The following is a 57,671-nucleotide window of genomic DNA, read 5'->3' as shown; positions in this document are numbered from 1 at the left end:
ACTATTGATATAAGGAAATTCAGCTTTCTTACTAATAGAGTCACAAATGAACCTACTAATAATATTTTTAGCTAACAAACTTAATTCTGCAAGATTTAGTTTATTCAAAATTTGATAAGTTTTTATCAAATTATCAAACGTGTAGAAGTTTTCTATCTGCTCTGTTTTAAAACCTTTAAAGCATTTATCTATAAACACTACCCTCGCAAGGTTCCTGTTAAATATATAATGCACCCACTCTGGATCTGTACCTTTACCTCTATTTATCCCATCATAACTTTTTGCGATCGTTCTCGAAAAAGATTTCATTTTTTGATGTAACTTCTTTAGAAACTCCACCTCGAAAGAATTCCCTCTATAGAAATAATCCTTTACAAAGATAGAACGAAGGGCACAGTCTCGTAGCTTATTTTTATGTTCGAACTCTAATCTTATTAGCGATGAAAAAAAATATCCTTTACGTTTTTTTGTATAATGAACACGGCCTACGATCACATCCTTTTTTTTTGATTTTAACTTTTTGATTGTTGAATGAACTCTTGCTTCTGAAATTTTTAAGGTCTGCGAGATAACTTTAGTTTCAAGAAATTTACTATGACTATTTTCATACTCGAAGAACCTAAAAAGAAGTAACACGGCACGTTCAATATTTGTCCAAGGCTTCGAGTATCGCCTTGCATATGCAATATCTTCAATAAACTCCTTATAACAATCCGGCAAGTAACCCTTCAAAAAAAGTTCAGATGCAAAATCATTTTTCTTAAACTCTCTTGTTTCCCCTCCCCTAGATTGAGTGTAGATAACATTAATTGATAAAAGTGATTTTTGATTAATTCTCTCCAAAGCCTTTTTACAAGAAAAGCTATCTATACCAAAGGATTTTGACACAGAATTAACAGACGAATGTGCTGAGAAGTCCTCAGTGAAGAAGTATAAACAGGCAAGTAGTTCCTTGTAATTACCATCGAACAGCATCCATTTAAACCATAATAAATAAATCTCAATACTTGTAACGTATACTAGTAACTATAAAAATCAACTGTTAATATATAAATAATTAGAATAAAAAATGTAGGACTAAAGAAAATGTCAGAAGATAAACCATTTGAAAAGTGCTTGGGTGGGAAGGGTTGCAAATGGTGTAATGACACAACAAAAGGTAAAGAAAGGTGGTTTGCAAACTACCTTGAAAATAAAAAAATTATCATAGGTTATGGTACAAAAACCTTAACACCATGCATATGTATTGTCTTTAAGAGTAATATAGCACCCGTGAAACTTGAAAAAAATAAAGCTATGCAAGCATGGCGACAATATAAAAATAGAAAAAAAGACACAACAAAAGTGCAAACTAATTACACACTTACTAAAGAAACTATTAAAATACTAAAGCAGTCAGCTATTCAAGAAAATAGGCCCCTAAACCTCGAACTTGAGATAATCATAAATACTTACGTTAAAATGAAAGCTGAAGGTAAACTTGATCACGAAATATCGAAGATAGTTCTAAGTAATCTTATTACTGCTCAAAATATTGATTAGAGATCGAAATATTTACAAACTCACTCCACCATTCCATTATTGGCCTACGTTGCTCAAGATAATCAGAGCGGTTATATGCCGCTCTTGTTTCATTTTCATCTGCATGTGCTAAGCATGCTTCAACTAACAGACTGTCGTAACCTTTTTCATGAAGGGCTGTAGAAGCAACAGAGCGCAAGCCATGGGCCACCAGCTTATCTTTGTAGCCTAAGCTGCGTTTAATCGCGGCATTAACTGTGTAGGTGCTTGCATGACCCTTTTCATTTCGTTCACTAGGGAATACATATTCATGATGGCCGCTGAGTGGTTTCATTTGTTCAAGTATTGCCAAAGTTGCAGGCGTTAAAGGCACTCTGTGGGCCTTTCTACGCTTCATTTCTTCAGCAGGGATCACCCAAACAGCCTCTTTAATATTAATATCTTCCCACTTAGTGCCTGCGGCTTCCTTTGAGCGAGTCATAGTGTGCAATTGCCACAAAATTAAAAGCTTTGTTTTGTTCTGAATGGTTTGTGAACCATTCAAAGCCGTTAAAAAGTCAGGTAACTCTTCGGGCCTAATAGTAGCCATGTGCTCTACTGTATTTTTAGTAAATACTTTTATAATTTTTGCTAGTGGATTGGCATTAATAAACCCATGGTTCACCGAGTAATCCATGATCTGATTTAAGCTTTGGCAAATACGCTTGATTGTGGAGTGCTTTCCGTCAGCCTCAAGTGGCCTGAGAATTTCAATGGTATCAATCGCTGTAATGCTTTCTAAAGGCGTGTCTTTCAACTTGGGGAAAATATACATCTCAAGCGTTCGCCACTCCCTAGCTGCGTGATGAGCCGTCACTGTAGGCTGTTTGCGCTCAAACCAAAGCTCTGCGGCTACTAAGAAAGTATTCGCAGCTTTTCGACTTTCTGATTGCTTCTTAGCTAATTCATGTACCTTTGGGTTGATCCCTTGAGCTAACAACTCGTTATATTCAATTGCCTTAGTACGGGCATTCGAAAGCGATAAAGCTGGATAAAGCCCCAAAGGTACTCTATTAAACTTTTTACTTATTGGATCCCTAAACTTAAATTGCCAAGACTTAGTACCACTAGGTAAAACACGTAATTGAAGACCACCGCCATCAGAAAGCGTTTGCTCTTTACCAACACTGGCAATCGATTTTATTTTCTTGTCTGTTAGACGAACTACAGGCCTAGCCATATTAAGCTCCACAATGCTATTTAGAGCTAGTATATATATAATACAATCTCATGGGTACTATTGTGGGTATTAAAAATCGCAGAAGTAGGAAGGTAATACTGGAAGGTTACGGAAAGAAATAACCTTAAACGATTGTTCTATAAGTAAATAGAATAAAACACCGGATTGCTACGGAAGTTAATTCAAGCGACCAGGGAACCACTGGATAGCCATTTTTAACTCCTACAGATAATTTCGGGCTATTTTAACTGGCTCAGCCCTTAATTGCGCTATACTGGCGCAAATTTTTTTAAATAAACTGTTATGGCTCTTAAATCGACGATTATTAAAGCGCAGTTATCGCTAAGCGATATGGACCGCAACGTATACCAAGACTTTAATTTAACCTTGGCACAACACCCTTCAGAAACCGAGCAACGCTTGATGATCCGCTTGCTTGCCTATGCACTTAATGCCTGTGATGGTTTAGAATTTACTAAGGGTTTATCGGCTGATGATGAACCAGAGCTGTGGCATAAAAGCTATAGCGATGAGATCGAGCTGTGGGTTGAGCTTGGTTTACCTGATGAAAAGCGTGTTAAAAAAGCCTGTAATAAAGCTAAAAAAGTGGTGCTATACACTTATGGTGAAAACAACCAAGCAATTTGGTGGCAAAAGCATCAACCTAAATTGTATGAGTTTAAAAATTTAAGTATTTTTAGTTTAGATTTTGCTACAACTCAAGCGCTGGCAGCGCTGGTTGATCGCAATATATCGCTGACTATTACCATTCAAGATGGTGATGTATGGGTGAGCTCTGATTCAGTTAACATTGAAATAAAACCAGTACAATTAATGTAATTGTAGGTTCAATAGATTAAGAGGGTGTATGACTGTTAAACGCGTTGTGGTATTACACGGATTGTATATGTCTGGCTTTGTAATGCGCCCTTTATGCTCGCAGCTCGAAAAGTCTGGGTTGGATATTCTCAACCTCTCTTACAATACATTGTCTCCCGATCGCGCCGCTATTTTTAAACAGATTGATAATTTTATTAATGATAAAAATACGGCCCTTGTTTGTCATTCAATGGGCGGACTGGTGGCGCGCGCATACCTTGCTGCAAATTCTCAACAAAGCCAAAACGTAACAAAAGTTATTACTTTAGGCACACCGCATAAAGGCAGCCATATAGCCCGCAGAATGCAGCAAAAAGGCTTTGATGTATTTTTAAAAAACAGTGTGGAATTTTTACTGACCGAAAATGGTGATTGGCCATTTAATGCCAAGCTTTATAGTATTGCTGGCGATTTACCGATCGGCCTCATGCCGCTAATTGCCAAAGGTAGTCAATCAGATGGCACGGTATTAATTGATGAAACCAAACTCAAAGGCATGGCAGAACATAAAGTGTTTCATTTAAGTCACACCAGTATGATCTACTCACGCCAAGTGATGAATTATATTGTTGAGTTGCTGGTTTAATCTTCTGCACTAGCAGCCACTTTATAGGCAACAAATGCGATGATTGCTAAGATCAGTGGTGTTGGCGCTGCGATATAACCAAAGGTATCAAAGTTAGCAAAGCTTGCTCCTGCTAAATGGCCGACTAAGCCAACTACAAATGCAATCAACGCTATACCAATAACAACTAATTCCATTTTACTTTCTTTTTGTGTTTTAGCCTGCATGTTATCTCTCCATCAAATTTATCTGTGTTGATTATGCGCCGACTAAAAACGTTAATTTTGACCTAAATCAAATAACCACTCGCCATGTAATAGCTTGCTATAAAAGCTTGTTTTAGATCATCTTATTGTGCTTTTATTAAGCGATTTGCGGTTATTTTGATTTTTGGGGTGGTTTTTTAAAGATTGGAGCCCATCTCTATTGTACGAACAAATTAATTACTACAGCAGGTTGGCTAATAGGTAAAATCTATTAAGGTTATCGATTTTAACCATTTTACAGATTACTAAAAATGGCTGATACTTGCTTCAGTGTTTAGAAAACATCTTATCAGTTTATTAAGGAGAAGTTATGTCACAGGTAAACGCAATTGGTCTTAACAGCGCGAAAAGTGAAGATATCGTCAAGTCACTCAATACCCTGCTAAGTAGTTATCAAATTCAATATATGAATGCCCGCGGTTTTCATTGGAATATTAAAGGTCGCAACTTTTTTGAACTACACATCAAGTTTGAAGAAATTTATAACCTATTACTTTTAAAAGTAGATGAAGTCGCTGAGCGTATTTTAACGCTTGATGGCGCACCACTGCATGCATTTTCTGATTACTTAGAGATCAGCAAAATTAAAGAAGCAAAAAATATCAGTGATGGTGTCGCAGCAGTCGAAAACTTACTCGCTGGTTATAGCACGCTAATTAAAATGCAGCGCGATATTTTAGAGCAAGCAAGTGATGCACAAGATGAAGGTACGGCTTCATTGATGAGTGATTATATAACTGAGCAAGAGAAGCTAGTGTGGATGCTTAAAGCATACTTAAATTAATCATAACCAGGTTTTAATATATAGATGTTCCGGGTGCTTAGCTAAGTAACCTGGAATATCATCGTAAAATTGTATATCCATATCGCTACCCCGCCAGATATGTTCCAGCAAACTTTTGGCTACAGCACTTGCTTGAATATAAACAACACGTTTATAACCGCGCGCTTTAACACCATGAAAGTATTCAGTTGCAACCGCCAAGCTATCTGCGGTCGCTAATTCAAACTCAACTAAATTAATCACCGCATATTCAATAGATTGAGGCGGCAACTTTGCTAAATCAGCAAATACATCCTTGGTAAAAGCCTGTATACCTTCTCGATTAAAACAACCAATCACTTTGATATATATCGTTGGTGATTCAATTGAGTATTCCCAGCGCCCATGCACATTAAACATATAAGTACCTCCAAACATAGTGAAACTCAATTGAATAGAAAATCACACTTAATCAGCCAAACTGATAAAGAAAGCTATCTCTAATGCTTTTTCTTCCAAGCTTTTAAAGCGCCCTGATGCTCCGCCGTGACCGGCATCCATATCGGTTTTAAACACCAAAATATTATCGTCAGTTTTATATTCACGCATTTTAGCCACCCACTTCATCGGCTCCCAATATTGCACTTGTGAATCATGCAAACCGGTAGTCACTAAAATATGTGGGTATGCCTGTGCGGTAATATTGTCATACGGTGAATACTGAGCAATCACATCATAATAGGCAGGGTCATTTGGATTACCCCATTCATCGTATTCATTGGTAGTTAGAGGTATTGACTCATCCAGCATGGTGGTTAGCACATCTAAAAATGGCACATGGCAGCCAATTCCTAAATAAAGCGCTGGCGCTTGGTTAACAACCGCTCCCATTAGTAAGCCACCGGCACTACCGCCTGAAGCAAACACTTTATCTTGCGCACCATAACCTTGCTCAACCAATGCTTTGGTTACATCAATAAAGTCGTTAAAGCTATTTTGCTTATGTTGTTTTTTGCCTTGCTCGTACCAATCACGACCCAACATCTCACTACCACGAACATGTGCTATGGCATACACAAAACCACGATCGAGTAAGCTTAATGAGGTACTCGAAAAGCTCGGATCGATGGTTATGCCATACGCCCCATAACCATATTGAAACAGTGGATTAGTGCCATTTTTAGCAAAACTATCTTTACGATAAACCAGCGACACGGGCACTTTAATACCATCACGCGCTGTTACCATTAACCTTTCAGAGGCATAGTTTTGCGGATCAAAACTGCCTAATACTTGCTGTTGTTTTAATAAAGTTTTATCACCATTATTTAAGTCTACTTCAAATAATGAACCTGGCGTGGTGAGGCTTGAGTAATAAATACGAGCTACGTGCGTATCATGCTCAGGATTCATTGCAATGGCAGCATAATAACAAGGATCATCAAATTCTAAGGTCATACGCTGCTGTTGCTTATTAATGACCACAAAGCGTGTTTGTCCTTGCTCGCGCTCAGTAAGCACCAAGAAATCGTCAAACAGCTCTACGCCTTCTAATAAAACGCTATCACGATGAGGGGTATGCTCAAGCCACTGTGTTTTATCTGCAATGGTACTTGTATTAGCCGTCATTAAACGAAAGTTTTTAGCTTGCCAATTGGTCACGATATAAAACGTATCGCCGAGTTTATCAACATCAAACTCATGCCCTTCTTCGCGTGGCAGTAACTGAGTAAACACTCCTTGCGGCTGTTCAGCATCTAGCACCCAAGTATCGTTCGTTTCTGTAGTGGCTAAATCAATAATGATCAGCCCCTCATCACGGCTTTTACCAAGCCCCATAAAAAAGCTTCGATCTTGCTCTTCATATACCAATACATCGTGCGCTTGCTTAGTACCTAATACATGGCGATAAACTTGATAACCTAATAACGTTTTAAGGTCTTTCTTTACGTAAAAAACCGTTTTATTGTCGTTTGCCCAAACGATTTGCCCTTCGGTGTTTTCTAATACATCTTCAAGTAAATCATCGTTATCAATAACTTTAAACTTTACGGTATAGATACGACGGCCATCGGTATCTTCAGAGTAAGCCAACAATTGTTCATTAGGACTAATTGCCACCTCGCCTAATTCATAAAATTCAAAACCTTCTGCAAGTATATTTACATCTAACAGTAGCTGCTTATCTGCGGCATCCATCTGACTACTACGGTAATGGCGAGAATATTCATCATCGCCACGTACTTCAGAGTGATACCAATACTGGCCATCTTTAACGGGAAAAGTATTATCGTCTTTAACAATACGCCCTTTTAGTTCTTCGAACAGTTGCTTCTGAAAAGACTGAATAGGCGCTAGTTGCTGTTCACAATAGTCATTTTCAGCAGCTAAATGTGCCAGCATCGCTGGATCTGTACGTTCGTCATCACGCATCCAATAATAATCATCAATGCGTATTTTTTTGTGTGTTGTTAACGTGTGCGGCTGTTTACGCGCAACAGGAGCATTAGGAAGTGAAGAAAACGATAAGTTTGATAGAGCCACAGAAAAACCAATAAAAAATTTCGATGGCTGGAGTTTAACATAATTTTCAAAAGTGCATAAAAAAGCCCACTCAATGAGTGGGCCGAAAAATGCTAAATAGCATTAAGGGGAAACTTGCTGCCAAGCAAGGTGCCAACTTTGTCCAACACCGGGCTCGTAAAGTGGATTATTTTCTTCTTTCACATTGCAAAACTGGCTGAAAGGCCAAGGTTTACATTTATAAATTAAGCCTGTTTTTGGCTGTAATACTTTTACACCCGCATTATATACACCACACTTTTCAGGATAGATATAATCATATGCGGGCTTAACAACCTGGTAATCATCACATTTAGCAATACATTGAAAAGTTAATTCCGCACGAGTAATCCCGCAACCTTCGAGTGCATAAATCTGGTTTGAACGATAAGCTACCACTAAACCTTGCTCAGTCATTCTTCCTGCTTCGACTAAGGGTATATGAGTATTAATATATTCCGCGACAAAGCGTGGCCAATTATGTGGCTCACCTTGTTCTTCGGTGATAATTTCATATTGAAATGATAAATCGACTAGCTCTCCTTGCGTGTCATAAAAAGTCACCGTCACCATATCACCTACAAACAATTGGGTATGATGATTTAGACAACCTATTGGCATCCAATTTCCACAGGCCAATGACGTATGCATAAACAAAGCAACACCTTAAGAATATCTAATAGGTACTATCCAGCATTTATTGGATAAAAGAAATACTTTTAACTACATTGTAGGGCTGATGACACACAGTGAGGTTGGTATTACCCTGTGCGACGGCCCCGCTATCTTAGTTTTAATGCTAAAACCTTAGACCGGAAACTTTGCGTCCTAACCTTTCGGTTAGTTTGCCAAAACAGCGTGAGTATAGTGTGACATAGCTCGAAGATCAAACTAAAGAATGTAATCAAAAGTTAAAGCTGGCACTTAAGTTTAATTAACCTGCACTCTGGTTAAGAGATTTTCTGTAAAAACAAGGTTAATTTACGTCTCAATAGCTGGCCTCTTGTAATTAAACTCAAAGCTACCAGTATTATAAACAGCTGCTCAAACATGATTTATTACATATAATTCAGAAGCTTATACTTATTTTTGTCGACATAAAATAAAAAAGCCAACCTTAAGCTGGTTGGCTTTTTATTATGGTGTAAGCAAAACCTTAACACTCAAAGTTAGCTTACTTTAACCTTTTGGCTAGTAAATGGACGTTTAAACAAACTCCCAATATCCGTTAAAATAATATACAGACATGGCACTAAAATAAGTGTAATTAAGGTTGCAAACATCACAGCAAAACCAAGTGCAACTGCCATAGGTATTACAAATTTAGCCTGTAAGCTGGTTTCAAACATAATCGGCAATACGCCTGCAAATGTAGTAATAGATGTCAGCAATATAGGTCTAAAACGAGCACAACCGGCCTCTATAACCGCATCTTTAATATCTATTCCTGCACGGCGTGCTTGATTAATAAAATCAGTCATTACCAAGGAGTCATTAATAACCACCCCTGCTGCGGCAATTAATCCAAAACCCGACATTAGACTAATGTCTAAGCCAAACCAAAAGTGGCCCCAAATTGCTCCTGTCAGACTAAATGGAATAACCGACATTACAATTAAAGGTTGTGAATAACTTTTAAGCGGTACGGCCAATAATATGTAAACTAAAATCATCCCGCCTGCAAAAAACAGTTGCTGCTCATTTGCTTGCGCTTGCTGCTCTTCTATTGCACCGCCTAATTCAGACTTAACACTTGGGTATTCTTCTTGAAGCTGTGGTAGTAAGTTTTCTTTAACTTGTTTGACTACCTCACTTGGTTCAATTGCTTCCTCGTCAATGTTGCCATAAACGTAAACAGTACGATAACCACCTTCACGGCGAATATAACTAATGCCCGGTGTTTCTGTTAGCTCAACCACATCACCTAATAAAACTTCTCGGCCTTGTGGCGTTGTAACAACCGCATGCTTAAGTGATGAAAATGCCTCACGAGTGAGCTTAGGATAACGCACCATCACCCGAACCTCTTCACCACGGCGAATAACGCGCTGCGCTTCACCACCATAAAAGCTTGCACCTACTTGGTTCGCAATTGCCGCCAGATCTAAGCCTAAGTCATAGGCAACTGGTTTTAAGCTCATTTGCACTTCTTTACTGGCAGGATCGATAGTTGAGCTAATATCAAACAAACCTTCTTGCTGTTGTAATAGCTGTATAAAACGACGACCCGCATCATTAAGCGTATCGATATCAGAGCCATATAGTAAATAGCCAAACTCGCCACCACTACCGCCGCCTCCGCCGCCAACATCATCTTGAATAGTTAATGATTTGACACCAGCGATAACCGGCATCGCTTCACGCCAACGTCGAGATAGCTCAAATGCATTATATGGACGCAGTTCTTCGTCAACTAATGGTGCGAGTAATTGCGCTTCAGTGCGACCTTGATTGAACACTAGCACATCACGCACTATCTTCTGGCCTTCTTCACGCTCTGTTTGTCTATCAACCTCTAGCACCATAGCTTCAATTTCACGTATCGCATTAATGGTTTGAATGTCGGATACATTGTCGTTCATTTCTACATTAATTTGCGGGAAGTCATGAGGTACCTTAGGTGAAGGGATCATACGCACTTGATTAGATGAAATTAAACCAAAGGTTAAAATTAACAGCGCAATAAAACCAAACATCACCGTCCAGCGCCATTTTATGCAGTTCACTATAAATTGTTTATAAGGGCCATTAACAAAGCCAAAAAAACGGTTATTAAAACGTGCTCGCCAACCATCAGGATTAATAGGTGAGAAATGCGTATGCGCAATATGTGCTGGTAAAATTAATTTAGATTCAATGAGGCTGAAAACTAAACATAAAATAACCACCACTGAAATACCATAAAAGAAGGCACTTTCAGGACCACTCGAAAGCGTAAACGGAGCAAACACGGCAATAGTTGTTAGTACACCAAAGGTTGCAGGGGTTGCCACTCGCTTAGCGCCATTGACCACATTAACAACACCGCCGCCTTTTTTCTCTATTTCGGTGTAGGCACTTTCGCCTATGACTATGGCGTCATCCACCACAATCCCCAGCACCATAATAAAGGCAAACAGGGACACAATATTAATAGTGACACCAAACAGCGGCATCAACATCATCGCCCCTAAAAAACACACAGGTAAGCCAATCATTACCCATAGCGCTAATTTAAAGCGTAAAAATAACGAAAGCATGATTGCTACCAAAATAGCGCCTTGAAATAAGTTAGCTTTCATCATATCTAAGCGCGCATTTAGGTAGTAGGTAAAGTCCATTAATGGCTCTAAACGCACACCGAGCGGTAACTCTTTATTTTTTTGATCAATATACGCTTTTACCGAGTCAGCCACCGGAATAATATTTTGATCTTCGGTTGCTTTTACCGATAAGTAAACCGCATTTTCACCGTTAAACTTAAAGTAACGCTCCCCTTCAGTGAACTGGTCTTTAATAACAGCAATATCTTGTAGTAATACTTTTGCGCCATTAGCGCCAATTTTAACCGGAATTTGTCTAAACTCTTCACCCGAGTAAAACTGATTCTCTACACGAACCGAAATAACTCCTGCATCTGTTTTTAATTGCCCAGCTGAAAAGTTAGCCGAATAACGACGTACAGCATTTACCACGTCCGACAAAGTTAAATTATATTGGCGTAATGTATCTGGTTCAATTTCTATTGCGATCTCATCCAGAGGAACGTCATTAACCACCAATGACACATTAGATAGCTGTAACAGCTCATTCTCAATTTGGTTAGCTATAGGTTTTAATTCAATTAAGGGTAAGTCGGCCACCAGCGTCATACCTATTACGTCTTGGCGAAACTCCACTTGACTTATGGTGACCGGTTCCATTCCAGCAGGGAAAGTGGCAATACCATCAACGCGTAGTTTTACCTTATCAAGCACGTCGGTAAGTTCGGCATCAGTGTTTATTTCAAGGCTGGCCGTGCCGCCATTTCGAAATGCGCGATACACCCCTTTTTTTATCTCTGTTATATCTTTTAATGATTCTTCAATTTTTATTAGAATACTTTCTTCAATTTCTTGTGGCGAGGCCCCAGGATAGTTCGCCGACACATTAATATAGTTAATTTCTATATTAGGGAACATTTGTCGCTGAATCGTAAAGTAACTTATCAACCCCATTACAATGATAAAAAACATCATTAAATTAGCAGCAACAGAGTTATTAGCAAAGTAAGCAATTACCCCTGTTTGTTTAGCCTTGTTGGGTAGTTCGGTGTTATTCATAACTCAATCTACCTTTTATAGTTGTTCAGTAGATGCACTTTTCGGTGCCTCTATTTCTTTAGCATCTTGAAGGCCTGCAATTTTTACTGCCATGCCTTTTTGTGGATACTCCGGTAAGGTAACAACTAATTGATCATCAGCCTCTAAACCATCACTAATATAAAAGAACTCTCCTTCTTCGCGGATCACTTTCACTTTACGTGGTTCAAGTTGCTGTTCATCATTAACTATCCATACCATTTGGTTATTCACCAGTTCTTGCGGTAAACGATAGATATTATTAAGCATGGTGCCGGCAAAATTAACTTGTACATAAGTGCCAAACTTAATCGCTGGTTGTTTATTCACTAAACCATACGGATCGTCAATTCGAACAACCAAACTACTCATACGCGTAGCATTATCAACAATACCTAAATCACGATCTATTACCGCTTGGCGAGTAAAACCATTTAAGCCCGTTTTAATCACTGTTGCAGTGACGCCTTTGACGCGCTCAGGTAAAAAAACACTATCAAACCCAGCTATAGGTATGATGACTTCAGCGGTTTCAATATTATTTAATTCAGCAACTTGTGCGCCCATAGAAACAAATTGACCCACACCAACATTACGATTAATAACTAATGCATCGTATGGAGCGGTTACTTCACAGTTGTCTAAATCACGCTGTGCACGTTTTAATCCTGCTTGCGCTGACTTAACTGACGCTTGTGCACTTAGCACTTGTGGCTTACGTAAAAATAAATCGGTGCGTGCTTTGCTAGGGAATCGCTTAGCTTCGTCTTCTGCTACTTTGGCTTGCGCTTGCTCTTCAATTAACATCGCCTGCGCGCGAGCTAGTTCAGCTTCAGCTTGCAGTACAGCCGCTTCGTAATTATCTTTTTCAATAGTAAATAGAACTTCTCCACGTCCAACAATACCACCGGCGACAAAATTAGGATGCCAACTAACAACTTCACCTGACACTTGTGCTGAAAGCTGTGTGTTTTCCAACGGTTTTACTTCACCATAACTGTTAATCATTACTTGGTGATCGTTGGCAGCCACAGCCTCAACTTTTACAACCGGCCGAGTGTCGACTATTTCTTTTTTTTCTGGTTCTTGGGCAATCGCATTAATTCCCACAAAGCCAACAATCCCTATGCCAAGCGCGACAAAAGGAAGTCCCCATTTTAATATCGTTGTTCGCATAATCAGTCCCCTTAATATTTTACTAAAGCCATAATAACAGAGCTGAATGAAACATTAACGTGACATTTGTAAGCAACTGTTACAAAAAAATTGATATCTTTAAAAAGCTTTAAAAAACCATTGTTAATCTATTATTTAATATTTTTTGTTATATTTTGATATAAAAAATAAACCATATAAATCAAAATGATAAAAACAAGCTTAGGAATTTCATCCTAGATTTGTTTCTTCCCGAGTCAGTTTGGGTACACTGAATAAGATTTTAACAAGTAAAATAAAGAGTATAAAATGAAGTTAACAACCATTACGCTAGCATTAAGTTTAGCTTTAGCGACCAACGGCCACGCTTTGGCCGCAGATAAAAAAGACGAAAAAAAAGACAAAACCATTGCCGAGCTGATCAAAGATAAAACCGAGTTTGCGGGGATATTTAGCCTCTATCAAGATGAAAAAACCGGTGATCACTTAATGGTAATTGATGAATCACAGCTTGATACCCCATTTGTGTACTTTGCCCATACTGTCGATGGCGTTACTGATGCTGGTCACTTCCGTGGGGCTTATCGTGAAACAAAGCTTATTGAATTTAGAAAGTATTTTGATCGCATAGACATTATCAGTAAAACACCTCGTTACCAGTTTGATGAAAGTAGTGCTATTGCAAAAGCTGCTAATGCAAACATCAGTGAAGCGGTACTAGCTAGTATTAAGATTGAAAAACAAGAGCAAGGCAAAATTGCTTTTAATGTAAACAAACTATTTTTAAGTGAAGCACTACATAAAGTTTCTCCTTGGCCAAACCCAGATGATAAAAATGCCAAAAAACGCTTTAATCTTGGTAAATTGAGCGACAAAAAGTCACGTATTATCAAACAGCGCCCTTACCCTAATAACCTCGATGTTGTTGTTGACTACGTATTTGAAAATGCTAACCCAAGCGTGCGCGGCTCAAGTGCAGTAAGTGATCCTCGCAACGTATCCTTAAAGGTACAGCATTCATTCGTAGCACTGCCAAAGAATGATTACCAATCTCGTATTGACGATGCTCGCATTGGTTATTTCACAAATCAGTTTGATCAAATGACCTCCCCAGACTGGGCACCATATAATGATGTGATCAAGCGTTGGGACTTACAAAAGAAAGATCCAAGCGCTGCGTTATCCGAACCTGTAAAACCAATTACTTGGTGGATTGAAAACACCACCCCAATTGAGTGGCGCGACACCATTGCAAAAGCAACCCTGGCATGGAATAGCTCATTTGAAAAGGCTGGTTTTAAAAATGCTATAGAAGTAAAAATCCAGCCGGATGATGCAAAGTGGGACGCAGGCGACATCAACTACAACGTGCTACGTTGGACTTCATCACCAAAGCCACCATTTGGCGGCTACGGTCCAGCCCTAGCAAACCCATTAACCGGTGAAATTTTAGGCTCAGACATCATGCTTGAGTTTGTATTTATGAAAAATCGCTGGATTTACGATACGCTATTTACACAAGGCACTATGAGCCACAGCAATGGTGCTGCTAATACCGGTGAACTAAACTGCTCGCTAGGACATGAAATACAACAAAATATGATGCTAGCAAACAGCCTTTCAACCGGTGCAAGCATTGAAGACAAAGAAATTTTACGTCAAGGTTTAACCCAACTAGTGCTACATGAAGTTGGCCACACACTAGGTTTAAACCACAATATGAAATCATCCATTTTGTGGAATGAAAAAGACGTTCACGACAAAAATAAAACACAAGGGATCGTAACAGGTTCAGTGATGGATTATGCCCCAGCTAATATTGCTCCTATTGGTATGGCTCAGGGTGATATTTTCCAAACCAAGCCTGGTCCTTATGATGATTGGGCAATTGAGTTTGGTTACAGCCAAGCATTAGCGGATGAAGCAGCTGAACAGCAACGCCTTGAAAAGATTTTAGCCCGTTCAATCGAACACAAACTTGCGTTTGGTAACGATGCCGATGATATGCGCGCACCCGGTAGGCATATTGATCCTCGCGTGATGATTGGCGATATGTCATCAAACCCAGCAGCGTATGGTGCTGATCGCATGGCGCTAATCAACAAACTGTTTACTGAGCTCAAAGATAAAGCGCGTGTTGCTGGTGAGTCACACCAACAATTACTGATCTCAGCAAACAGCTTATTTGGTCAATATCGCACCCAAGCGAATATAATTTCTCGCCAAATTGGCGGAGTCTACGTAGAGCGCGCTGTTGTGGGTGGTAATGATGCTGTTGCACCATTTACCCCTGTGCCACTAGAGCGCCAACAACAAGCCATGCAAATTTTAGCGAAAAATGTATTTGCCCCAGATGTACTTACCAGCATGCAGCCTCTATATAACTACATGCAACAACAACGTCGCGGCTTTAATCATTACGGCAAAAATGAAGATCCAAAACCACATAAAATGATTTTGGGGATGCAAAAATCAGTATTAGCCCAATTACTCCACCCCGCTGTTATGCAACGCATCTCAGACACGGCACTATACGGTAATGAATATAGCTTAAGTCAGTTTATGAACGATTTAACGGCGAGTATTTTTATTGACAGTAAAGCAGCTAATTCAATCAGTCATAACTTGCAAATTGAATATGTCAATCAGCTAATTGCTATCGCGGGACTAGGTAAACCAAGCAAGCACGATAACTTAGCAAAAACTGCAGCGCTTTATCAATTAACTCAAATTGCAGACAGCAGCACGCCATGGGGTGCAGATACAGCGACAAAAGCACATAAAAAGTATATCGATCGCCTAATCAATAAAGCGCTCGAAGCATAACTAACCACGCAATAATAAGGCCGCACCTTCAAGTGTGGCCTTTTTTATTTTTAAAACCGAACACCTGCGTGTTCGATATCGAACAGCTATCACTTTATAATCACCATATAAAAATTTAACCAACTGAAAATAAACAGTATTTATTTCTGGCATCAAACTTTCATTAACTACACTATCAACCACGTAGATTTGTAGATTATGAATATTAATATTGAGAAAACCACAAAACTAAACAAAGTTAAAATAGCCCTCATTGTTGCCGCACTCATACTGCTTGCAAGCATCAGCTATTTTGCTGTGCAACCTGCTGTGCCGCAGCTAAATGCGAGTACGCTCAATGTGGTGACCGTCCAACAAGGTGATATTGATATTATGACGCCGGTGTATGGTCAATATGCATCACGCTATGAGCGCCTAATTAGTGCCCCTGCAGTTGGTCAAGTTAGTGAAATTTATCTACGTGCTGGCGCAGATGTTGAAGCTGACACTGTGATTGCCAAACTCACCAACCCAGATCTAGAACAGCAATTTTTTGAAGCTCAAGCCAAGCTAGAACGTATGCACTCTGAATTTGCTGCATTTAAATTTCAAAAACAAAATGAGCAGCTGACCTTTCAAGCTGAGCTTGCTGATATTGATAGCCAAATACAAAGCGCTAAATTAGATGTTGATGTCAATCAGCGCTTATCAGAGCAAGGTATCGCCGCCAAAATTGATTTAGAACGAGCTACGTTGAAATACCAACAACTTAAAAAGCGTCTTGAGTTTGCAATCTACCGTTTTGAAAAACAAAAAGAAATGCACAAGTTAGAACTACAGCAGCAACAAATTTTATTAACACAGCAACAAAAACAAGTAGATTTAGTCAGTAATAAAGTGACGGCATTAACAATCATCGCAGGGATTGCAGGTACATTACAGCGCTTAGATATTGAACTTGGTCAGCGAGTAAGCCAAGGACAAGCTATGGCGCGAGTGGGCTCAAAAAGCCAACTAATGGCTAAATTAAATATTCCGCAACGCATTGCTGAGCGCATAACACTTGGTGCTCGAGTCGAACTAAAACATCCATCAGGCATGTTAAAAGGCACAGTTAAGCAACTAACATCCGTAGTCGAAAACGGCTTTATTATTGCCGAAGTACACCTGAGTGAACCATTACCGACCAATCTGCGTCCTGCGCAGCCTGTCAATGCTTTAGTATTTGTTGAGCGTAAAGAAAATGCCCTCTATGTGAGCCAGCAACCAGGATTAAAACCTCTCGGTGCGCAACTGCTCTATAAACACTCAGCGAATCAAGCGCAATTACAGCAACAAGAGATCACCTTTGGCGAGCTAACGGGCAAAGATTTACTCATCACCGCAGGTGCAAACGCTGGTGAAAAAATTATCACAAATGATTTAAGCCAATGGCATACTTACAGCCACTTGGCGCTAGATACTGCAAAACTTTAAGGAAAAACATCATGACAGCACTCGTTACCATTAACAACATCAATAAAGTGTATAGCAAAGGCCAAGTTAAAACTCATGCGCTACAGGATGTTTCTTTAACAATAAACAAAGGCGAGTTTATCGCTATATCTGGCTCATCTGGCTGCGGAAAATCAACCTTACTGAGTATTTTAGGATTGCTGGATACGCCAACCGATGGCGACTATCAACTGGCGAATATTGACACTCACAGCCTCAATGTTGATCAACGCTCTAGTGTTAGGAATAAGCATATTGGCTATGTATTTCAGTCATTTAACTTGATTGATAGCCTAACCGTATTTGAAAACGTGGCTTTGCCGCTGGAGCACCGAGGTACGCCAAGTAAAGATATTAAGGCCGCCGTAGAGCAACAACTAGCGGCAGTTAACATGAGCGCCCGTTTACATCATAAACCAAGCCAACTCTCTGGCGGACAGCAACAGCGCGTTGCGATTGCTCGCGCGCTAGTTGGCAACCCCGACTTACTACTTGTGGATGAACCAACTGGTAATCTAGATAGCCAAAATGGCGATGCTGTAATGCGACTCTTGCTAGAGCTAAACAAACAAGGTGCCACTGTCGTCATGGTGACCCATGACGAACGGTATAGCCAAATGGCACAGCGTCAAATTCGCTTATTTGACGGCAAAGTACTTGTTGAACATAAGGAAGCGGTAGCATGAGTTTTTACCTTCGCGCTCTGCGCCATGGCGTTTTGAGGCTATTTACTTTGCCGCGCCTATCTTTGCCCATTTTAATTACACTCAGCTTTACGCTGGCAGCCGTGTTGGTTGTGGTCGCAATGAGTAGCAACCTAATTTTTAAACCGCTACCCGATATTAAAGACGAACAAAGTCTCTATACAATTAACCGGACTATGGCTGTCTCAGACGATATGCGAGTATCAATATTTACCACTAAACGCCTTGCACTGTTAGCTGAACAATATAAACAGTATGGCAAATTTGCAGGCTTTCAAGCAGATGAAAGTGCTATAAAAGTGGATGAGGTTGCTTATCCTGTATCGCGCTTTGATGCCAGTGATAACTTTATGACGGTAGTCGGCGGCGAGTTATTAGTTGGCGAACGACCAAGTCAAGAAAATAGCCAAAATGCAGTGTGGATTTCTCAAAGTTTATGGCGCAGTGCATTTCAAAATAATGCTAATGTAATCGGTCAAACCTTACAACTTGAAGGCCAATCACTGCAAGTTCGTGGCGTTGTTACTGATTTTTCATCTTTTTTATCGGAAACTGACGAAAAGTACGCCCAGCAAATATGGCTTTACTACAATTTAGCAGAGCAAGTTTCAAAGCCAACACAAATGACGATTGATGGCAGCCTGCAACCTCTGTTTAGAAAAACTCAGCAAGCAATTACAACAAGCGACATCGAAGATTTCTGGCTGCAATATTACCAACAAGAAAGTGAACAACTTGGCCCGATGAAGCAAATGTTTGAAAGCATGAATCCAGAAAGTACTGCGGTTCTCTATCGAGATAGTTTAATGGCTGAGCAACAAACTATGATCTGGTTTTTACTCGCCGCTGTCACCATTCTACTCATAATGGCAAGCCTAAACCTACTCAATTTATTTATTGCTCACTATCAGCAGCGTGAACAAGAATTTGCTACTCACCTATGCATGGGTGCCACCCGCAACAAGCTACTGGTGATGAGTTTCTTAGAAAATCTCAGCACCTTTTTACTTGCCGCAGTGTTAGGTTTATTAGGTGCTGCGTGGTTGATCCGCATATTACCCATAATCAGTGGCGGTAATATAGAGATGCTCGAACTGGTAAAAATTGACGCCGTAACTATATTGGTTGCACTAGTGGCCGTTTTAACTATCAACTTGTTTTTTGCGTTTCTATCAATCCAGCAATTTGATCAAACTCAGCTGATTAGCAATTTAAATAACGGCAATAAAGGCGTTAATGCAGGGAAAATAACCATGCTTAGTCGCATACTGTTTATTGCACAATTAAGCTCTGCCGCCGTGATATTAACAGGTACCGCGATGCTAGCAAATGCGGCTTATAACAGCTTAAATGTCGATTTAGGTTTCACCCCTGGTAATACACTTGTTGCTCAGGTAAACCTACATAATAACGAAAAAGCTCTTTTAACGAATGCCGAGTTGGAAGCACAAAAAGTAGCGCTAGATAATGACCAAGATAGCGAGCAAAAAGCGAAGCAACGCTTTTTGGGCACCCTCGATATAAAGCGCCAATTAAGTCAGGCTGTTCAAAAGATTCAACCAAATATAACCATATTACAAAGCCAAGGTGAACCGTTTAATTTTAATACCACAATTAGCATGAATCAGGATGATGAAACCCAAAAAAGGTTCACCTTTATGAATATAAACATAGCGGCTGATTATGTGGATAGCTTTGGTTTAACAATACTAGCTGGGCAAAATATTAGCCAAGCACAATACCAAGATTTAGATGATGTGGCACTTATTAACGAGACCTTTGCCAAACAAATATCGACTGACGGTACGCTTGAATCTGTGGTAGGAAAAAATATTGCTAGCCGACGTATCATTGGAGTGGTTGCCGATACCTATACTATCATGGCTAAAAACCAAGGCTACCCAGCGATGCTTTATACTGACAAGAGCAACACCTCAACAATAAACTTGGTGATGCAACTGCCAGAAGGGCAAGAGTTTGATAAGAACGCCATTATTCAAGCAATTAAAAGTGCTCATCCACAAGTCAACGAAGTTAAAGCTCGTACACTGACTGAACGCTGGGATGAGCAAACAATGCCAGCTCGCGTACAGTTTTACTTTATCAGTGCATTATCGGTATTAACGCTATTGTTAGCCGCGGTGGGCAGTAATGGTATGGCAATGAGCTTTACAGAACTAAAACGCTTTGAGCTTGCCATCCGTATGGCAACAGGAGCAAGTCGTAGTAATCTGATGAAACGCACCATTAAAAGCTTTAATGGTTTACTGCTGAGCGCACTTGTCATTGCGATTACACTTGCATGTGGTATTTACTTACTATTGCAATTGCAAATACCTTTGTTGCCGGCATTTTCCTGGCAGGCACTTACAATATTTACTAGTTTATTGATTGCTATCGTCTTTATTGCCATTGTTTTGGTAGTATGGCGTATTATAAATGCTGATCCTATGCGTGCGCTTAGAGAGCAATAAATTTAAGGAGTTGGCAGCAAACGCTGCCAATACGACCATTATGAACCAACCCACTATTTTGGTTGTGGATGACGATGACGATATCCGCTTTGCACTCACATTACTGTTAGAGCAAGCCGGTTATCGCGTGGTTGAAGCTGATGGACCGGTGCAATGCATGCAATTGCTTAGCCGATTAACGCCTGCACTGGTGTTATTGGATATGAACTTTACTCGTGATACCACCTCAGGAAAAGAAGGGCTCGCGTTACTTGCACAAATTAACCCATTAAATATTCCCGTCATTTTAATGACCGCTTGGGCTAACATTGAGCTGGCAGTCACTGGCTTACAAAATGGCGCAAAAGATTTCATTGAAAAACCATGGCGTAAAGAAAAATTGCTAAGCCAAATTGCTAATCATATTAAGTCCGTAACGGCAAAGCCTGTGGACACTAGTTGGATCGCGCAATCCAGCGCGATGCAGTCTCTCGAGACACTCATCAAGCAACTGGCGCCGACCGATGCGAATTTATTAATTTTAGGTGAAAACGGTACCGGGAAATCGCAATTAGCAAAGCGAATTCATCTGCTCAGTGGCCGCTGCGAAGCGCCGCTGATAAGTCTCAATATGGGGGCATTAGCAGAGTCGTTATTTGAAAGTGAACTATTCGGTCATCATAAAGGGGCTTTTACCGATGCCAAGCAAGACCGCTTAGGCGCATTTAGCCGTGCTAAAAATGGCACGTTGTTTATGGATGAAATCGGCACTTTACCGTTTCATTTACAGCCTAAATTATTACAGGTTTTAGAAACTGGTGAGTTCACTCCGCTTGGCGCAAACGCCAGCGAAAATATAAACGTGCGACTAATCGCAGCTACCAATCAAGACTTAGCCAGCGCAATTACAAACGGCCAATTTCGCCAAGATTTATATTATCGCTTAAATACCTTTGTCATTCGTCTGCCTGCGCTACGCGAACGTAAAGACGATATCTCTGCGCTGTGCGAACATTTTATCAATCAGTTTGCGGCTAAGTACAACAAGCCCATATTGCCATTATCCGCCAGTGCTCGCGAGTTGCTAAAAAACCACCCTTGGCCTGGCAATATTCGAGAATTAAGTCATGTAATCGAACGTGCGGTGCTGATCTGTAACGGTGAAGCAATTGAAATAAGTCATATCATGCTCGACTATCAAACAACACAAAGTCAATCTATCCCTGCGCTGACTTTAGAGGAGCTAGAAAAACAACGCATAGTCGAAGTACTACAACAACATAATCAGCAGATCACAGCGGCAGCTAAAAGCTTAGGTATTTCTCGTAATGCGCTTTATCGGCGTATGGAAAAATATCAATTAGAGGGTTTGGATGAATCATTTTAAAATGAGCCATAAAGCCAAGATGATTGCCATTTTAAGCGCCATATTTGCCGCAATTCTTATTCCTACTGCTGCTTTAGTGTATCAACTAAGCCAAGATATTTTACTCACCGTCACTTTAGGGGTTTGCTTAAGTTATGCATTGATTGTTTGCGCCTATCGGTTATTCCATAGTCATTTTTCACCCGTGGCACAATTACAAGCTTATATTGATGCAAAACAGCAAGGGCAAAGTAACCTTAGCTTAGGCTACAGTGATCCAAGCTCCCCATGGGCAATACTCGGCGCACAAATAGAAACATTATTTACAACACAACAACCGCAGTCTGAGCACTTAATTGATGGGTTATTTCAGCATTGGCCACACCCTATTGCAGTATTTAACGAGCAAAGCCAACTGATATTTTTTAACCACCCAATGTATGCTCAGCTGAAAACGCCATTACTACGAGGAATGACTTTTACAGAATGTGGTTTTAGCCTTGATAATAACCAATGCAGCCATGCAAAATTAAACCAGGATTGGCAAATACAACGCATTGCCCTGAGCGATGCTAAACAAACACTTATTACCGCCAGCTATATAGGCCATCAGTTACAAGATGCAAAGCGCCAATCTCAAGCTGATCTAATTCGTATTTTATCGCATGAATTAAACAACTCACTGACGCCCATGGCCTCAATGACAGATACACTAATGGCGGCAGATGAATTAGACGAAATACAAACGAGACAAGTGCTAACACGGATTAAATCGCGCAGTGAGTCACTGCTGCTTTTTATTAAAGCCTATTCAGAGTTAAGTCGTTTACCGAGCGCAAAACCGCAAACCTTTGATTTAAAAGCGCTAGCAATACTCAACGCCAAAGAACAAAGCGTTCAACTTAACTTCGCAGGTTCCCCATCCTTTTTTGCCGATAAACTACTGATAGAACAATTATTAATTAATGTATTTAAAAACAGCTATGAAGCCTGCGCAGAGCAAGCTTGCATAACATTGCGCTGTTTTGCACAAAGCGACATGCAAATATTACAGCTGACTGATAACGGTCCTGGTTTTGCCAATATTGATAATGCCCTGCAACCTTTATACACCACCAAAAAACAAGGCAACGGCTTAGGCCTAGCCTTGTGTAATGATATTGTGCAAAAGCACAACGGCCAATTGCAGTTAGCTAACACAGCACATGGCGCGCAAATCACCATTAAACTACCGCAAAATAGCTGTTAAAAACTTACAAATAAATTGTGCCTTGCATATACCGCACTGCGTATCCTGTGAGAGTAACACTATGTTCACTGACTTCGCATTGCATATGGCCGCCACGACTAGAGGCTTGATAAGCACTTAAGGTTTTTTTAACTAATTGCTGCGCCCAATAAGGCGCAAGACCGGTATGAATTGAGCCGGTAACGTAATCTTCATCACCGCCATTAGCAGGCCAAAAATAACGTGAAATAAAGTCGTATTTTGCGCTTGGTGCGGTTGCAACTACATCAAGTGGAGCTAGTGTTTTTAGCAAGTTTGAATCTGTTTTAAGGTTTAATATATCCTGCTCACTTTCATAAATCGCAAAGTAAGCTTGTTTGTTTTTCAACACCTTAACTGGTTGTATAGACAAGCCAGCAAATAGCTCAGAGGGTATTTCTGTTGTAACAAAAGGAGCTTGTTTTGGAAAAGTCATGGCAAAGCTGCCATCATCATTTTTATTAATCATTAACTGCCCGACCGCATCGGCTTGAAAGCGAATTTGCGATAAGTTGTATTGCTCACACAATACAAAAGCGGCAGCCAACGTGGCGTGTCCGCAAAAATCGATTTCCATCAACGGCGAAAACCAACGGATAGCAAAACTACCGTCAGTTTGACGACAAGTAAACGCGGTTTCGGAGACGTTATTTTCTGCGCCAATTTTTAGCATTAGCTCATTATCAAGCCAATTATCTAAATCAATAACTGCGGCATAGTTACCTTTAAACAGCTCGTTAGTGAAAGCGTCTATTTGATGGATTGTGAGTTGCATTTTTGCTCAATTTATCAGGCTAAGTTTCTAATAACTTGCCACAAATTGAGCTAAAAGAGTATTAAATTTATCTAGCTAATATTAAGCTGCGACAGGGCGCATTTTATAATATTGAATACAACCAAGTTGCGCGGCATTAGTCAGTAAGATCATCACAAACGTTAAAACATGCGAAGTACTTGGTGCCGCCATCGCTAATTCTGCAAATAAACCACACACACCCGCTATAAACTGTAAACTAAAATAACGTGCACTTAGGTTGCTAATATCACCACTGCGCAGCGTTTTATAGGTTTGCGGCATCACTCGTACAGAGCTCATGATCAAACCCACAAAAGTAAGCCATGTGAGTACCTGTGCAGTTTCTAACTGTGGATTAAGCAACAATAAAAATGGTAAGAACGAAAAGCCTAGCATGGCAGTTAATTGAATTCGCTCTCTTGTCTTTGCATTATAACGGGCAAAATAATACAAAATTAAGCCACTTAAGCATCCAGTCACCACAAAAGGCAGCACCATATAAAAGCGCTCAAAGTACAAGTTATATGTAATAAAGTAGACACTTTGGGCAACACCAAAGGCCATCATTAGTAATGATAAACCCGATACACTGCGATTTTTACGAATTTTATTGAGTAACGGTAAAAAGCTAAACACTAAAATAAATGATGATAAAATAGGCAGGTAATGCGCCAAAGTAGACCTCGCTCGTTAGTAGTTGATTAATAAGTTAGCAACTTATAAACAAAACAATAAATCAGTGTAAATTACTGTTTTTATATGCTTTATGTAAGGCGCGGCATTGTAAAGGTCCTATAAAAACAAGCAACCATTTGTACAAAATAAACTCATTGCTAATGCGGCAAGTTAACCTTACAGTTTCCGTTTTTCGACTGACACTTTGCAGTTAACAAGTAAACATCTCATCGTATAGAATTGAAATAACATTGATAATTGTTATCATGCAACAAATTAATTTTGATAGCTCTTTGCCTTATGAGAAAAACACTTTTTAAAATACACAGTTGGATTGCGCTTTGTGCTTTAGTTCCACTTATTGTGATCAGTATTACTGGCAGCGTATTAGTGTTTAAAAGTGAAATTGATGGCTTACTCATGCCAGATAGTCACTTTGCCGTTGATAGTCACGCAGAACGCAAACCCATTGATAAATTAATAGCGGTTGCTGAGCATGAATTTCCTAGCTATATAGTAGGTAGTTGGGAAATATTTAATGATGATACTGCTGATCGGGTTTATTTAATCGAACGCGGTACCGACACTTGGTATAAATTTCATATCAATCAATATTCTGGCGAAATACTCTCGCAGCCAGTTAGCACCAGTCACTACTTCACAGATTGGTTTTTAGAACTGCATTACACATTTTTGCTAAACGATTTAAAAACTCTACCAGGTCAAACAGGCACCGTCCTTGGGTTCTTTTTTGCAATCTTTCTATTTATCCTCGGCGTTACAGGCTTAATAATTTATCGTAAATTTTGGCAACGTTTATTTTCAGTACGCTTCAAGGCGACGCTGCAAATTGTACTAAGCGATATTCATAAAATGACAGGGGTACTTGGCTCACCCATTATTTTAATTTTGGCGATCACTGGCGGCTACTTTAATTGGGCTGTGTGGTATCACGAAGTAGTCGAACACGCAGAAGAACAGCATTTTATACTCACTAAAAACTTACATAGCGATACCATTAACTTTCAAGCCATTCTAGATGACAGCAAAAAACAAATCCCGACATTTAATGGTACTTTTTTAGTTATGCCACTGGAGCCTGACGAAAACATTACGCTATTTGGTGAAGTTGATAGCAACAATCCACTGGCAAGCGAATACGCTAACACCGTTACTTATGATAAACAAACCGGTGAACATATAGCTAACTGGGATATTCGCGAAGTTGGCATTGGTTGGCAAGTAATTGATAGCTTTAGAAAATTACACTTTGGTTATTTTGCCGGTTTACTCAGTAAAATCTTATGGTGCGTGATTGGCCTAAGCCCAGTATGGCTTGCAGGCACTGGTTTTTACTTGTGGCTTAGCCGCCGTAATCGTAAAAAACAATCACAAAGAAATCGCGAGCAAAGGCGAACAGCGACAGCATTTAATACTTGATTAAATTTTTACCTCAGCGTACCTTTATCTAAACGCTGAGGTGACTATGAAACTTTACTTTTCTTTATTATTAATATGTTTATTAACAGCTTGTAAAAGCACAGAACAGCAGAGTACGGTTGCGCCAACACTAACTAGTTTACTAAATCACACTCTCTTTGAGTTACAGCAAGTCCCTTCAGAACAAGTTATTTTTCAACTGCCCAACGATGAAGCTAAGATCTTTCTATCTTATGTCGAGAATCAACGCCAAGAAGGTTTAACTGACGATATTATTCTTTATAACTACATTGAACGCAGCTTTAGTAATTTTAGCTATCATGGCGATACCCTCACAGCAGAGCAAACCCTCGAGTTATCTCATGGTAACTGTATAAGTCTGGCAATATTAACCCAAGCCTATGCAAACTTAATTGATCTGGAAACTGGTTTTCAAGAAATGACAAGCCAGCCTGTTTACGCCAAAGAAGGCAATCTGGTATTTATTGCTAACCATTTTCGTACTAAGTTATATAGCCCTTTCACTGAAGATGAAGATCAAATTACTTTTATTCGACCAGGAGTACTTATTGACTATTTTCCTTCGCGAGGAAGTTTTTATGTTGGCAGTGCTAGTTATGAGGATCTCATTGCCAAATATTATAGTAATTTAGCGGCTGATGCTTTACTGGAAAATGATTATAATCAAGTGTATAGCTTGTTAATTAAGGCTAATCAGTACGCCCCAAATGATGCTGAGTTATTCAATCTTGCGGCTATATTACATCGTCGAATTAACGATAAAACAACCAGTCAATTAATTTACCAAACAGCGCTTGATCAGCAATTACAAAGTTTAAACTTACTAAGCAATTACAAAGTACTCGCAGAAGATATTGGCAATGAAATGTTAGTTGAACAAATTAATTCATTGTTAGGTGCTCAAGAAAAAGATCCTTATGAATTAATTGCTCTTGGTGAAACAGAAGCATTGAGTGGACGCTTAATGAGCGCTAAAAAACACATAGATGAAGCAATAAACAAGGCACCTTATTTGGCTGATCCCTATGTAGCTCTTGCAAAAATCCGTTATCAGCAAGGTAATTTAAATGACGCTCATAAATTACTCAAACAAGCTATGGATCTCGAAAGAGATCATCAACAACGTAGTATTTATGCCGCGAAGCTTGCCGCTATTAGAAGTCACCAATAACCGCCTTGAGTGAAAAGACTCAAGGCGTAAGCGTTTACAACGAATAATAAAACCCGAGCCAGCCTCTAAGCTCATCATCAAAGCTGTCGCCTTCGACTCTGACTAGGCCAAAATCAAGTTTCACATCATTGAGGCCTGCAGGGCCTAAGCCAAAACTAAAGGGGCCTTGCCATTTCACACCATAGCTTTGCCCGTATACCTGTTGGTCGATCTGATGCTGTTGATAGTACAACCATGGCATGCCTTCTGCCCAGCTAATACCTCCACCATAACCTTGATAGCGTTTGCCAATAGCGCTGTAAAAGGGCAGTTCAGGTGCAAAAACAAAGTCACTGCGAATATTTTTTGATAATAACGAAGAGCTAAAACCACCTAATCGCAACTCACTATCATCTCTATATTGCTGGCTATAATTAGCATACATAGGGATTGCCAGCGCTTTACCAAATAGCTGCGCAGCAACATCATAGCCCTGCCAATTCTGCGTGTCGCTATCGCCACTATACCAACGCGCATCAATCGCTTGGCCAATGGCATAATCTTGTCTGTCATAGCTCCAAGATTGCTTCAAGCCGACTCTAAGCCACTGTGAACTCTGCTCTTGCTTGATATTTGCATCATCTATCTCTGAGTAGTTATAAGCCAGTTCTGGCTGTACTTTAAACTCTCCAAAGCTCAGTGGCAGGCTGGCAGCAATATAGCCGCCTTGCACTGACTGATCAGCCAACAGGCCATGCTGATATTGCTTGCTAGCATTCAAATCATAAGAAAATAACTGGCTGTCAAACTTGATTGCAAGCGCACTGTAACGTGCTTGGGCATAAATGCCTTGCAGTGCAGTGTCATGTAAATCAACACTGTAGCCCAGCTGCCAATCTAATTGCTTGAGTAAATCGCTGCCTTTAATACTCGCTGAAAATAATGCCGCAGAGGCTGAATGATATTGTTCACCTAACGCAAAAGTGGCTTTTTGCTGCCAAATATCGTAGTGCGTTTGCTCACCAATGGGTTGTTGATATACTTGAGCTTTTGGCAAGGTGTGCTCATTCACAAGCAACAAAGGCGCAATACTGTTAGTTGCAAAATCGGTGATTTCTTCTTCGTTATTACTTACCTGTAGCTGCATAATGTCAGGGCCATCACTACTGATTGAAAAATACAGTAAATCCCCGTCAGATAATGCGAGTGGATTAGCAACCGCTTGTTGACCTTGAGTCAGCTTGAACAAACGTTGTGTAGTTAAATCATAACGATAGATATCCGTTGCCTGAGCTAACCCTGCAACAAAATAAAGCTGCTTGCCATCCGCACTCCAACTTGGTTGTGATAAGTATTGATATCCCTTAGGCATTGGTACAGCAATTGATTTTTGTCCATCAATATCTTGTATATACAATTGCCAATTATGATTAAACTCAGTTTTAAGAAAGGCGAGTTGCTGTTGATTGGGGCTAACTACAGGATAATCGTAAACCGTTGCTAGACTTTTTTCGAATAATGGTTGAGCTTGACCGGTTTGTAAATCAACTCGCACTAACTCTGAGTAACCTCCTTTAACCTGTTCTCCATAAAGTGTTTGCCCATTATCTGCAATACTAAAGCGCCGCAGGGCAGCTAAATCAGTTAGTTTGGTAACTTCACCGGTTTGCGTATCCCAGCTAAATATATCTGATATACGCTGATTATCAATATTATCTACGTTGCTGTAGGCTGAAAAATACAACACGTCGTCATTTAGCCATTGTGGGTTTTGAATACCCGCACGGTTGATTTGATTCAAGACTTGCTTTTGCTTACGTTGAAACACCTTGGGTGGTTTATCAGCAACATCTTTAGGATCATCAGCGAGTAGCTCTTGTTGCTCTTGGTTAAACTCTTCTGCAGCTTTGAGGTTATCCTCAGTACTGTAGAGTTTTAACTGAGTCTTGCCGTCTTGATCACGCTCCACCACTGCAAGTTGCTCGCTATTTGGTGATAAAGCAGGACCACTAGCATAGTGATCTAACGCCAACCAAAGCTCACTAGTAAGTGACTGTTCACTTCTTTCTTTACTCATTGCTTGATAGGTATACTCAGCAATAAAACGTCGATACAACTTACTCGCAGAGTCACCAAAGACCCCTTCGAATGCGTCATCAAATTCGCGTTGCTTAACCCCTTGCATACGCGTCCAAACAGCATCAAGGGTTTGCTCTGAATAGTTTTTCTCTAGCCAAGCTAAAAATCGGGCGCCCATTAAATACGCCATAGAGCCAGCCATAAAGCCACCATCTGTACTATTCAACTGATCATAGCGGGGCAATGCACCTTGCTGAGCAAATTCGATTAAAATCGCCTCGCTGTAGTTATCAAATAACCGACCACGCCCCGTCATTTTCGATTCAAGTAATGTTGCGTAACCCTCTGCCACCCAGCGAGGCATCTCGCTGTGTGTTATATCGTATAAATCCCAAATATTCCTGAGCTCTTGACGCCATTTACTGCGGGTAGGTTGTGCTAAATGCACTAGATGAATATATTCGTGCAGTACCAGTAATTGCTGCCAACCACTATTATTTGAGATCACTGTATCTGACTGCGGTGGTGTAGTAAAAAGCGCCATCAATGGCTTATTTGAAACCGGTAATGCAAAACCATTAGCGGCATTGAGTGGATCAAACACCACCACATCAACCGCTTCATCTAAAGCACGGTTTTGTTGCTCAAGCACTTTGCTGCGGACGATTTCTAATTCATTGGCCGCAGAGCGTGCCCAATCTGCATTTTCTTGACTGTAATGAACATTAAAGTGTTCGGTATGAATTGTTTGCCATTGCACGGCGGCCTGTGTATGTGTGGCTAATAATAACGAAGTAGCGAGTAACGTTTTTTTCATCATGTTCCCTGATCTCTTATTTTAAACCCATTATTGTCATAACTTAGTCTAAAAAGAGAGCATAAAAATGTAAGAAAACGTGAGTTACCGCTATTACGCTTTATAGCCTAATAAAATACCATCCTAAGAACTTGAAAGCGGTGAATTACATCCAACTTCGTTGATCCGATTCGGCTTGGCAAAGAATAAAGTCGATAATTTCATCGGCTTGCTCTGCTTTGATATAAGGCATAGTCGCTGTGCCCGCAGCGAGTTGTATAGACAAGCTCTTCAAACCACTTTTTCGCATAAAATAAGTGCTTACTGCGCGCGTGCTTTGCGCTTTATATAGTTCAAACACTCGATAATGCACACTTATCATGCCACTGCGAAACACTGCGTAATATCGCCCTTGATATTGATAAAAATAATAACCGTATCGTCGATATGATAAGTACACCAAGGAACTTAGTAATACAGCACAAAGCAGGCCATATACAGGGCTGTAACCTTGTCCTGCATAGCCCATAAATGCAATTAAAGCGCTCGGTAACAAAGCATAAAAGCATAGATTTTTGATCAGTAACGCTTTTTCGACACCTTTAAAGTTGAGTGCTTTAAAATCATCACTGGTTAAATTAAGCCAAGGATGTACCCACTGACAAACTTGTTTTACTTGCTCAAGTGAAAGCACTGGCATCACTAAGCTTTGTTTGCTCTTTGCGCCCGCGCTAAAGCCGCCGCTGGTTGCTTGCAAGCACTGCACGGTATAACGTTTAAGTAGTCGTGCAATTAGGTTTTGCTTAATCAGCAGCGATTGTACTTTATCAAGACTCACCGACAACTGATGACGCTCTAATAATCCAGCAATGCGTTTAAATTTTCCGGCCTTAAAGTAAAGCTGAAAATTATAAAAGCGGATTAATGACATTAATACCGATAATAAAACGGCAACCAACACAACAAGCACAAGTATTGAAAACACAGCGAGTGCTGCAGCATCAACCAACACGCCCACTTCTTGCTGATAGAATGATTCTAGGCGATTAATCACCGCTTTTTCTAAAAACTCCAGCACAACATTCATAAAAGGCGCAAGCGCTGCTAATGCCAAAATAGCCATATTCGACATCAAGCCAAATTTTGCAACTTCTTTATTGCTCAGCACCAAACATTGTTGTGGTTCGTTGGTATATGTATCTTCAGGTTGCTGCTTAGCTGCAGTTTGTTGTTGGGTTTCTTTATAAGCCAATACTCGCTCGCGCATTTGCTCTGCATATAGCGATGTAACCCCGGGTAATACAGCCTCTTGGCTAGTGCTGCCAGCGGCATCAAAAATACAATTAACCAAACCCAGAGGCTTAAAATAAAACGGTTCGGCAATATTAACATTCTGCACTCGCAAAAAGTTCAAGGTTAAACGCTCTTTTTTAAACACCCCTTTATTGAGTAATATTTCATGCTCATCAGTAATGCAAAAGCGAAAATTAATATAGTAAAAAAATGAATAAATTAACAAGCTAATAATCGCTACCGCTAATGCAACTTGCCCCCAAAACCACTTATTTTCAACTTGCGTAACAAACACAACCATAATAGGTAGTAAGTTAAATACACCGTCTTTGACAAATCGGAAAGCAAAATGCACGATAAAATAAACCAGTGACCAAGACGAAACACGCTGCCATTTCAAATTATCCATTTAACGACTCATCAGTAGCTAATACACTATCACCGGCTTGATTGCTGGTATTGTTAGATACTTGTCTTGCTTCAGTGTACTTTTGAATATACTGACGGATATTTTTACAATCATCATGACTTAAGCCACTAATGTTGAGATCGGCGCTCATTCCGCCAGCACTGTACAAACGCAAGCTAGCCAAGCCCAGTTTTCGCTCCAAAGGGCCACGATGTATTTCTGTGTGCTGCACTCGTGAGAAAGGTAAAATCGTCACCTGCTGCCAAATAACGCCTTTGCGATAAGCTATATCATGCTCACGCATAGCAATTCCTTTAAGTCGCATACTGACAACGTTATAAGCTAGCGATAAAGCTAAAATAATTGGTAAACCAATCAGTAAGCTCGTTTGTGCCAGTGCTGCAAACTCCTGATTAAAAAAGCAAACAGCGCCTAATATTGCAGTTAATGGTAGATAAAACAGCAGCCAGTTAAGCTGAGCGTGCAGCAACGCTTTATCTGCCAGTGGCTTATATACTATTTGTTGATGTTGGGGTAAGACGTCCAGTTGGTGGTTTTCGAACACTTTTTTTCCTTAACAAGCCAACGATTTGATACGTTGGCTTTGATTTATAGCAAAGTTGCGGCCCTATATTACACCCAGCGAATGGTCGTCGCTAAGGTATGACTTTCGCCTGGCGCTACAATCGCACTATCATCCATTACATTTGCCGCTTCAAGGCACAACATTGTATGGTATTCATCATCAGCAAAATTAGATAAACGCTTAGACTTATCAATCCACGGGTTCCACAGCACACAAGAGCTGGAGTTTTCACGGCCGACTTCAATAATTCCATCCGGGGTAATAATACGCTGGATAACTGCGGCTTGGGTATAAACCATATCTGTTTCACGAGCAAAACCAACCAGTCCATCTTGATCAAACGGGCCTTCGCTAAACTCAATATATTTGGAACCTTGCAGCCCATCCACTTGAGTTTCTTCAATAGCAGGGGTTGGAAAATAAGTGTGCAGCGCTTGCGTGAAAGTAATAGTTTGGTTACTTAAATTAGTGGTTGTTAAACGCACTTCAAGCTGATTAGTTAGTATAAATTCAACCTTTAGCTTTGATTTGTGTGGCCAGTAGGTTTCATCAACTTGTGCCATTGGCAAGGTTAAGCTAACTCGAATTTCATCGTCTTGCTCTGCAACTTCATCTGCTCGCCATAAGCTCGTACGTGCTACACCGTGAATTGGCCACTCAGGATTTGGATTGACACCAAACCATGGCCAACAAATAGGAATGCCACCACGTATACTTTTACCTTCTTGGTAATCTTCTTCGCTTGATACCCAAATTAATGGCTTTTTGCCACTTGGCGTGAATTCAGTGAGTTGTGCACCTTGTAGAAAAATTTTAGCGCTACAAAGCTCGCTTGCAACATTGATATATTCTAAACCAGTGTCAGTTTGTTCGATGCTTACAGATGGAGATAACTTCATTATACGTCCCATAAAAATGAAAAACCTATCTCACCTTACCCAATCCCCAACCAATTAGTAAATATTATTTAGTGAGTTTTTATGTCAAATTTACAATTTTTCACTCTGTCATGACTTATAGGTAAGCTCAGCACCAAAAACGTTTAATTAAATAATATGCAAATGAACTAAATTTAATTTCAACTCAAAACAAATAAAAAACAGCCACAGCTCTGTGTAAAGCCAATAATACAGTATAAATCGACCTTATCTATTTGAACTCTATTTATTAGATGTGTAATATTTATTGATTGCGCGAGCGCCTTGACCGTAAACCATCTGCGAATGAGATAAAAATGAAAAAATATGACGAATTATTGGTTTCTTTACGTAAAGTGATCCGCGCGATCGACCTCCATTCTAAGCAGTTAAATAAAATCTCCGGCCTTACCGGTCCGCAGCTATTAATTATGACTGAAGTAGCACAAACTGATGGTATTACAGCCAGTCGCATTGCCCAAAATGTAAACCTGAGTCCTGCAACTGTAACTAATATTTTGGATCGCTTAGAAAACCGCGATTTAGTGACGCGTGTTCGCAGCCAATTAGACAAACGTCGAGTGAGTCTTTACCTCACTGCAAATGGTCAAACGATTCTGCAAGCAGCACCACAACCGTTACAAGAACACTTTATTGAAAAGTTCTCAGCCTTAGACGAGTGGGAACAAAGCCAGCTACTATCATCAATGCAGCGTATTGCTACTATGATGGATGCTCAAAGTATAGATGCAGCTCCTTTATTAGAAGTTGGTGTGCTGACCCGCGCCGCTGAAGGCAAACCCACCGAATAAATAGTTTATAAAATCATATTAAACAAATGATTACCCTAGAACACATGGTTAGTTAACTTGGGTTAAAGGTACAATTAGTCTATTCTATACAGACCTATATCAAGAATAGCGATTTATCATGCTTAAACTATCAAAGTTAGCTTTCGCGACTATGCTAGGCGCAACAAGCAGCGCCTCATATGCTTCAGACATTGATGCTATGCAAGCTCAACTTTCTCAACTCCAACAACAGATGCAGCAACTGCAACAGCAGCTTGCGGCTGAAAAAGCAAAACAAGCTAAAGTTAATCAACAGCTTGAAGAACAGACCAAGACCATCGCAAAGCAAACTCAAGATAATACCGAAACAGCCCTATCCGGAGTTAAATTTGGTGGTGCAATTCGTACTAACTACAGTCACACCTCATATGATGACGGCAATAAAAACCGTGGTGGCGATTTTGATTTTGATATTTTCCGTTTAAATGTTTCTGGCGATATTGGTGGAGTGCTGATCGGCGGAGAGATCCGCTTTTTTGATTACATGACCGCAATAAAATCAGCATGGGCAGGCTATCAATTTACTGACGACTGGCAAGTGCAAGTAGGTATCACAAAAGTGCCGTTTGGTAATGATCCTTATAACTCCCATAACTATTTCTTTAGTGCAAACTACTACGTTGGTTTAGAAGACGATCATGATTTAGGCGTGATGTTTAAACGTAAAGTAGCTGATAACTGGCAGCTCGATTTAGGTTTTTTCAAAAATGACGAACTCGGTGGTGTCGATGGTTATGTTGAAGATCGCAGCCATCGCTATTCGTACGATATTGTTGGTAGTCGCACCGTCGACGAGGGTATTTATGCCGAACCGAGCAAAGGGCTTGGTGAGTATAATACCTTTGCCGGCCGCTACGCCTATTACTTTGAACACGGCAAAGGCATGACCACAGAAGTCGGAATATCAGGCTTAGCCGGTGGCTTACATGACGGCCAAGACCGCGCAGGAAGTTACAACGCATGGGCACTGCATGTAAACAGCGTTATCAATAATTGGAATATTCAGCTACAGCATGGCGAATATGACTACAATATCGATGACACTAATCGTATCGCGGTTGGCGCATATGGGTTTTATGACTCTATTGCGACCGATGCAACCACCAGTAGCTTTAATGTCGCTTACAGCGTACCGGTTGAATGGGGTCCAGTAAGCAACCTGCAATTTTATAATGATTACAGCGCGATCTATAACAAGTCTGATGACACTGCCGATACTTGGATGAATGTTACCGGGGTATCCGTCGCGGCTGGCGGCTTGTTCACTTACTTTGATTTAGTTCATGCCCGCAATCAAGCATTTGTAGGTGGCTCTGTTGCCGGTGATAGTAATGAAACCGAGCGTCGCTTTAATATTAATATTGGCTATTACTTTTAATCTTTAAAGTCAGCCTGTAATTAGGGGGGTTAGTCTTAAGAGGTTACCCCCTCATAAACACATCCTTCATAACGCTGTAAGCAATGACTGCAAGCAATTACATTCCCATCAACTCATAATAGGATATAAAAAGAACAGCGGCATCAGGTTGAATCGCAAGCTGAGGCGCTGAACGTGGCAGAGTATAACGTCATCGAGTACAATTAACTGACAATGCTGAGTAAACTAGCAGCATATTGTTTAACGTTGCTTGCCAAGCATTTAGCCGTTTTCAACTTTATCAGGCACAAGTCTATTCATGAATTTAAAAGTAATTTTAGCCACTTATAAAAGTATTGGCTATCAACTATTAGGACTAGCCTTGGTTGGGCTGGGAATTATAGGTATTGTTTTACCTGTGATGCCCACCACTATTTTTTTCATTTTGGCATTAGCGTGCTTTACTCGCTCGTCCCCAAAACTCGCTGCTTGGTTACTCAATCATCCTCGTTATGGCGTAACCTTACGCCATTGGCAAAAGTACAAAGTAGTACCCGTAAAGGCGAAGTGGTTTGCGGGTATTGGTATGTCACTTGGCTTTATTGTATTGCTGCTTTGTGCACCGCCGTGGTGGGTTTTACTGCTGGTAGCCTGCATCGAAATAGCGGTTATGATTTATTTACTCTCTCGCCCTTCAAAATACCTACCAATGTAAATTTCGTAAATAATGTTGTGATAACTAATGCAAATCATTACCATGTAGATAACATTGCTTAACTACTAAATTATTTATGCCGTTAATAAATAAACGAACTTTATATAGTACCAGTCGTGCGTTGCATATTTATCTATCAACAGCACTGCTGTTTTTGCTTATTTTATTTTCTGTCAGTGGGATTGTACTTAATCATGTTGATTGGCTAGAAGGCGATAAAAGTGATGGGCAACTAACCACATCACTCCCAAGTGCATTACTTGAGCAGGGCCAAGAAAACCTAGCAACCTTACCCATTTTATACCCTGAAATAGAAGCTTACTTAGCCAACCAATATGGCTTAACTAAAGTAAAAAGTATCGACTGGGAAAAAGAAGATGCACTCGTGATGCTCGACTACCCACTGCCTGCAGGTTTTGCCTTCGCAGAACTTAATTTCATCAGTGGCGAACTGAATCTCGAATATCAAACTGGCGGCTTTTTAAGCTTAATTGGCGATTTACATAAAGGCCGTCATAGCGGCGAAGCATGGAGCTGGGTGATTGATATATCAGCCGTGTTAATGATTTTTTTTGCTATCACCGGGATGATTATTTTATTTCAAAATAGAAAAAAACGCTTAGTAGGAATATGGCTAACAGTGCTTGGGGTCGCAACACCAGCAGTCATTTATTTATGCTGGGTTCCGCAACTAAAAGGAGTGTCTTAATGCTAAAACTTAATACCTTAATAAGCGCTGTTGTTTTATTTACAGCAGCTTTATTTCAACCTCATGCGAATGCCGCTGAACTTGAAATAGAACTAACCCTACCTGATCTAGACGTACAACCTTACCATCGACCTTATGTCGCGGTTTGGCTAGAAACCCCAGAGCGTAAGCATGTAACCACGGTTGCCTTATGGGTTGAAAAAGCAGAATGGTTTAAAGACTTACGCCAGTGGTGGCGTAAAGCCGGAAAAAGTGACGCTAACTTTGATGGTGTAACAGGTGCAACAAAGCGCCCAGGTACTTACACCATTAACTGGAATGGCACAGATCTAGATGGCAAAGCCGTAGCTGCAGGCAAGTATTTACTTAATTTAGAAGTCGTTCGCGAAGAAGGTGGCCGTGATTACACCCGTGTAGAACTTGATCTAAATAAAGACGGCAAGATCACCATCGATGGCACCAATGAATTTTCACAAAGCTTCGTCACCATTAAAAGTCAGTAAATGTAGCTGCTAAAACAATTTAAATAAGGAAAGACTATGAAAATCAATTTACTTAAAAGCGCATTTATCGGCGCACTTACTTTCACTGCCCTAGCATCTAGCTATGCCAATGCACATGCTCGCTGGTTAGTGCCTTCGCACACATCTCTTTCAGGCGACAAAGCACATTATGTGATGATCGATGCCAGTATTTCGAATGAAATTTTCGCACCAGATAAAGCATATCGTCCAGCACAAAAAGGCGCGGAATATGATGATAATCTGATTATGGCAATCGGCCCTGATGGCAAACCAGTTAGCGATAAAATTCGTGCATATTATCTGCAACGTAAAAATTCAGCGGCGGTAAAACTAGCTGGGGAAGGTACTTATCATATAACGATGAGCCAAGAACCACGACTAATGACTTTTTATAAAGATGCCAAAGGCGAACGTGGCCGTGTATTTGGCCCTAAAGACAGTAAAGATATCCCAGCTGATGCAACCGATATTAAAACCACAAAATCGATTGCAACGGTAGATACATTTGTAAGCCGCAACGGCACCTCAAAACCTGCGCTACTTGGTCAAGGCTTAGAGATCAGCGGCCCGACTCATCCTAATGATTTATTTGTTGGTGAAGAGGCGCGTTTTCAGTTATTAAAAGACGGTAAACCTGCTGCCAACATAGAACTTGCCATCTTAAAAGGTGATACACGTTATCGTAACGAACGTGGCGAAGTTAAAGTAACCACAGATAAAAACGGCTTTTTCACTAACACATGGCAACACCCTGGACTATACCTTATTGAAGCAAGTGTGAGCGAAGGTTCAACTGAAAAAGGTATCGATAGCGTACGTTATTCATTATTTACTACCTTAGATGTAGCACCTGAATAAAACCCCTCATTAAAAATAAAGGCCAAGTAACTTAGCTTGGCCTACAACTCTAAATAAACACATAAACAACTTAGCGCCAAAATTTTTCTAAAATTTGAATTTAATTCTTTTATTTTCCCTCTTTTGGGTTCATATTATAAACAATTAAATTAACATAACTATAAAATATTTAACGGAAATAAATATTATGAAAAATGGACTTTATACCAATCTAATTCAAACCAGAAATAATCCTCATTTAAATTTAATAGCAAGCACTACAGGCTTAGCTTTACAGTACCACTAAACACAACAAAACCAACAACAAGGAAAGTAATATGAAATGGAGTTTTTTAATCCAGCTAGCTTTGATCCTAACTCTCACAGCCTGTGGCTCAGGAGGTGGTGACTCAGAAAAAAAACCAACCAATAAAGTCACTAACAATAAACCCGTTGCCATGATCAGTGCACCAACCGGTGAAATGCGGGTAAATACCGCGCTAACATTTAGCGGTACAAAAAGCAGCGATCCCGACGGCGATTCATTAGTTTATAAATGGCGCTTAACCACTGCAGACGGACAAAATGAGATCGCTCTTGCTGTTGATAATGAAAATAAAGTTGAAGTATCACTTGCTGAAGCAAAGAGTTATAAACTAATTTTAGTTGTGAGCGATGGCAAACTTTCGAGCGTCCCAGTTGAAAAATTAATTGAAATTAAAGCCGAGCCAACGCAATTAATTGCTCATGCAGGACTTACTCAAACAGTAAAACAAGGTGATGTGGTTGCATTAAATGGTGCGCTAAGTAGCACATCTAACGGTGTAATAAATAAATACTTATGGCAGTTTACGGCAAAGCCTCTTACCAGCAATGCAATCATAGAAAATAATAATAGCGTTACCAGCAAATTCATTGCAGATAAAACAGGTGCTTACGCAATAAAGCTAACCATTACTAATTCACTGGGGGAAACAGCAAGCAACGAGGTAATGATAAAAAGTGAGTCTTTATACGAAAATTCAGCTCCTCAAGCGGTTATTAAAGTACAAAATAAAACCGTCGCTCCTCGCAGCATAGTCACATTAGATGGCAAGCAAAGCAGTGACCCTGATCAAGGTGATACACTAAGTTATCTGTGGACTATTACCGCACAACCTGCCGATAGCAACCCGACACTCACTGATAACTTAAGCAATACCGCAGGCTTCTCTTCTTTAGACCTCGGTGAGTACACGCTCTCACTAACAGTTAAAGATCAATATGGTGAAACTGATACCGCCACAGTTACTTTAACTGTAGAGATAGCAAATCAAGCTCCTATTGCACAACTTGTAGCTGAGAGAAACATTAACTTAGCTGAAACTATTACTCTGCAATGCGAACAATGCAACGATCCTGAAGGGCAACCCTTAAGCTACCTTTGGCAGATAAAAAGCAGACCTGAGAATAGTATAGCGCAGCTAATCCAAGGTACGACAGCAACCCCTTCTATCAGTGCTGATATTGAAGGTGATTATGTGATCACATTAATCGTATCAGACGGACAGCTTAATTCTGAGCAAGCAACAAGCGTTCTTCACGCTCAAGCCAATGCAAAACCAACAGCGATTATTGCTGATGTAGCACCTATTTTAGTCGATGAAGAAATTCAACTTGATGGCTCACAAAGCACAGATCCTGAAGGCAAAGAGCTTACCTACCAGTGGGAAATTTTATCGCCATTAGGACGTGCTACGCTTTCTAACACAGACGTTGCTAAACCTTACTTTAAAGCATCAAGTGCAGGAAGTTTTGTTATTTCGTTACGTACCAATGATGGTAATAAAGACTCCGATACGCAAACAATCACTATCATAGTTAGAGACAATGCAAAGCCAGTCATTATTTCTAAAGGCGAACAATTACGTCAGGCTTTTGTTGGTAATATAGTAACATTTGATGTTAGCCAAAGTTACGACCCTGAAGAGACCAATCTTAATTATACTTGGGGGCTTACCAAGCCTAATGAGTCAAATGCAGCACTGGTAAACATAAAAGATGGCGTCGCTGAATTTACCCCTGATATTATAGGTAGCTATAATGTCACTGTTACTGTTACTGATGCTGAGGGCAATGCAGCTGTAATGGAGTTTGCGATCTCTGCTACCGATTCCGCTTTACTAACAGGCATAGTTAAAGGACAAATTACCAACGTAGCTAAAGTTGGTATCAATAACGCTATACTGATGATAAATGGTAAGCAGCATACTACAAATAGCAGCGGTTTCTTTGAGGCAATAGTTAGTGTTGAACAGGGCGCAACTGTTAGTATTTCTACAGCAGATGAAAGACTGGCAACTAGCGAGTATAGTTCAGCAGCGATAACACAAAATGATTTTATCATTAATATTAATCAAACAAGCCTACCGGTTTTTCAAGATGTAGAAGTCTCTGTATTCGTCTGTCCTGATTTTACTGGACCCGACACCGTAAATCTGCGCTTTAAAATGATCGATACTATTTTAACGTCGAATAGTTTTCAGGCTCAGTATGATGAAACCAAGCCTTTGATATTACAAAAAAGTAATAACACATATCTAGATAGCACACTAAATATTGCACTCCCTGTAACTGCAACATATGAAATAACCGTGGTTGAAGACAATGTGCGCAATACATCTTATTCAAGTACTGCTATTTACTACTCTCAGTCGCCCCCAAACTTAGCGATAATCACCATTTGTAATAATTAGAAAAAACTAAGCCACTTCACGCGTGTTGAAGTGGCTTAGCGTACCTTCCAGATCCAATCTAAAGAATATTAAGAACAACCCTAAATTTGGTATTTTTGACCACTTATTCGCTATACTTATCTGATAATAAAAATAAAAACCAATAAAAACAAATCATTAAATTTTGGCTTTGTTTTTGCTATAAATTAGCAAATCGTAAAATATAATTAACAATGAGAAAATAAATAATGATCAACAAACCTCTTTCTTTGCTAGCCAAAGCCCTTCCTATTGCCACTAGCCTATTGTTTCTCAGTGGCTGTATTGTGCATGTTTCAACCTCGTCAGCCAATATACAACAACAGCAGCAACGCTCAATATCAGCGTCACAATTACAGCAACTAAGTATTAATGCTGAGGCGGGTTCACTTAAAGTGATCGGCTCAACCACAGCAACTAACATCAGCGTAGATGCCACTATTTATACAGCAAAAAGTGATGACCCTTACATACTTACTCTGGAACAAAAAGGCGATAAAGCCGTACTTATAGCAAAAAATTATAGTTCATCAGGAATAGTGGTATATCAAGGTAATTCACCCAGTATTGATTTAGTTATTACTGTGCCAAGCTCATTTAACCTTGAGATTGACGATGACTCTGGCGATATAGATATTGCTGGTGTACTAGGTAATATCATTATAGATGACGACTCAGGGAGCATTCGTATTGATCAAGGTCATCACGTCACAATTGATGATGATTCAGGGGATATCGATCTGCAAAATATTACTGGTAATGTAGAGATCAGTGATGACTCTGGCAGTATTACTGCACGTAACGTTGCTGGCAATATGACTATTGAAGATGATTCGGGTGATATAACCCTTACTAATATCACTGGCAGCGTAGATATTGACGATAACTCTGGCAGCATCAATGCCAAAACTCTAGGCAGTTACATCACCATTGAAGATGAATCGGGTGATATTTATGTTGAACATGTAAATGGCCTAGTCACCATTGAGGATGGCTCAGGCAGTATTCGTGTTAACGACAGTAAAGGTCTCACCATCATTGACGCTGGCTCTGGTGATTTGAGCATCGATAATATCAACGGCCCAGTAAAACTTAACTAACTCTTGATGTAAAACGGCCAAGTAATTGGCCGTTTTTTACTGTCTAATTTTGTGTTGTCGGTCGTGTGCTCACAACAACTGCTATATTTTGCTAATCGCAAATACCCTCAGCGTCTTATCGCAATGCTTGATGAGCGTAAATGTGTCATCGTTAGTTTCCCTACCTGCGGTATTTTGCATTAAAAACATCAACAAGTAATAGTAAGCACTGTTTACTACGCATAAAGCTCCTTTTAGTGCCATACAACACACCATTAAAATTCTTTAAAAAAGAATGTTAACACCTATTTTTACTAATTTTCGTTCTTTTAACCTGAGTATATTATTAATCAAGCATCAATAGTGACACTCGAAATTAAGTGATCATCTATTGTTAGGGCTATAACTTATGTATTCAATTAATCGAATCAACGTGACTCTGCTTGGTCACCTTTAGGAGCAAAACATGGCTAAAATACTCAACCCAACTGAACATGATATTGGTGGCTTAAACGTAAAGCGCGTACTGCCTAATTTTGATAAAAAAATGGTGGGACCATTTATCTTTTTTGATCACATGGGACCAAACGATTTTCCTGTTGGCCAAGGGATCAATGTTCGCCCTCACCCGCACATAGGCTTATCAACACTCACTTATTTATTTCGCGGCAGCATTTTACATCGCGACTCGCTAGGTAATAATTTAGAAATCCACCCAGGCGATGTGAACTGGATGACGGCAGGTAAAGGCATTGTTCACTCAGAACGAGAAAGCTTTGAAGTGCGCGCTAACCCGCATCATATTGACGGCTTACAATGCTGGATTGCGCTACCAGAAAATATGACTGAGATTGAGCCTTCATTCACCCATATAAAAAAACAGCAACTACCACACATAATTCATGAAGGTATCATGATGCGCTTAATTGTTGGTGAAGCTTACGGATTAAGCTCCCCAGTTAAAACCTACTCCCCCATGTTTTATATTGATGTGGTTGGCAGCGCCAATAGTCAAATTAAGTCGCCTAACCCACAGCAAGAAACCGCGTTATATGTTATTTATGGAAGCGTTACCGTGGGTCAACAGGATTATCAAGCAGGTGATTTTATCCTACTTGATAACCTCGATACTGATATTCACTTTGCCAGTGATGCACGCTTTATTTTGCTCGGTGGCGATAAATTTGAAAAAGTCCCATACTTGCATTGGAACTTTGTTGCTTATAGCAAAGAACGCTTAGAGCAGGCAAAACAAGACTGGCAAACTCAACGTTTCCCAAAAATCCCTGGTGACGATAAAGAATTTATTCCGCTATAGTAAACAGTATTTTAAGGCATAATAAGTTAGCCAGTATTAGCAAAGGACAACTATGTTAGAGATCGCATTAATTTATTTAGCCGCAGCCATTGTTGCGGTGCCTATCGCAAAACGCCTTGGGTTAGGCTCCGTGCTCGGCTATTTGCTGGCAGGTATTTTAATTGGCCCGTATTTGCTGGGGTTAGTGGGCGATCAAACGTCTGTTATGCATTTTGCTGAATTTGGTGTAGTAATGATGCTGTTTTTAGTCGGCCTTGAACTACAACCTGCAAGGCTTTGGAAGTTACGCCACTCTATTTTAGGGCTTGGGGGTTTGCAAGTAACCCTAACAGCCGCGGTAATTTTTGCAATTTGTTATTGGTTTATGGCCATGCATTGGCAAACAGCACTAGCAATTGGTTTAATGCTCGCGCTTTCTTCAACAGCAATTGTGCTACAAAGCCTGGAAGAAAAAGGTTGGCTGAAAAATGAAGCCGGCCAAAATGCGTTTTCGGTACTGCTATTTCAAGATATTGCCGTTATTCCTATTTTAGCATTACTACCATTATTGGCGTTTGAGCCAATGTTAAATGCCACCAGCACGCATAATTCGCTAACTGCCGATTGGCCAGTTTGGGGGCAAGTAACCGCCTCAGTAACAGTGATCGCGGCAATTATTTTAGCTGGTAAGTATATTTCTGCGCCGCTATTTAGGTACATTGCTGAAACCAGAATGCGGGAAATATTCACTGTATTTGCGTTATTTTTAGTGGTAGCGATTGCGCTGATTATGCAAAATGTTGGCTTATCTCCAGCGTTAGGGACTTTTTTAGCTGGTGTGGTACTGGCAGAAAGTGAATTTCGTCATGAGTTAGAGGCCGATATAGAACCCTTTAAAGGACTGTTATTAGGATTGTTTTTTGTCGCTGTCGGTGCCTCTATCGACTTTGCATTGTTATTTAATCAATTTACTTTAGTGGTTACATTGGTTGCAGCTTTAATTGTTGTAAAGGCCGCTGTTTTGTATGCCTTAGCACGAACTTTTAAAATTCATCATACCCAGCAACTGTTATTCACTTTAGCCCTAGCACAAGGTGGTGAGTTTGCTTTTGTGCTCCTGACGATGACTAATACATTGCAAATTTTAACCCCAGAACAAAGCAACTTAACCACCTTAGTCGTGGCCATCTCAATGTTAATAGCCCCTTTACTATTAATGCTTTACGACACATTACAAAAACGTAGCAACACAACAACAAAACCTGAGTTTGATAAACCAGAGCAGATAAGCCCAGCCAAACACGTAATCATTGCTGGGTACGGCCGTTTTGGACAAATTATGGGGCGCTTACTGAGCACCCAAGGGTATGATATTAGTGTCCTTGATCACAGTCCTAGCCAAATTGATCTGCTGCGCCGCTTTGGTAATACGGTGCATTATGGTGATGCAGCACGTAAAGAACTACTCGAAGCCGCTGGAGCTGATACCGCACAATTACTGGTTATTGCTATTGATAATGCCGACAAAACTCTCGAAATAGTTAAACTTGTCCGCAAACACTTTCCGCACTTAAAGATTGTGGCGCGCGCTAAAGATCGTCGCCATGCTTACCAATTACTTAATTTGCACGTTGATGCGTTTAACCGAGAAACCGTTGACTCCGCCATCAACCTTGCCGTTGAAACCCTAGAACTATTAGGAAATTCAAAGGAAGACTCGCAGCGCGCAGGACACTTATTTAGAGAGCACGATCGTGCTTCAGTACTGCAATTAGCAAAACTGTGGGGCGATGATCACAGTTATGGTGTAGCGGTACGTCAACGCACTGAAGATCTAAAACAAGTACTCAATCAAGATAAACGTGCCAGAGAATCACTCAATACCTGTGACCAAGGTGACTGCGAGGACAACCATAAAGATGCTTAAAATAACTTTAGAGCAATGGCGTATGTTTAGGGCTGTGGTTGAACATGGCGGTTTTAATCAAGCATCACTAAAAATTTATAAAAGCCAATCAAGTATTCACAATGCTGTTGGTAAAATTGAGACCGCTTTAGGTGTTAAGTTATTTACTATTGAAGGACGTAAAACAGTGATCACCGAAGCTGGTGAGATGATGATGCGCCGCGCTAATTACCTACTCGATGAAGCCGCCAAAATAGAAGCAATTGGGCAGACTCTCAGTGAGGGGATTGAAAGCAAATTACGCATTGCTGTTGATGAAGTTTTTCCGCAAGCACTGCTTTATAAAGTACTCAACAATACCTCGGCAATGTATCCATTATTACGTATTGAATTATACGAATCAGTACTGACTGGCGCGAATGAATTACTAGAGAACACCAGTGCCGATATTGCAATATCGGGATTCACTGGCAAAGCCGGGTTTAGTGAAGAGTTGTGCAATATCGAGTTTACTGCTGTTGCGCACCCAGATCATGCGTTACATAGCATCACTCGACCTATCACCCTTGAAGATTTAAAATCGCACCGACAAATTGTGGTACGCGATTCTGCCTTACACAATAAACAAGACGGTGGCTGGTTAGGTGCCGACCAGCGCTGGACAGTAAGCCATATGCGGACTTCCATTGATATGATCAGCAACGGCTTAGGCTTTGCTTGGCTACCTAGCACAGCGATTACCAATCAGTTAGCACAAAATCGGCTCAAGCCCCTTAATCTTAGCCACAATAGTAAGCGCAGTGCCATGCTACATTTACTATTTAAAGACGGTGATCGCCTTGGCCCGGCAGCGCGCACATTCATTGGCGAGTTACGATATCAAGTAATGCAGGCTGATCTTGATTGCTAACCAAGGGCTTTCATTCTATTAATTAGAACGAATAGTCCTTTTAAAAGCGATTTTAATCTTCCTTATAAAACTTATACTGCTGCTATTCAAATTAGCGTTTAATCAGGAGTTAAGTTATGTACTACATACGCAAAGCCAGCGAGCGCGGCCAAGTTGATCTTGGTTGGTTACAAAGTCAGCATAGTTTTTCATTTGGCCATTACCATGATCTAAAACACATGGGGGTGTCGGTACTTAGAGTGATCAACGAAGATAAAGTACTTGCTGGTCAAGGCTTTGGCACTCACGGACACCGGGATATGGAAATAATTTCCTATGTCATTTCCGGCGCATTAAAACACCAAGACAGCACCGGCAATGAATACATTGTTCCTGCTGGTGACGTGCAACGGATGAGTGCCGGTAGTGGTATTATGCACAGTGAATATAATACTTCAAATTCAGCAACAGCGCACTTTTTACAAATTTGGATACAACCCAAATTGCGTGGTATAGCCCCTAGCTATGAGCAAAAAAGTATTCCGCAAACAACTCAGCTTACACCACTTGTTACACCAAATGGCGAACACGGCAGCGTGAGCATCAACCAAGATGCCAGTATCTATCGTTTAAAACTTGATGAGGGTCAATCGCATACATTGCAAACAGCGGATAGAAAAGGTTATTTGCATATTATCTGCGGGCATATAGACGCTAACAAGCAAAATTTTAGTAACGGCGATGCCTTTGCACTAAATCGCAATGAACGGGTAACATTAACAGCCACCAGCAGCTTAGAAGCGCTGTGGTTTGATCTACCAGCATAAAGTAAATAATCAGTAAGTAAAAAAATCAATGACAGTAACAACCCTCTCTATCATCGCATTTGTCGTATTGCTCACCGGCGTGTCAAAATCAGGCTTTGCAGGAGCGCTTGGAGTGTTTAGTGTCCCTTTACTAATGCTAGTGATGCCCCCCGTTGCCGCAATCGGTTTGATGCTACCGGTACTTATTGTTGCCGATGTCTTTAGTTTAAAAAGTTACTGGCAACAATGGGATATACAGCAACTTAAACGCTTACTACCGGGTTTATTGGTAGGCGTAGTTATTGCACATGCGTTAATTGGCTGGTTAGATGCGGCGTTTATAAAAACAGCGATTGCTATTTTATGTATAGTGTTTGCTATTCGCAGTTTAGCCTTTAGCAAGTTTACTTTTAGTGCCTTAAATAGCCGTTTAGGTGCCTTCTCTATGGGCGGTTTAGCCGGTATTGCAAGTACCTTAGTACATGCTGGCGGCCCACCTTTAATAATGTATTTCAGTACCATTAAGTTACCACCGAAACGATTTGTCGCAACTGTGGCGATTATTTTTGCGATGATGAATGCCGTCAAGCTTATTGGCTTTATTAGTCTGGGTTTAATCGAAATAAAGTGGGCATTAATTGCACTTGCCAGCTTGCCGATTGCTTTTTGTGGTAATCGTTTAGGGATCTGGTTGCAGGGCAAACTCAATACTTCGCAGTTTCTGAAAATAATGAATGTACTACTCTTGTTGCTGGGTATTTGGTTGTTAGTGATGTGATCTGGCTAGTTAAACATTTCGTAGTTAGGTAAACTGATTCAACAAACGCTATTTAAGGCTCTATTTTGTTAAATAACCAACCACTTCGTAAACCCTTCTCTGTACTGGTTGTTATTTATAAAAAAAATAAAGACTGTTTACTGATCCAACGTACCGATGATGCTAACTTTTGGCAATCAGTCACCGGCGGGATTGATGAAGGCGAAACGCCTGTTGTGACAGCTTACCGTGAGCTATTAGAAGAAACAGGGATAGATGCCCGCGCGCTGGGTTTAACAATACGCGATCACCAAAAAACCAATCAATATACCATTAGAGAGTCATGGCGACACCGCTATCAAGCCAATGCGTTAATTAATACTGAGTATGTTTTTAGTATTTGCGTACCCGATGATATCGCCATTACTTTAGATCCGAATGAGCACACCGATTTTATTTGGCTAACGCAACAACAAGCGGCTGACAAAGCCTGGTCGCCAAGTAATCGCGATGAAATCTTGGCGCTATAGTTTATTTAATTGTTATCAATTAGGTTAACTGCTTACTTGTAGCACTTATTGAAACAATAAGCCCATATTGATTGCTTGTGGCAACCACATCATTGCGTCTGAGGTTAACTCATCGCTAGAAACCTCTAGCTGTAATGCTGTTTGCTTAATCGCCATATTAAAGCTACTTCCTTGTATACAAAAACCGAGTAGCAAATACTGCCAATGAGCTAAAGACCAGACTCTAAATCTATAATGTATACGTGTTAAAGCAAGGTAACATGGTTGCTGAATAGGTAAAATCAACTCATCAGGCATTACTTCTAATTTTGCTATGCAGGCTTCAATTTGTGAAATGAGCTCTAAAATAGGGTAATCTAATGTTATTACCCGCAAACAAGGCGCCGCTTGAATATCAGTATTATTTACTAAACACGTGAGCATTTGCTGTTCGATAGAAAGCTCGGTTGCCGTTACATTTTTTTCAAGACCTTGGGCTACTAACACCTCAGACTTGGTGCGTTCAAATAAGGCTATTTGAGCAGGTAAATCGACCATAGTTTGTTGAGCAACATCGATTATACCTTGTGGTTTAGTTTGTGCTAAAAATTCGGCAAATTGCTCACCTAAATAATATAGACTCCAACTTTTAGAAGGCACCGTCACAATAAATGCTTTAGCAAATGTGGAAAATAACGAATCTCCCATATACTGCGCCAACAATGAAAACTCACAACGTAAACAATCTACAAGCCTTAGCACATAACCTGCAGCGTAAATATCTACTCGCTGCTGGGCTGAAATTTTATCTGTACTTTTAATTAGCGTATCAAGCATAACGCCATCATGCGCATATGCCTGTAAGAGTTTATCATCCAAATCACCACGAACAATTAATACTGTTTGCAACCAATGTTGCACTTGCCTCAATGAATGTTCACTCATAATTTCTCTTTAGCTAAAACCAGCGGTGTAGAAATACAACCTTGTTGGTGGTTATTTTGTACTGGAGCATGAGGAATTTGACCCGCTAATACAGTTTTAGCTTTGTTTAACTCAGCGACTAATTCAGGAAACGCAGGAATATTTGCATCCCATTCCAGTAAAGTCGAGACAGGCCCACATAAAGATTGCGCGAGTTGATACAATTCCCATACAGGTTCAGGAACTGGTTTATCATGGGTATCTATCAAACAATGCCCGCTGAGTGTTGGCCCCGCCAAATGCATTTGCACAATACTTTTAAGCGGTAAGTTTTTTATATATTTCCTTGGGCAAAAACCGTGATTATACGCCGACACATAAACATTATTAACGTCTAGCAGCATAGCACACTGTGTTTGTTCGACCAGCTGCGTAAAAAACTCCGGCTCCGTGAGCGACGAGTTTTGAAACTCTAAATAAGTAGAGGGGTTCTCCAGCACTAATGGCCGCTGTAAAAAGTCTTGTACCTGATTAACCCGGTTAATAACATGCTTTAAGCTTTCCTCAGTAAGCGGCATAGGTAGTAAATCGTGGCTATTTACTCCTGCAAAGCCTGTCCAACATAGATGATCTGATATCCACGCTGGTTTTACAAAATCCGCCAATGCTTTTAACTTTTCTAAATAGTCAAAATCAAGCGCAGAGCTACTGCCTATATTCATAGACACACCATGCATAACAATAGGGAAATCAGCCATCAATTGTTCTAATACATGACGGCCATAGCCATAATTATCGATGTAATTTTCACTAATGATCTCAAACCAATCAACCCCTGTTACTGGTTTTTGCATTAAGTACGGATAATGCTCACTGCGCAACCCCAAACCAAAGCCTAGCGGGTTTATTTGCTCAATAGCAGAAGCAGCAAAAGGCTGCTTCTGTATGTATGATGTCATGTATTCAATCCAATTAAGTTGAAGGCGGAAGCGCTAAGCGAATATCATCTGCAGGTGGCGGCGTAGTTTGCACTCCTTTTGCATTACAATAGGCCTGCCACGCGATACTGTAAACCGCATCACCTTCTTTAAATGGCATTTGCTCTAGAACTTTACCTGTTTCTGGGTCGGTATATGGTTTAGCGGTAGATGCATAGCCTGGTCCATCACCAAATTCAAATAATTGCATCTGGGGTTTTGCTGATGGCTCTTTTGGGAATAGCTGCGAGGCAGAAATCGGCACAGCACAGCCACCTAAATTATTACATTTGTTATTTGCAGGAGCGCTAAATGGACCATCAGCAGGGGCGCTACCACCACAGCTTCCTCCCGGTGTTGTGCTATGCACAAACCCACACCCACCTTGTGCTTTGCAATTGTTCGAACCTTTACAGCTGTGGAACACTGTTGCGGGAGGCAAATTATTTGAATTTTCTTTTGTATAATCCATACCTTGGCATGCATGGTATAAAACATCCTTAGACATATCCGCAATACCCGCAACCAGATCTGGAGCCTGCCCTGTTGTAGCCCAACAAATAGATACTCGATCGCCCGAACCACCCATTGCAGGACCTGGAAACTCAGTCGTTTTACCACCCCAATAGCGATCCAATGCTGTGGTAAGTCCTTTTAAAGTGCCAACCGCTGATTCACTAAAAATTTGATGTGTTTGTGCACGACGTTCAGGGCTAGAAAACAAATTATTCAATGCTTTTTCTACATCAACTACAGCAGGTAAATCTGGGTGCTTATGCTTAGCCTTATCGCCACCTTGCGGGTTAAGCATTGCTACTGTAAATTTACCGCACAAGTTATGCCACGTTTGCCAGGTCATATACACTTGGGCCGCGTTGTTATCACTGTAAGATTGACCCTCTTGGTATTCATATTGAATAATCAAATCAAGTACATCAGCAAAGGTAATAAAATGATCTTTTTTAGTATTTGTAATACGTGCGCATGCAATACCTGATACTGGAAGTGGCTTTTGCCCAGCGCTATCCGCTGGGTAATCTTCTTTTAGGTTATCAGCATTAGGTTGAAACTTAGCAGCGACCTGATGATCATCTGCCTCAATCGGTGTGCTTTTCAATGCTACCGTTTGTTGCTGCAAATACGTTATTACCCAACTCTCTGCCGCCCAGCGGCTGCAGATTTCAGAAACAACACCTTTACCTTCACCTTGATCCGTTATTGCATTGATATTATTAACAATCTCAATTTTTAACTTATCTAAATCATTACTTTCATTGATTGAACCATTAATCCCCGGGTATTGCGGTTTATATTCGGCTGAGTCACGAGTATTAAAGTAATCACGTTGCACAGAATCAGGTTTAGCTGGATTCACCAAAATATCAATTAAGCTACTACCATCCTCATACACAATTTCAAGATAGTCCCAATAACAGCAATACATATGCCCGATAGAACCAAACATAGGTAAATCAACTTCTGTATCTGTTGCTTTAAACCAATCAAAAGGAGCTGTTTCAAAGTATTTAGGGCGAACTCCATCTAAATCTTTATTAATTATTAATTTTTTTGCACTTTCCTCGGTTTCTTCAATCAATAAAAACAGTAAAGCCTGCTCTTTTGTCAATGCAGCTGCATTGACTCGCATATCTTGTAGTGTTTGACCCTGAAAGTGAGTTGTAAAGTATTCTTTCACTTTAGGACTAAGTTTTGATAAATCACGGCTGCAGTCTTTAAAATCTAAGATATGCGGGATTTGCGTTGTATCGTCATAACAATGCCAACCAAACTTTTCTGTTTGCAGTGCATTACTGGTAAATGAAGGAGTTAGATTTAGTTTACTGGCGATATTAGAAGCCAACTGTAAATGCAGCATTTCTTCTATAAACACACTATAAACAGCATTAAACGCCTGTTCATTTACGCTCAGTGGCTTGCTGGGTTTTGGCGTTGGAGTAATATCTAATTTTGCTATTCGTTCATTAGGAATAAAGCCTGCTGTTGCCCCTAACCCAGGCCATAAACGCTCGGGATACAAGCCTTCATCCCCACCTATTGCATGCATACCTTGTATTGAATACAGACCTGTCATATATAACGGGATGGTAAATAACTCAACGTTAATCGCAGCTTGTGCGATGGCTTTTATACACGCAATATCAGCGTCTTTGTAACTTACGGGACGCTCTTTAATTTTTTTGTATTGTTTGATGCTGACTTTAAGATCAAGATCGAGGTTAATCCTTACCGCCTTTTGTGCACTCTGCATTTTCAATTGCTCCATGATGACAGTTATATGCGACCAAGAAACTTGTCGCGTAAGTCAAATGAGTGTAGAAGGTTTCATCAGCGATGCAGTATTACAATACATTACAAAAGTAGATATTTGGTACAGAAGTAAAACTAATACTTTATTCAAAAACAGTAAAAAGCGCGTTGATAAGCACACTAAAGTGGCGTCCGATCACCCAATAAACATTATGCTGTTTCGACTTAGCAATATCGTTTACCCGCTAGTAGCAATCATTTTACTGCGAATATTTACCTCTATCGGCATCACTGTAGACTTGCAAGTGTGGTTAATGAATACCGCGCTCAACATTGCTATATTGCTGTTTGCTTACTCAATTATTAAAGAGTTTGTTAGCAGCCCTTTTATGTCAGCACTGTTTAAATTAGTTGGCCTGCCCGTTTTGCTGCTGCACTTACTGGGCTTTTTGCCAGCATTTATTAAAACCCTTGAAGCGGTTTCGATTAATTTAGGTAATATTCAAGTCAGTTTATATGGCCTAACTCGGGTATTATTTTTTGGCGCTATTTTATTTTGGTTAGGCCGCGCTTCCAGTAATGTTGGTAAAGTTATAATTCGCAACCAGCAAACTCTGGATATCAGCACCCGCGAAGTCTTTACCAAACTCTTTGAAGTTGGCCTGTTTTGTGTCATCGCGTTATTACTGCTTAATATTATGGGTGTTAACCTCACCGCCCTTGCTGTGTTTGGTGGTGCGCTAGGTGTTGGCCTTGGTCTAGGGTTGCAATCAATCGCTTCTAACTTTATTTCTGGCATCATTATTTTGCTCGATAAGTCACTCACCATTGGTGACTTTGTTGAGTTAGAAAACGGCAAAAGTGGCTTTGTTCGAGAGTTCAAAATGCGCCATGCAATTTTAGAAACTTACGACGGCAAAGACATACTGGTTCCTAACGAAACCTTTATTTCATCACTGTTGACCAACTGGACCCATAAAGACCCAAAACAGCGCTACCGTGTTGATTTTAGTGTGGCATACGCCACCGATGTTAGAGCCATGGTAGAAATAATTAAACAAGCTGTTGCACAGCACCCACAAGTTATTAGCGGCCCTGAAATACCAATTGAAGAGCGTCCTGACTGTGAAATAGATAGCTTTGGCGATAATGGCATCAATATGTTTGTGGAATTTTGGATGCAGGGAATTGATGATGGTAAAAACCGGGTTAGTGGTGATTTACTATTAATTATTCTAGAAACCCTCAAAGCCCATAATATTGCGATACCATTCCCGCAACGCGAAGTTAGAGTCATTAACGAAGGCTTTGCAAGTAAGATTTAATACTGAATATCCTTGTTATACCCAGCCCCAAAAGCTAGGTATAACAAGTGGATAAATAGCCGGCGCTATAACCGCTGTTTGTTACTATAAATACTTTAACCAAGGTTTATTTGCTTTGCGCTTATAGTGACTAAATGCCTTAGTTGGCCAATATAAAGTAACGGCTAACACAACCGTAATTAACCAAATCCATGTAATATCATTTACGGCAAAATATGCACCATGATTAGCACCAAAAATAGCACTGCAAATTGTGTATAAAATCAATAAAACGTAAAGATGAAAAATATAAAAGAACATTGGCACCGAGCCATACACTCTTAAAGCATTACTAAAGCGATTTAACGGACGCTCAAAAAACCATAAGCCAAAAAACATCAGCGCTAAAGTGATTAATAAAAAGCTCAGTGAAGGTGGATATTTGGTAACGTTAAATATCGACATAGCCGTTTGCACTGCTGTTGAAAACTGCTGCCAAGGTAGCGTTTCGCCATAGATATTTAAGCCGCGTAAAATAGCAAATAACGCTATACACGCTAAGCCCAAACCAATCAGCCACTGTTTACGATCTTCACTGTCTCGGTTATGTGCATACAGTGGGCCTGCGCAGTAACCAAGTAATATAACCCCAATCCAAGGTAATACTGGGTAACTGATTTTGACATTAACTAAACCACCTTCAGAGATAAAGCCGCGATCGTGCAGAATAGTCCATAAGGTATAACCCCACTCATCAGGACTGAAGGTAATTGGTGTGAGTAAGTTATGGCCAAAAACGATCAATAAACCCAATGCTAACAATAGTCGTTGCGGTAAGTTAATTAGTAATGCCAGAGCCAACATACATAAACCAATAACCCACATTACTTGTAGAAAAATAGTAGGAATAAACCAAATCCACAAAAAGCAAATAACCGTAACTTCAAGGGCAATTAAAAACAACCCCCGCTTAACTAAAAAACTACGTGCAGAGCGTACTTTACCTGAGCTTGGGTGGCTATAAAGCCACGCCGAAAGCCCTGTTAAAAAGATAAAGGTTGGCGCGCAAAAGTGCGCTGCAAAACGGCTCCAAAACAGCCCTGGAGAGGTAACGTCAACATCCATTGGGTCTAATACCGGCATTTGCGAGAAAAAACGCTCTCGCACATGATCAAGTAGCATGAGTAAGATAACCACGCCACGCATGATATCGATACTGTGAATACGGTTTTTAACTTGTTCAGAAGTCATATGTTATACCCAATTTAAACTGTGTTGGTGCACCAGGGTAGGCCCATAATGCGTTGTAGCTACTGGCTATGTAGCTTTCATCAAATACATTATCAACATTAAGTGAAACATTTGTCCGTTCAGTCGCCTGCCATTGAGCAAATAAACCCACCAGCTGATAACTTGGTAAGTTAAAAGATAAGCTTATTGGGTCGCCCAGTCGCTCTGAAATATATTGATAATGACCACCAAATTTAATGTCTTGCTCAAGTACACGGGTATTGTGATTTAAAGAAAGCGAAAAATTATTTTTTGGTACGTTAACTAACGGGCTACCTTTAGGAATAGGCTCTAACCACTCAACATTAATCATGTCTTTGGCCGTTTCAGCCTTTACGTAAGCATACGAAAGTGTGTACTGAGTGTTTTCACCTAAACTACCAGTCAGATCAACCTCAATACCTTTACTGGTTACTTTACCAATAGGTTTTGAATAACCCTTATCGTCAGCCACCAACATGTTGCCTTTGCTAGCATCAAATAAAGCGATGGTACCGCTTACGTTGTCAAAGCCAAACTTCACACCCACTTCAAAGGAATCACTTTCTTCAAAACCAAACGATTTACCCTTAGCATCAGTACCACTTAAAGGTATAAACCCTTCGGAATAGCTGGTATAAAGGTTAATCGCATCATTTAGCTCATATACCATCCCTAGCCGTGGGCTAAGTCGGTTCATCGTGCTATCTGAGGCAACGCCTGACTTAGCCTCGAAAATATTCTGCTCAATTTCATCAAACCGCAATCCCAGCATTAATTTAAAACGCTCGGTAAGGTCTAACTGATCTTGTACATAAATACCGTATGCCTTTTGCTTTTCATTGTTTTCATACAGTTGCGCAACATCGGGGCCTTGCCCTTCACTGTAGTTTGGCTGATAAATATTTAATGTGTACGTATCTTTACCACCACGATAACGATAAAGCCCAGTGCGAAGCTCATAGTCATACCCATCAACACCAATCAAAACATGGTTAGTGATATCAGCAAGATCAAAATGACCACTTAATTCTGCGCGTACTGACAAATCATTAGAGTAATAATCTCTATAACGGTGTTGACGCGTAAGCATAGGATTATCTAAAGACAAAGTCTGTCTTGGAGGAGATAGTTCAGCATCAGACGAAAAACCTGTTAACGTAGCGGTACGATGGTTAGCGCCCAATAAGAGTGACCAGTCGCGATTAAAGTCATAGTCATAATTAAGTTGGTGTCCGCGAGAGTGCACTTTAGTTGGCGCATCATTAGGGTTACCTAAAAAGCGACTTCTAGGTACGGTGTCAAAATTATCGTTAAGTACAACAATACCTCGGTCATACATTTGCTGCTGGTCAACGTACTCAAACTCATACGTTAATGACGATTTATCATTGATGCTGTAATACACCGAAGGCGTGATCACAAACTTATCATGATGTACGTGATCTCGAAAACTGTCACTATCTTGCCATGCACCATTAATTCGAAATGCAATATCTTCAGTTAGGCCGTTAGTGTAATCACCTTGCACACGTTTATGATCTTCACTGCCAAGTTCAGCTTTTAACTGGCCTTGCTGATAGAACTGTGGTTTTTTAGTAATGATATTAATTGTACCACCTGGTTCAGAACGACCATAGAGTGCAGAACCAGGACCTTTTAACACTTCAATATATTCAATGTTAGATACATCACGTGGGCCCGCAAAACCTCGCCCACCACTAAAGCCATTAATTAAATAGCCGGATGGCATATTTTCATTACCCGATAGCCCCCGTATAGAGTAGCTATCCCACAATGCCCCGCCATTATTTTTACGAGAAATACTGGCAGAAAAATCCAGTGCATCTCTAAACTTGGTAATGCCATTATCAACCATCATTTCTTTACTTAATGTGGTAATTGACTGCGGTAATTCTTTAAGCGGAATATCGCCTCTAAAGGCTTGCTTATGTGCAATAGTGATGGTTTCTATATCTGATTCTGTGGCATTAGAGCCAAAAGAAAGTGCTGCAAAGACAAGAGTTAATGCTGAGTACTTCATGATCCACTTTTAATAATAGCTAGGTTTATTTGGATATAATATAACATACTAAAAAATAGTGATACATTATAACGTTTAGTTTAATAAAAAATAAATAAACCTGTCTAAAAATCAAGCTATTAATTATAAGCAAATTACGTTAAGGTTTAGCTCTGAGCAATATTTAAGGATGATTATGAAAGCCCTCGTTTACATAGCCTGCTTAATTTTTTCGTTTAATACTTTATCGCAAAGTAATGATATTTCAGATAAAAGGCCCATAGCAGACATTTGTAGTGGCATAGTTAATTTGGCCACCCATTAAGAAAGAAATGTTATGCTAATAAGCATACAAATTTGGGTGAAAAAATGACGAAATTAAAACGCGCAACGTATTCTGCTGCAATCAAATTAGAA

The 57,671-nt window shown here is 40.2% G+C and carries 46 protein-coding genes and 1 riboswitch (1 of these 47 running past the window's edge); of the genes, 27 read left to right on the top strand and 19 right to left on the bottom strand.

Going from position 1 to position 57,671, the window contains the following annotated elements; translation table 11 throughout:
- Positions 1 to 888: the 5' portion of a hypothetical protein gene (locus H5182_RS15625; RefSeq protein ID WP_182760283.1), read on the bottom strand. It extends 369 nt beyond the left edge of the window; only the first 888 of its 1,257 coding nucleotides appear in the window; its start codon is at positions 886 to 888; its stop codon lies off the left edge, out of view.
- A gap of 198 nt (positions 889 to 1,086) precedes the next feature.
- On the opposite strand from H5182_RS15625, the gene H5182_RS15620 reads away from it, so the two are divergent.
- Positions 1,087 to 1,542, top strand: a complete 456-nt coding sequence (locus H5182_RS15620) for a hypothetical protein (RefSeq protein WP_182760282.1) — start codon at positions 1,087 to 1,089, stop codon at positions 1,540 to 1,542.
- Here H5182_RS15620 and H5182_RS15615 read toward each other — a convergent pair.
- Positions 1,520 to 2,740, bottom strand: a complete 1,221-nt coding sequence (locus tag H5182_RS15615; protein ID WP_182760281.1) for a tyrosine-type recombinase/integrase — start codon at positions 2,738 to 2,740, stop codon at positions 1,520 to 1,522. The two genes, H5182_RS15620 and H5182_RS15615, sit on opposite strands and share 23 nt — an antisense overlap.
- Before the next feature lie 303 nt (positions 2,741 to 3,043).
- On the opposite strand from H5182_RS15615, the gene H5182_RS15610 reads away from it, so the two are divergent.
- Both H5182_RS15610 and H5182_RS15605 read left to right on the top strand, forming a co-directional pair.
- A complete protein-coding gene (locus H5182_RS15610; RefSeq protein WP_145240254.1) occupies positions 3,044 to 3,580 on the top strand; it encodes a YaeQ family protein in 537 nt (178 codons plus the stop codon).
- A gap of 28 nt (positions 3,581 to 3,608) precedes the next feature.
- A complete protein-coding gene (locus H5182_RS15605) occupies positions 3,609 to 4,205 on the top strand; it encodes an alpha/beta hydrolase (protein WP_182735016.1) in 597 nt (198 codons plus the stop codon).
- On the opposite strand, the gene H5182_RS15600 is transcribed toward H5182_RS15605, so the two are convergent.
- Entirely contained in the window at positions 4,202 to 4,411 is a 210-nt protein-coding gene (locus tag H5182_RS15600; RefSeq protein WP_149982248.1) for a hypothetical protein, read from the bottom strand. The genes H5182_RS15605 and H5182_RS15600 overlap by 4 nt on opposite strands.
- Positions 4,412 to 4,760: 349 nt before the next feature.
- On the opposite strand from H5182_RS15600, the gene H5182_RS15595 reads away from it, so the two are divergent.
- On the top strand, positions 4,761 to 5,234 hold the full coding sequence (locus tag H5182_RS15595) for a Dps family protein (RefSeq protein ID WP_145240248.1): 474 nt from the start codon (positions 4,761 to 4,763) through the stop codon (positions 5,232 to 5,234).
- Here the strand turns inward: H5182_RS15595 and H5182_RS15590 are convergent, their stop codons facing one another.
- From H5182_RS15590 to H5182_RS15570, 5 genes are all read right to left on the bottom strand, one after another.
- Positions 5,235 to 5,633 carry a hypothetical protein gene (locus H5182_RS15590; RefSeq protein WP_182735014.1) on the bottom strand — a complete coding sequence of 133 codons (399 nt, stop codon included), beginning with the start codon at positions 5,631 to 5,633 and terminating at the stop codon, positions 5,235 to 5,237.
- A 48-nt stretch (positions 5,634 to 5,681) separates the two neighbouring features.
- Positions 5,682 to 7,757 (bottom strand): S9 family peptidase, encoded by a 2,076-nt coding sequence (locus tag H5182_RS15585; RefSeq protein WP_182760280.1) that lies wholly within the window; start codon positions 7,755 to 7,757, stop codon positions 5,682 to 5,684.
- 102 nt (positions 7,758 to 7,859) lie between these two features.
- Positions 7,860 to 8,426: a chitin-binding protein gene (locus H5182_RS15580; protein WP_145240240.1), complete on the bottom strand. Its 567-nt coding sequence runs from the start codon at positions 8,424 to 8,426 to the stop codon at positions 7,860 to 7,862.
- A gap of 118 nt (positions 8,427 to 8,544) precedes the next feature.
- Positions 8,545 to 8,635: riboswitch (cyclic di-GMP riboswitch) on the bottom strand.
- A 309-nt stretch (positions 8,636 to 8,944) separates the two neighbouring features.
- Entirely contained in the window at positions 8,945 to 12,076 is a 3,132-nt protein-coding gene (locus H5182_RS15575) for an efflux RND transporter permease subunit (RefSeq protein WP_182760279.1), read from the bottom strand.
- A gap of 15 nt (positions 12,077 to 12,091) precedes the next feature.
- The gene (locus H5182_RS15570) at positions 12,092 to 13,270 is read right to left on the bottom strand and encodes an efflux RND transporter periplasmic adaptor subunit (RefSeq protein ID WP_145240236.1); all 1,179 of its coding nucleotides are present in this window, start codon (positions 13,268 to 13,270) and stop codon (positions 12,092 to 12,094) included.
- Positions 13,271 to 13,558: 288 nt separating this feature from the next.
- Here H5182_RS15570 and H5182_RS15565 point away from each other — a divergent pair, with 288 nt between their 5' ends.
- The 6 genes from H5182_RS15565 to H5182_RS15540 all read left to right on the top strand — a co-directional run bounded on the left by H5182_RS15565 (position 13,559) and on the right by H5182_RS15540 (position 23,320).
- On the top strand, positions 13,559 to 16,075 hold the full coding sequence (locus H5182_RS15565; protein ID WP_182760278.1) for a zinc-dependent metalloprotease: 2,517 nt from the start codon (positions 13,559 to 13,561) through the stop codon (positions 16,073 to 16,075).
- Positions 16,076 to 16,273: 198 nt separating this feature from the next.
- The gene (locus H5182_RS15560) at positions 16,274 to 17,530 is read left to right on the top strand and encodes an efflux RND transporter periplasmic adaptor subunit (protein WP_182730697.1); all 1,257 of its coding nucleotides are present in this window, start codon (positions 16,274 to 16,276) and stop codon (positions 17,528 to 17,530) included.
- Between the two features lie 11 nt (positions 17,531 to 17,541).
- The gene (locus tag H5182_RS15555; protein WP_145240229.1) at positions 17,542 to 18,234 is read left to right on the top strand and encodes an ABC transporter ATP-binding protein; all 693 of its coding nucleotides are present in this window, start codon (positions 17,542 to 17,544) and stop codon (positions 18,232 to 18,234) included.
- Positions 18,231 to 20,726, top strand: a complete 2,496-nt coding sequence (locus H5182_RS15550) for an ABC transporter permease (RefSeq protein WP_182760277.1) — start codon at positions 18,231 to 18,233, stop codon at positions 20,724 to 20,726. Before H5182_RS15555 ends, H5182_RS15550 begins: the two co-directional genes overlap by 4 nt.
- Positions 20,692 to 22,092: a sigma-54 dependent transcriptional regulator gene (locus H5182_RS15545; protein WP_259398321.1), complete on the top strand. Its 1,401-nt coding sequence runs from the start codon at positions 20,692 to 20,694 to the stop codon at positions 22,090 to 22,092. The genes H5182_RS15550 and H5182_RS15545 overlap by 35 nt, the downstream gene beginning before the upstream one ends.
- Positions 22,079 to 23,320 (top strand): PAS domain-containing sensor histidine kinase, encoded by a 1,242-nt coding sequence (locus tag H5182_RS15540; RefSeq protein ID WP_182760276.1) that lies wholly within the window; start codon positions 22,079 to 22,081, stop codon positions 23,318 to 23,320. Before H5182_RS15545 ends, H5182_RS15540 begins: the two co-directional genes overlap by 14 nt.
- A 4-nt stretch (positions 23,321 to 23,324) precedes the next feature.
- Here the strand turns inward: H5182_RS15540 and H5182_RS15535 are convergent, their stop codons facing one another.
- Entirely contained in the window at positions 23,325 to 24,113 is a 789-nt protein-coding gene (locus H5182_RS15535; RefSeq protein ID WP_145240223.1) for a PhzF family phenazine biosynthesis protein, read from the bottom strand.
- Positions 24,114 to 24,194: 81 nt separating this feature from the next.
- Positions 24,195 to 24,809, bottom strand: a complete 615-nt coding sequence (locus H5182_RS15530) for a PQ-loop repeat-containing protein (RefSeq protein WP_145240221.1) — start codon at positions 24,807 to 24,809, stop codon at positions 24,195 to 24,197.
- 300 nt (positions 24,810 to 25,109) lie between these two features.
- Between H5182_RS15530 and H5182_RS15525 the strand changes: the two genes are divergently transcribed.
- Together H5182_RS15525 and H5182_RS15520 are read left to right on the top strand one after the other, a co-directional pair.
- Positions 25,110 to 26,249 (top strand): PepSY domain-containing protein, encoded by a 1,140-nt coding sequence (locus H5182_RS15525; RefSeq protein WP_182760275.1) that lies wholly within the window; start codon positions 25,110 to 25,112, stop codon positions 26,247 to 26,249.
- A gap of 46 nt (positions 26,250 to 26,295) precedes the next feature.
- Positions 26,296 to 27,441, top strand: coding sequence for a lipopolysaccharide assembly protein LapB (locus tag H5182_RS15520; RefSeq protein ID WP_182735006.1), 1,146 nt, complete (start codon positions 26,296 to 26,298; stop codon positions 27,439 to 27,441).
- A gap of 34 nt (positions 27,442 to 27,475) precedes the next feature.
- Here H5182_RS15520 and H5182_RS15515 read toward each other — a convergent pair whose 3' ends face one another.
- The 4 genes from H5182_RS15515 to H5182_RS15500 all read right to left on the bottom strand — a co-directional run bounded on the left by H5182_RS15515 (position 27,476) and on the right by H5182_RS15500 (position 33,482).
- Complete coding sequence (locus tag H5182_RS15515; protein WP_182760297.1) at positions 27,476 to 30,316, bottom strand: PD40 domain-containing protein; 2,841 nt, start codon at positions 30,314 to 30,316, stop codon at positions 27,476 to 27,478.
- Between the two features lie 145 nt (positions 30,317 to 30,461).
- On the bottom strand, positions 30,462 to 31,997 hold the full coding sequence (locus tag H5182_RS15510) for a PH domain-containing protein (RefSeq protein ID WP_182760274.1): 1,536 nt from the start codon (positions 31,995 to 31,997) through the stop codon (positions 30,462 to 30,464).
- Positions 31,990 to 32,562, bottom strand: coding sequence for a PH domain-containing protein (locus tag H5182_RS15505; RefSeq protein ID WP_182730691.1), 573 nt, complete (start codon positions 32,560 to 32,562; stop codon positions 31,990 to 31,992). Before H5182_RS15505 ends, H5182_RS15510 begins: the two co-directional genes overlap by 8 nt.
- A 68-nt stretch (positions 32,563 to 32,630) precedes the next feature.
- Positions 32,631 to 33,482: a D-hexose-6-phosphate mutarotase gene (locus H5182_RS15500; RefSeq protein ID WP_182739467.1), complete on the bottom strand. Its 852-nt coding sequence runs from the start codon at positions 33,480 to 33,482 to the stop codon at positions 32,631 to 32,633.
- Between the two features lie 335 nt (positions 33,483 to 33,817).
- Here H5182_RS15500 and H5182_RS15495 point away from each other — a divergent pair, with 335 nt between their 5' ends.
- The 14 genes from H5182_RS15495 to nudB all read left to right on the top strand — a co-directional run bounded on the left by H5182_RS15495 (position 33,818) and on the right by nudB (position 48,510).
- Positions 33,818 to 34,312, top strand: a complete 495-nt coding sequence (locus tag H5182_RS15495) for a MarR family winged helix-turn-helix transcriptional regulator (protein ID WP_145240209.1) — start codon at positions 33,818 to 33,820, stop codon at positions 34,310 to 34,312.
- Between the two features lie 118 nt (positions 34,313 to 34,430).
- Positions 34,431 to 35,729, top strand: coding sequence for a porin (locus tag H5182_RS15490; protein WP_145240207.1), 1,299 nt, complete (start codon positions 34,431 to 34,433; stop codon positions 35,727 to 35,729).
- 298 nt (positions 35,730 to 36,027) lie between these two features.
- Positions 36,028 to 36,423: a YbaN family protein gene (locus H5182_RS15485; protein ID WP_145240205.1), complete on the top strand. Its 396-nt coding sequence runs from the start codon at positions 36,028 to 36,030 to the stop codon at positions 36,421 to 36,423.
- 76 nt (positions 36,424 to 36,499) lie between these two features.
- Positions 36,500 to 37,132 carry a PepSY-associated TM helix domain-containing protein gene (locus H5182_RS15480; RefSeq protein WP_145240203.1) on the top strand — a complete coding sequence of 211 codons (633 nt, stop codon included), beginning with the start codon at positions 36,500 to 36,502 and terminating at the stop codon, positions 37,130 to 37,132.
- Entirely contained in the window at positions 37,132 to 37,635 is a 504-nt protein-coding gene (locus tag H5182_RS15475) for a DUF2271 domain-containing protein (RefSeq protein WP_145240201.1), read from the top strand. Before H5182_RS15480 ends, H5182_RS15475 begins: the two co-directional genes overlap by 1 nt.
- A gap of 36 nt (positions 37,636 to 37,671) precedes the next feature.
- Positions 37,672 to 38,514 (top strand): DUF4198 domain-containing protein, encoded by an 843-nt coding sequence (locus tag H5182_RS15470; RefSeq protein WP_182717530.1) that lies wholly within the window; start codon positions 37,672 to 37,674, stop codon positions 38,512 to 38,514.
- A gap of 317 nt (positions 38,515 to 38,831) precedes the next feature.
- Positions 38,832 to 41,228 carry a PKD domain-containing protein gene (locus H5182_RS15465; RefSeq protein ID WP_182760273.1) on the top strand — a complete coding sequence of 799 codons (2,397 nt, stop codon included), beginning with the start codon at positions 38,832 to 38,834 and terminating at the stop codon, positions 41,226 to 41,228.
- 227 nt (positions 41,229 to 41,455) lie between these two features.
- On the top strand, positions 41,456 to 42,346 hold the full coding sequence (locus tag H5182_RS15460; protein WP_145240195.1) for a DUF4097 family beta strand repeat-containing protein: 891 nt from the start codon (positions 41,456 to 41,458) through the stop codon (positions 42,344 to 42,346).
- Between the two features lie 445 nt (positions 42,347 to 42,791).
- Positions 42,792 to 43,643 carry a pirin family protein gene (locus H5182_RS15455; protein WP_145240193.1) on the top strand — a complete coding sequence of 284 codons (852 nt, stop codon included), beginning with the start codon at positions 42,792 to 42,794 and terminating at the stop codon, positions 43,641 to 43,643.
- A 52-nt stretch (positions 43,644 to 43,695) separates the two neighbouring features.
- Entirely contained in the window at positions 43,696 to 45,549 is a 1,854-nt protein-coding gene (locus tag H5182_RS15450; protein WP_145240191.1) for a monovalent cation:proton antiporter-2 (CPA2) family protein, read from the top strand.
- Positions 45,542 to 46,438: a LysR family transcriptional regulator gene (locus tag H5182_RS15445; RefSeq protein WP_149982269.1), complete on the top strand. Its 897-nt coding sequence runs from the start codon at positions 45,542 to 45,544 to the stop codon at positions 46,436 to 46,438. Before H5182_RS15450 ends, H5182_RS15445 begins: the two co-directional genes overlap by 8 nt.
- A gap of 116 nt (positions 46,439 to 46,554) precedes the next feature.
- Positions 46,555 to 47,244, top strand: a complete 690-nt coding sequence (locus H5182_RS15440) for a pirin family protein (protein WP_182760272.1) — start codon at positions 46,555 to 46,557, stop codon at positions 47,242 to 47,244.
- A 28-nt stretch (positions 47,245 to 47,272) separates the two neighbouring features.
- A complete protein-coding gene (locus H5182_RS15435; RefSeq protein ID WP_145240184.1) occupies positions 47,273 to 48,001 on the top strand; it encodes a sulfite exporter TauE/SafE family protein in 729 nt (242 codons plus the stop codon).
- Between the two features lie 65 nt (positions 48,002 to 48,066).
- Positions 48,067 to 48,510 carry a dihydroneopterin triphosphate diphosphatase gene (gene nudB / locus H5182_RS15430; protein ID WP_145240182.1) on the top strand — a complete coding sequence of 148 codons (444 nt, stop codon included), beginning with the start codon at positions 48,067 to 48,069 and terminating at the stop codon, positions 48,508 to 48,510.
- A 45-nt stretch (positions 48,511 to 48,555) separates the two neighbouring features.
- Here the strand turns inward: nudB and H5182_RS15425 are convergent, their stop codons facing one another.
- From H5182_RS15425 to H5182_RS15415, 3 genes are read right to left on the bottom strand one after another with little or no spacing between them, the layout of a single operon-like run.
- Positions 48,556 to 49,434 (bottom strand): DNA-binding domain-containing protein, encoded by an 879-nt coding sequence (locus H5182_RS15425; RefSeq protein ID WP_182717537.1) that lies wholly within the window; start codon positions 49,432 to 49,434, stop codon positions 48,556 to 48,558.
- Complete coding sequence (locus tag H5182_RS15420; protein WP_182760271.1) at positions 49,431 to 50,372, bottom strand: DUF692 domain-containing protein; 942 nt, start codon at positions 50,370 to 50,372, stop codon at positions 49,431 to 49,433. Before H5182_RS15420 ends, H5182_RS15425 begins: the two co-directional genes overlap by 4 nt.
- 13 nt (positions 50,373 to 50,385) lie before the next feature.
- Positions 50,386 to 52,659 (bottom strand): ferritin-like protein, encoded by a 2,274-nt coding sequence (locus H5182_RS15415; RefSeq protein WP_259398320.1) that lies wholly within the window; start codon positions 52,657 to 52,659, stop codon positions 50,386 to 50,388.
- A 58-nt stretch (positions 52,660 to 52,717) separates the two neighbouring features.
- Between H5182_RS15415 and H5182_RS15410 the strand changes: the two genes are divergently transcribed.
- Complete coding sequence (locus tag H5182_RS15410) at positions 52,718 to 53,983, top strand: mechanosensitive ion channel family protein (RefSeq protein ID WP_259398319.1); 1,266 nt, start codon at positions 52,718 to 52,720, stop codon at positions 53,981 to 53,983.
- 84 nt (positions 53,984 to 54,067) lie between these two features.
- On the opposite strand, the gene H5182_RS15405 is transcribed toward H5182_RS15410, so the two are convergent.
- The gene (locus H5182_RS15405; RefSeq protein WP_182760269.1) at positions 54,068 to 55,213 is read right to left on the bottom strand and encodes a DUF1624 domain-containing protein; all 1,146 of its coding nucleotides are present in this window, start codon (positions 55,211 to 55,213) and stop codon (positions 54,068 to 54,070) included.
- Entirely contained in the window at positions 55,203 to 57,275 is a 2,073-nt protein-coding gene (locus H5182_RS15400) for a TonB-dependent siderophore receptor (protein WP_182760268.1), read from the bottom strand. Before H5182_RS15400 ends, H5182_RS15405 begins: the two co-directional genes overlap by 11 nt.
- Positions 57,276 to 57,671: the final 396 nt, after the last annotated feature.

It is taken from the genome of Pseudoalteromonas sp. SG44-17 (assembly GCF_014164235.1).
Taxonomy (GTDB): Bacteria; Pseudomonadota; Gammaproteobacteria; order Enterobacterales; family Alteromonadaceae; genus Pseudoalteromonas; species Pseudoalteromonas rhizosphaerae.
This window is presented reverse-complemented; position numbering and strand designations above follow the sequence as displayed.

Coding starts and splice junctions, on each gene's coding strand:
- H5182_RS15620 (WP_182760282.1), top strand. CDS start 1,087: ATGTCAGAAGATAAACCATTTGAAAAGTGCTTGGGTGGGAAGGGTTGC.
- H5182_RS15615 (WP_182760281.1), bottom strand. CDS start 2,740: ATGGCTAGGCCTGTAGTTCGTCTAACAGACAAGAAAATAAAATCGATT.
- H5182_RS15610 (WP_145240254.1), top strand. CDS start 3,044: ATGGCTCTTAAATCGACGATTATTAAAGCGCAGTTATCGCTAAGCGAT.
- H5182_RS15605 (WP_182735016.1), top strand. CDS start 3,609: ATGACTGTTAAACGCGTTGTGGTATTACACGGATTGTATATGTCTGGC.
- H5182_RS15600 (WP_149982248.1), bottom strand. CDS start 4,411: ATGCAGGCTAAAACACAAAAAGAAAGTAAAATGGAATTAGTTGTTATT.
- H5182_RS15595 (WP_145240248.1), top strand. CDS start 4,761: ATGTCACAGGTAAACGCAATTGGTCTTAACAGCGCGAAAAGTGAAGAT.
- H5182_RS15590 (WP_182735014.1), bottom strand. CDS start 5,633: ATGTTTAATGTGCATGGGCGCTGGGAATACTCAATTGAATCACCAACG.
- H5182_RS15580 (WP_145240240.1), bottom strand. CDS start 8,426: ATGCATACGTCATTGGCCTGTGGAAATTGGATGCCAATAGGTTGTCTA.
- H5182_RS15575 (WP_182760279.1), bottom strand. CDS start 12,076: ATGAATAACACCGAACTACCCAACAAGGCTAAACAAACAGGGGTAATT.
- H5182_RS15570 (WP_145240236.1), bottom strand. CDS start 13,270: ATGCGAACAACGATATTAAAATGGGGACTTCCTTTTGTCGCGCTTGGC.
- H5182_RS15565 (WP_182760278.1), top strand. CDS start 13,559: ATGAAGTTAACAACCATTACGCTAGCATTAAGTTTAGCTTTAGCGACC.
- H5182_RS15560 (WP_182730697.1), top strand. CDS start 16,274: ATGAATATTAATATTGAGAAAACCACAAAACTAAACAAAGTTAAAATA.
- H5182_RS15555 (WP_145240229.1), top strand. CDS start 17,542: ATGACAGCACTCGTTACCATTAACAACATCAATAAAGTGTATAGCAAA.
- H5182_RS15550 (WP_182760277.1), top strand. CDS start 18,231: ATGAGTTTTTACCTTCGCGCTCTGCGCCATGGCGTTTTGAGGCTATTT.
- H5182_RS15545 (WP_259398321.1), top strand. CDS start 20,692: ATGCTGATCCTATGCGTGCGCTTAGAGAGCAATAAATTTAAGGAGTTG.
- H5182_RS15540 (WP_182760276.1), top strand. CDS start 22,079: ATGAATCATTTTAAAATGAGCCATAAAGCCAAGATGATTGCCATTTTA.
- H5182_RS15535 (WP_145240223.1), bottom strand. CDS start 24,113: ATGCAACTCACAATCCATCAAATAGACGCTTTCACTAACGAGCTGTTT.
- H5182_RS15525 (WP_182760275.1), top strand. CDS start 25,110: ATGAGAAAAACACTTTTTAAAATACACAGTTGGATTGCGCTTTGTGCT.
- H5182_RS15520 (WP_182735006.1), top strand. CDS start 26,296: ATGAAACTTTACTTTTCTTTATTATTAATATGTTTATTAACAGCTTGT.
- H5182_RS15515 (WP_182760297.1), bottom strand. CDS start 30,316: ATGAAAAAAACGTTACTCGCTACTTCGTTATTATTAGCCACACATACA.
- H5182_RS15510 (WP_182760274.1), bottom strand. CDS start 31,997: ATGGATAATTTGAAATGGCAGCGTGTTTCGTCTTGGTCACTGGTTTAT.
- H5182_RS15500 (WP_182739467.1), bottom strand. CDS start 33,482: ATGAAGTTATCTCCATCTGTAAGCATCGAACAAACTGACACTGGTTTA.
- H5182_RS15495 (WP_145240209.1), top strand. CDS start 33,818: ATGAAAAAATATGACGAATTATTGGTTTCTTTACGTAAAGTGATCCGC.
- H5182_RS15490 (WP_145240207.1), top strand. CDS start 34,431: ATGCTTAAACTATCAAAGTTAGCTTTCGCGACTATGCTAGGCGCAACA.
- H5182_RS15485 (WP_145240205.1), top strand. CDS start 36,028: ATGAATTTAAAAGTAATTTTAGCCACTTATAAAAGTATTGGCTATCAA.
- H5182_RS15480 (WP_145240203.1), top strand. CDS start 36,500: ATGCCGTTAATAAATAAACGAACTTTATATAGTACCAGTCGTGCGTTG.
- H5182_RS15475 (WP_145240201.1), top strand. CDS start 37,132: ATGCTAAAACTTAATACCTTAATAAGCGCTGTTGTTTTATTTACAGCA.
- H5182_RS15470 (WP_182717530.1), top strand. CDS start 37,672: ATGAAAATCAATTTACTTAAAAGCGCATTTATCGGCGCACTTACTTTC.
- H5182_RS15465 (WP_182760273.1), top strand. CDS start 38,832: ATGAAATGGAGTTTTTTAATCCAGCTAGCTTTGATCCTAACTCTCACA.
- H5182_RS15460 (WP_145240195.1), top strand. CDS start 41,456: ATGATCAACAAACCTCTTTCTTTGCTAGCCAAAGCCCTTCCTATTGCC.
- H5182_RS15455 (WP_145240193.1), top strand. CDS start 42,792: ATGGCTAAAATACTCAACCCAACTGAACATGATATTGGTGGCTTAAAC.
- H5182_RS15450 (WP_145240191.1), top strand. CDS start 43,696: ATGTTAGAGATCGCATTAATTTATTTAGCCGCAGCCATTGTTGCGGTG.
- H5182_RS15445 (WP_149982269.1), top strand. CDS start 45,542: ATGCTTAAAATAACTTTAGAGCAATGGCGTATGTTTAGGGCTGTGGTT.
- H5182_RS15440 (WP_182760272.1), top strand. CDS start 46,555: ATGTACTACATACGCAAAGCCAGCGAGCGCGGCCAAGTTGATCTTGGT.
- H5182_RS15435 (WP_145240184.1), top strand. CDS start 47,273: ATGACAGTAACAACCCTCTCTATCATCGCATTTGTCGTATTGCTCACC.
- H5182_RS15425 (WP_182717537.1), bottom strand. CDS start 49,434: ATGAGTGAACATTCATTGAGGCAAGTGCAACATTGGTTGCAAACAGTA.
- H5182_RS15420 (WP_182760271.1), bottom strand. CDS start 50,372: ATGACATCATACATACAGAAGCAGCCTTTTGCTGCTTCTGCTATTGAG.
- H5182_RS15415 (WP_259398320.1), bottom strand. CDS start 52,659: ATGCAGAGTGCACAAAAGGCGGTAAGGATTAACCTCGATCTTGATCTT.
- H5182_RS15410 (WP_259398319.1), top strand. CDS start 52,718: ATGAGTGTAGAAGGTTTCATCAGCGATGCAGTATTACAATACATTACA.
- H5182_RS15405 (WP_182760269.1), bottom strand. CDS start 55,213: ATGACTTCTGAACAAGTTAAAAACCGTATTCACAGTATCGATATCATG.
- H5182_RS15400 (WP_182760268.1), bottom strand. CDS start 57,275: ATGAAGTACTCAGCATTAACTCTTGTCTTTGCAGCACTTTCTTTTGGC.